Genomic DNA, 55,160 nt, shown 5'->3' with positions numbered 1-55,160 from the left:
CGGAAAGCGGGACTAATGCTGCGATAAAAAGCTGACGAACATTGCTTTTCAAAAATAGAATTTGATGTTTTTATAATGACGATCAGTAGATGAGCTTATGGCTTGTACTGTCATCATCCATTACAAAATTAAACTAGCACCCTGTATTATCACCCACCATTAGAGAAGCGAAAATCCGAAGGATTTCAATCTTTGTAGAGAAATATGTACGCGGAATCATGCGACTCCGTAGGAGTCGTACCCAAAGGACATAGGTCTATTTTTATAAATATTTGACCTCTTCGAGGTCTTAAACCTGAATTTATGGACAAGGTTTATACTTTTTGCTCATGGAAACCAGGTTTATTAAACCCGATTGTAATGGAAAGCCCACAGCCGAGTAAAGCGAGGCAAGGGCTTGTAATGAGCGGGACTGTACAAACCGATGCACCACTGCAACTGCTTTCCAAAAAAAAATCTGCGGTATCGGCGGGGAAAGTAACCTTTAAACCTTCGTTAACGAAACTGCTTCGTGCCTTGCCATGATGCCGCTATTTTCGCTACTGTATGAAATGAAACCATCATTAAGCAGCTTGCAACCAAGCCCTAATCTCAACCCAATTTTTTCAACAATGCGCTCAAATTAAATTAAAAAACAGACCTTTGCTTGCTTTAGAATACCATCGTGGAATTTAACATACTCGAAATCTGCTTATTAAGTGCTCTGGCCATCTGTTTCCTCATACATCTTTACTATGTTTTGGGCGTGCATTTAAAGCTGGCGCAATACCGTATCAACGATTTGACCGCTGAAAGCCAAAGGCCCATTAGCGTAATTGTTTGCGCACGTAACGAAAAACCAAACCTTGAAAAGTACCTGCATAGGCTGTTTGAACAGGACTATCCCCAGTTTGAGGTGGTGGTGGTAAACGATAGGTCGTGGGATGGCACTGCTGATTTGCTGGAAGAATTGGGAAAAAAATACAGCAACTTAAAGGTGGTGCAGGTTGCCGAGGGAAATAAGTTTATTGCTGGTAAGAAGTTTGCCGTAACCATGGGCATTAAGGCGGCTAGCCATGAGTGGTTGGTGTTTACCGATGCAGATTGTGAGCCGGCTACCCCTAATTGGCTCAAAGGTATGCAGCAACCTGCCGATGACGACATCGAAATTGTGTTGGGCTACTCTCCGTATTTCAAAAGAAAATCATTGTTAAACGTGCTGATCCGTTTTGAAACATTTTTTACTGCCGTTAACTACCTGTCTTTTGCGGTAAAGGGCATGCCTTACATGGGCGTGGGCAGGAACATGGCCTATAAAAAGTCGCTTTTCTTTAAAAACAAGGGGTTTGCTGCGCACATGCACATCCTTTCTGGTGACGACGATTTATTTGTGAACGCCAACGCGAGACCAGACAATAGCCTTATCCAAATTCATAGGGATACGCACGTTTGGAGCGAGCCCAAAACCTCTTTTTTGGCCTATCTCCGTCAAAAGAAAAGGCACATTGGGGCCGGTAAATTTTATAAGCCCAAGCATAAGTTTATCCTTTCGGCACAAATAGCCGTACAGTTTTTGTTTTATGCTTTGGTAATTGCTTTGGCTGTTTTGCCCAGCACTCGTTTTATTGCGGCAGGTATCTTTTTGTTGAGCTTAATGATCAGGTGCTTTGTTTATCCAAAGTTGCTAAAAAGACTAAATTATGGCGAGTTAAGATGGTGGTTTCCAATTTTGGATATCTTGTTAATGGCTTTTTTGGTGTTTAACGCAATGATGTCTGTATTTGTGAAAAAAGTGCAGTGGAAGTAAGAGCAAGGACAAAGGAGCCAAGAATAAAGCCTAAGGATGTGCTACCATACGAACATTGATTTGTGCAAAAATTTACGAACCCCTAGATCCTAGCTACTAATTCCTAGCCACTTTTTAACTTTCCACTTTAACTTATAACTTTGCCAAATGGTAAAACCTGATATCCTTTTCAAATACTTTAAAGATTTAAGCCGTAAGCAAATTGAACAATTTGAAAAACTTTATGAGCTTTACAGTTTTTGGAATGGGCAAATCAATGTGATTTCCCGAAAAGATATTGATGAACTTTACGAGCGCCACATCTTGCATTCGTTGGGCATCGCTAAGTTTTGCACATTCAAGCCTGGCGAAAAGGTACTGGATGTGGGCACGGGGGGTGGCTTTCCGGGTATTCCGTTGGCTATCCTGTTTCCAGAAACACAGTTCCATTTGGTTGATTCTATCGGCAAAAAGATCAAGGTGGTTACCGAAGTGGCCAAAGCCTTGGGGCTTGAAAATGTGCAGGCCTCACATAGCCGGGCCGAACAGATTACCGATAAGTACAATTTTGTAGTATCACGTGCCGTAACGCGTTTGGGCGAATTTTATCCCTGGGTACGCGGAAAGTTCGTCAGCGATAACATTAATGCCCTAAGAAACGGCATTCTTTACCTAAAAGGAGGTGATTTAACCGAGGAGATTAAAGAATCAAAACTGAAAGCAGAGTTATATCCGCTTTCAGCTTATTTTGAGGAAGACTTCTTCGAAACTAAATACGTGGTTTATATCCCACAATAGTCGTCAGTTAGCAACGGTCATTCTTGTCATTTGCAGGTTGAGGTTTGTATAAAGTCCAGGCCTTGCCATTGTAGCCAGTTTTTAATTGCTGCGAAAGGGCTATCTTGGTGGTGGTGGTTGAAGGTTTAGTTTTTCCAAGCTTTACACCCTGCACTTTTTTGACAGGCACCTCACTAGCTTCAATTTTAAGTTTAATAGGTTTTGCTTCTTTAGCCTCGTCCAATTTAACGCCTTCAACCTTTTTTGAAGGGGTTTTCTCATACTTAAAGGGGAATGAACGTGGCCCGTTGTCGCTGGATGCTCTTTTCTCCTCAATCGTTAACTCTTCCGTTTTTTTGCTGGGAATAATGGTTAATTCTTGAACTTTTGCTCCCTTAAGCGCAGCAGTTTTGTCTGGCTTGTCGGCTTTCACTATTGGTGGCGGAAATTGTTTAAGCTTCCTACCCTTCGGAGGATTTTCTATCGCAGGTGGAGATTTAAGTTGGCCATTTTTGTACAAAGAAGGTGGCGGCTCCGTAAGCGTTGCTTTTTTGATATTGCTCCCATGCACTTCTACGGCTCCTTTATTGGCTCTATTGCCATATTTTTTAACAGCCTCCGTAGGATTCAAAACGATAACCTCCTCTGTATTAGTAACGCCGTAAAATGTGCTATTATCTTCTACCGTTTCACCATTAATTACAATAAGCCTAGGGTCAACCTCTATCACTTTCTGATCACGAAAGGCATTACGCGGATAAAAGGAAGTTTGGTTTTTAGGTTTGTACGTAGGAGGATATTTAACCTGATCTTGTTTAACTACCTTTGGCGGATTTGGGGATAAAGCTTTAACTTTACGATGTTGCGTGCTGGATTTCAGTATTGGAGGAGGAAAGGTAAGTGTTGCTTTTTCTCCATATAGTTCAACAGCCCCATTTTTTCCTTTTTCAGCGCCGTATTTTTTAATGGCATCAGCACTGTTCAAAAAAACGATTTTATCTACTTCTGAAGTCCCGTAGTATTTATTTTTATTCGCGATTATTTTTCCGTTAATCACAATTAAACGTTCTTCCAATGAAATGAAATTACCGTTCTTGTCGTGCTTATATTTAGGATAATAGGTCTTTTTTTGTTGCGTTGATTGGGTAATTTCTGGTTTAATTTCTTGTTGGGCACCAATTTCTACATACCCATAGCTTTTGCTAAAACCTAGCGTAGATGCGCACAATAAGCCAGTGCCAAGTGGTACGGCCAGCAAATACTTGAGCCTGGCCCATTTTGCCGTTTTTTCTTTGTTTAACATGTTGATTCTACTTTTTAATATTGATTGATTGAAAAATTGATTGACTAGAGCAGGGGCATATGAGGCCATAGAACTTTCGATGAGAAACATGGCATATTCATGTTTGGAGATATCCTTGGCCGTGGTGTTTTCATCTGCGATATATTCATGCAGAAGAGTTAGATCCCTTTTTATGAAATATATGAGGGGATTAAACCAGCAGACGATTTTCAAAAGCTCCAATAAAATGATGTCCAAACTATGCTTTTGTTTAATATGGATCATTTCATGTTTCAGCACGGTATGGTTTTTAGCCAAGTTAGGGTGAATAAATAATACATTGAAAAATGAAAAGGCAGCATGTTCGGCAGATAGCTCAACCAAGGTATATTTGCCCAATTCACGCTTTTGGTGATTAAAGTACAACCTAATGATTTTGGAGACCGAAACAAGAAACTTAATAGCCAAACCAACGGACAAAGCCAAATATCCGTAGAAGAGATAATCGTTTAAGCCCCATGCCCTGGGCTGATCTGCCACTACCACTTCGGTAAATTGTTGGGGAATCTCTTCCAGCTGTACGGTGGTTGCAATTTCCAGCGGTGGTTTTAAAAAGCCCAGTTGAATAAACGGGATCGCAAATGAAATTACGATACTTAAGACCAAAAAATATCGGTTAGCGTGATAAAAGGTACTATCCTGCAAAAGCAGTTTATACAGCAGATAGAAGGCTGCCAAATACAGGTTAGCCTCTAACAAATAATATAGCCAGTTCATGATTTCTTATTTTTAAGCTGTTCGGCAAGTGCAATAATTTCATCCAATTGCGACACGTCCATGTTTTTTTCCTTTACCAGAAAAGAAACCAGGCTTTCGTAGCTGTTTTCAAAATAATTGCTCATCACCTTGTCAAAGGCAAAATGCCTATATTGCTCTTCGGTGATAATGGGGAAATAAACATGCGTATTGCCAAAGGCCTTGTGGTCAACAAATCCTTTTCCCTCTAAAACCCTAATTACTGTAGAAACGGTATTGTATGCCGGTTTTGGATCTTCCATTCGGTCAATCACATCTTTTACAATGGCTTCTTTAAGTTCCCATAAAATAAGCATTACCTGCTCTTCTGCTTTTGTTAATTCTCTCATAATGAATTATCTTGCTTAATAATATAAAGTTAAAACTATAAAAATAGTTTACAAACTATTTTTATAGTTTTAATGTTAATTCACTGTAATACAGTGTAATAATTTTATCTATGAGTAAACAACATCAAATTGCCCTCACCCTTATTGAAGGGGTAGGACCGCTAATTGCCAAAAAACTTCTCCAACATTTTGGCAATGCGGCACAGGTATTTAATGCCAATCAGAAACAACTGCTGCAAATAGAGGGCATAGGTAAAAAAACAGCCGCCGCCATTTTACAGACCAACGCTTTAGCCCTGGCGGAAGAAGAACTGAAGTTTATAGACAAACACCAGATACAAGTGCTCTTTTATGAGGACGAAGATTATCCCAAACGTTTAAAAAGTTGTTACGATTCTCCTTTATTGTTGTACTACAAGGGGACAGCAAACCTTAACGCTCCAAAAATAGTGAGCATTGTAGGAACGAGAAACACCACCGCCTATGGTAAAATGCTCTGTAAACAGCTGATAGAAATACTCAAGCCTTATCAGGTTTTGGTGGTAAGTGGTTTGGCCCACGGCGTGGATGGAGCGGCGCATAGGGAATGTGTGGCACATCATGTGCCTACCCTTGGCGTATTAGCACATGGACTGGATAGGATTTATCCGGCCGCACATCGGGAATTGGCCGCCAAAATGTTAGATTGCGGTGGATTGCTTACCGAATTTTTGCCGGGCACCAATCCAGATCGGGAAAATTTCCCCAAGCGTAACCGCATCATTGCCGGCATGGCCGATGTAACCGTCGTAGTAGAAGCTTCTATAAAAGGCGGTGCTTTAATTACGGCCGAAATTGCTAATTCCTATCATAGAGATGTGTATGCTTTCCCGGGCAGGGTAAATGATGAATTCTCCGAAGGATGTAATTTTTTGATCAAGACCAATAGGGCTGGACTGATCAATAACCCGCAGGATTTAATTTATTACCTAGGCTGGGATGATCAAACCGCCAAAGCCAAATCCGCACTGCAAGTTCAACTACCTTTAAACCTAAGCAATGAGGAGAGAATCGTTTGTGAAGCTCTTTCGCATACCGCATTACCAGTTGACGAACTATCCTTGAAGACAAACATGGTACAGAGCAAGCTCGCTGTTGTTTTGCTCACCCTGGAAATGAAAGGCATAATTGTGGCCTTGCCAGGAAAACTGTTCAAATTGGTTTAATGTGCGTTAGGGATAAGCTTTTTGTGATTTTTCAAGGCCTCCAGCCCCAGCAAATCCTCTCCGTTCTACTGAAAACGGAATCTGTTTTGCACATACGCTTATGTGCCTATATGGTTGTGTTTTATCTTTACCAACAACACAAAGCTTACCAAATAAACCCATAGGCACATAGCAAACTCAATGTCATGACTAATGAATAAAAGTTTGTCCGCAAAGCGACAAAATCGTAAATAGTAGCAGGAAATTGATGTTTTGGGCCTGAGAACTAATTAAAATACACAAAAAATATTTTCTTATCCCGAATATTAATTCTAGCCTTTCGGCGAAACAAATGAAAATACAATTAATGAATTTTACCAAATTTATAGTATATAAAGTATATCATTTTTATAGGTTATGAAACTAAATTTTGTTTATTAAATGTTTTTAAAATTAAATTTTAAATAAGCTTTACGGGGTGAAATACTTGTTGTTGTTCCGTATTTTTGTGCCATGTGGTATAACAATATATTGGAAACCATTGGTAATACACCATTGGTAAAATTGAACAGCATCGTTAAAGAGATTCCTGCTACCGTATTAGCTAAAATAGAAACAACCAATCCAGGTAATTCGATTAAAGATCGTATGGCGATCAAAATGATTGAAGATGCCGAAAAGAGCGGTAAACTAAAGCCAGGAGGAACCATCATCGAAGGTACATCTGGTAATACAGGAATGGGTTTGGCCATGGCCGCAATCATTAAAGGATACAAATGTATTTTTACCACTACCGATAAGCAATCTAAGGAAAAAGTAGATGCCTTACGGGCCTTTGGTGCCGAGGTAATTGTTTGCCCCACCAACGTTGAACCAGAAGATCCACGTTCCTACTACTCTGTGTCTTCACGTTTAGAACGTGAAGTTCCCAACTCTTGGAAACCTAACCAGTACGATAATTTAAGTAACAGCCAAGCCCACTATGAGCAAACTGGCCCTGAAATTTGGGCACAAACCGAAGGAAAGATCACGCATTTAGTGGTTGGTGTAGGTACAGGGGGTACTATTTCAGGAACTGGAAAATACCTGAAAGAGAAAAATCCGAACATTAAGGTGTGGGGCATTGATACCTACGGCTCTGTATTCAAAAAATATAAAGAAACAGGTATCTTTGATAAGCAGGAAATCTACCCTTATATTACCGAGGGAATTGGCGAAGACTTTTTGCCCGCTAACGTAAACTTCGAGGTGATTGATCTTTTTGAAAAGGTAACGGATAAAGACGCTGCGCTGATGACTAGAGAAGTTTGCCGTCAGGAAGGGATTTTTATAGGCAACTCTGCTGGAGCAGCTGTAGCAGGTTTATTGCAGCTAAAGGACCAATTAAAACCAGAGGACGTCGTTGTGGTGATTTTCCATGACCACGGAAGCCGCTATATGGGGAAGATGTACAACGAAGACTGGTTGCGTGAACGTGGTTTCCTAAAGGATGAAAAATTAACCGCCAGAACCATCTTGGCTAAAAAGCAAACAGGTGAAATTGTAACCATCGATTGCGAGAAAACCGTTTCGGAAGCATTTAATGCCATGAGTACCATGAACATTTCTCAAATACCTGTAACCCAAAAGGGAATGTTGGTAGGCAAATTGGAAGAAAGCGATATCCTGAGTGCCTTGTTGGAAAACCCCAGTGTAAAATCAGCAACGGTAGAAACCGTGATGGGCCCAACTTTCCCTTTTGTAGATTTAAATACTTCTATCGATAGGCTATCTTCTTTAATTAATAAAGATAACAGTGCTGTTTTGGTTGAGCTGGAAGATGGAAGGTTTGATATCATTACGCAGTATGATATTATCAATGCGATAAAAGGCTAGCGCTTTTAAGTGAAAAGTATAGCGTTAAAATTAAAAAGATTGGCATTGTCGCCAATCTTTTTTAATAGATGTACAACTTACAAATAATTATCTTTGGTTACCTCCCAGGTCCAGGGCTTTTTAAAATCGCTTAAAGTTCTGGGTTGCGAAAATACCAAGATATCCTCCTCCGTTTCATTGGAAATATTACGCTTAAAAATACTTCCTACCACGGTTTTAATGGTACGGTCAACAAAATCATACTGTTTGTCTACCATCTCGCCAGTTTCATTGTTGTAGTAAACATTATTGGCGGTAACCAAGTTCCATTGATTTTGTAGGTATTGGAACTCATAATTAAGTTTCCAGCGCCAGGCATTTCCACCTTCAAAAGACAGGGCCAGGTTGTTTTTATCTACCCTAAGGCCTTTTAAAGGATCACCTAATTTACCACCTTCTTCGGAACGTAAAATGAAATCGTTGTTTTGAAGCGCCAAACGGTACCTATTGCCCGATTTAAAATAAATGGCCAGCATTCTGGGTTTTTGGGTTTCGGTAATTAATTCTATTTCATAATTGCCATACGCCCTGTCTTCATCAATTGCTTGGTTGTACTCTAAAATCAAGACCAAATCTGGTTGTTGGTCGCGGTTCAAATCACCCCGTACCGAATCTAAAACCTTCCAGTTTTTGGGAATCAGGTGATGGATTTTATCGCTTTGCGATACCAGCTTTGGAAAGCCGAATTTTTGGGCAAAAGCGAGGTTTCCGCTAACCATTATTGTAAAAATTATCAGCCATTTCATGCTACTACAACGCTTAAAATGCTATTTTAGCATCGTTGGCTGTGTAACTGTGCAGCCAAGACCAAAAACCAAATTTAAAACCAGTATGGATTTATCATTTAACAAGAATGAGGACTACAATAAACAGTTAGTCTACCAATTGAAAGAAAAACTAAAAAAAGTTTACCTGGGCGGCGGCCAGAAAAGTGCCGCTAAACAAAAAGAAAAAGGAAAACTTTTGGCAAGGGAGCGAATTGATTATTTGTTGGACAAGGAAAGGCCTGCCATTGAAGTGGGTGCTTTTGCCGCCGAGGGCATGTACGAAGCGGAAGGTGGTTGCCCAAGTGCAGGAGTAGTGGTGAAAATTGGCTACGTATCGGGCAGGCAATGTGTAGTGGTAGCTAATGATGCTACCGTAAAAGCGGGGGCCTGGTTTCCAATGACGGCAAAGAAAAATCTACGTGCACAGGAAATTGCCATGGAAAACCGTTTGCCAATTATTTATTTGGTGGATAGCGCTGGCGTTTATCTGCCCATGCAGGATGAAATTTTTCCTGATAAAGAGCATTTTGGACGTATTTTTAGGAACAACGCGATCATGTCATCGGAAGGAATAGTACAAATTGCGGCCATTATGGGCTCATGTGTAGCTGGAGGGGCCTATTTGCCTATTATGAGCGATGAGGCCATGATTGTAGACGGTACGGGATCGGTGTTTTTAGCGGGGTCGTACTTGGTGAAATCGGCCATAGGCGAAGACATCGACAACGAAACCTTGGGCGGAGCAACCACGCACTGCGAAATATCTGGCGTTACTGATTATAAGCACCCCAATGACCAAGCCTGTTTGGACAGTATCAGGAATATCATGAGCATGTTGGGTGCACCAGAAAACGCCGGCTTTGATCGTGTTAAGCCTGCTCCGCCAAAATTGAAACCAGAGGATATTTATGGTATATTGCCCGATAATCGAGAGAAACCCTACGATATGAAAGAAATAATCATGCGTTTGGTGGACAATTCGGAGTTTGAGGAATATAAGGAACTGTATGGCCAGAGCATAATATGCGGTTTGGGCCGCATAGACGGTTGGGCCGTGGGCATTGTAGCCAACCAGCGCAAAGTAGTTAAATCAAAAAAAGGCGAAATGCAGTTTGGTGGCGTAATTTACTCTGACAGTGCCGATAAAGCCAGCCGTTTTATCATGAACTGCAACCAAAAGAAAATCCCTTTGGTGTTTTTACATGATGTTACAGGATTTATGGTAGGAAGCAGGTCTGAGCAAGGCGGCATTATTAAGGACGGGGCCAAAATGGTAAATACAGTAGCTAATTCCGTAGTTCCAAAATTTACGGTGGTGTTGGGCAATTCATACGGTGCGGGCAATTATGCTATGTGCGGCAAAGCTTACGATCCAAGATTGATTTATGCCTGGCCAAGCGCAAAGATTGCGGTAATGGGAGGTGCGCAAGCTGCCAAGGTATTGCTCCAAATTCAGGAAAGTGCCCTGAAAGCAAAAGGAGAAACCCTTGCCGAAGATAAGAGAAACCAATTACTGGATGATATCACCAATAAATATAACGCTCAAACTACACCATATTACGCCGCATCACGTTTATGGGTAGATGGGGTCATAGATCCTCTGGAAACCCGTAAGGTTATTTCCATGGGAATTGAGGCCGCCAACCAATCGCCTATTCGAAAAGCTTTTAACGTTGGGGTTATTCAAACTTAAACACGATGAAATATAAACTGCTGATATTTTTTTGCTTTGGTGCCGTTTTACAGGTTTTTTCTCAAGCCAAGCCTATCTATTTTAATGGAAATAGAATTGTTTCCGATGCCCGGCAGGCCACTTCCTACGGTGTTTATGGAAAATTAAGTGGCGAAGACTTATGGGTACTGAAACGGTACGATCTGTACGATAATTTAATGCTTTCGGGCGCTTATAAAGATGAGCAGCTCGCTAAACCGCATGGGAAGTTTATTTTTTATGGAAGTATTTACGACTATAACGACGAGAATTTTACCAACTTTAAGAATGCAAAAACAGACAGATATATTACGCAGGATGGATCATATGTGGATGGGCTAGAGGAAGGAAAATGGACGGATTATTTTCCTGATGGAAAAATACTGGGATATCGTACTTACTTAAATGGTAAATTACATGGAGACATTGCGCTCTTTAATTACAAAGGTAGGCGAGAAATATATGGACACTATAAGAATGGGCTAAAAGACGGCACTTGGTATAATTTGAAAAGGAGAACTAAAGAAATCTTTAACGAAGATAAACTGATCAGTACAAGCAGGCTTACCCGCGAAGAAATACAAGCAATAGAATAACATGAAGAAACAATTGGTCCTATTGGCCGCCACCGTGCTGGCGCTGAGCACTTATGCGCAAACAGCTAGTGAGGCGATACATCGTAAAGCGATAATGGTGGATACGCATGGCGATATTCTCTATAACCAAATACAATCTGGGATAGATGTTGGAAAACTGCAATCATCAGGTAATTTTGATTTGGTGAGGGCCAAACAGGGTGGCCTTGATGTACAGGTTTTTTCAATTTGGTGCGATGAAAAAGGTGGATTTGATTTGGCCAATAGGCAGATCGATTCGCTGTATAGCCTAATCAAAAGATATCCTGGCGAAATTGCCCTGGCTACTAACGCTCAGGAACTGGAAAAAGCAGTGAAGCAAAATAAACTAGCCGCCTTAATTGGGGTAGAAGGAGGCCACATGATTGAAAGTGACCTGAACAAACTTGAGGCCTTGGCCAAAAGGGGCATGATCTATCTAACGCTTACCTGGAATAACAGCACTCCCTGGGCAAGTTCTGCCGCTGAAGAAAGCAAGGGTAAAATTGCTCAGCCAGGGCTAAATGATTTTGGAAAATCAGTGGTGAAAAAATTAAATGATCTTGGGGTATTGGTGGATTTGTCTCACGTGGGAGAACAAACATTTTACGACGCCATTAAGGCGTCAAAGAAACCTATCTTGGTATCTCACAGTTGTGTGCACGCCATTAATCCCATTCCCAGAAATTTAAAAGATGATCAGATCAAAGCCGTAGGGAAAAACGGCGGCATAATTTCGTTGAATTTCTATAGTGGTTTTTTGGATTCGACCTACTCCAAAAAGCAACAGGGATTTTTGGCCAAGTACAAAGATGAACTCAAAATGCTAAGTGATAAATATGGAAGATCAAAAGCGATTGATACCCTCATTAGCTTGCATAAAGCAGAAGCCGATGAAATTAGGCCGAGCGTTGAAAAAGTGGTAGACCACATTGATCATATCGTAAAATTAATTGGCGTAGACCATGTAGGAATTGGTGCCGACTTTGACGGAGCCGAATCTTTCCCGCAGGGTATTGATAGCGTAGCTGATTTTCCTAAAATAACCGCTGCACTTTTAAAAAGAGGCTACAGCGAAGCCGATATCCATAAAATATTGGGCGGAAACTTTGTGCGCCTGCTTAAGGCTAATAAAGGAAAATAGAACTAACCCCTAGCTGCTATAGCCCTGGCAACTAAACAAATTATCTCCACAATTTCATCTTTCTCCACAAATATTGCGCTTTAAGGCATAAAGATTAAATTTGCATCACAAATTACACACAATGTCTCAACAAGAAGAATTAGAACACGTAGAATGTTTGATAATTGGTTCTGGACCAGCAGGTTATACTGCGGCTATTTATGCAGCTAGAGCCGATTTGAAACCCGTATTATATACCGGTATGGAAATGGGCGGCCAGCTTACCCAAACTACCGATGTAGACAACTTTCCTGGCTATCCTAACGGGATTATGGGACCTGAAATGATGGAAGACTTTAAAAACCAGGCTGAACGTTTCGGTACGCAAATCCGTTTTGGATACGTAAGCTCCGTTGATTTTTCGTCATTACCGCACAAAGTAACCGTAGATGAAACCAAAACCATTTTAGCCGATTCGGTGATTATTGCAACCGGTGCAAAAGCCAAATGGTTAGGCCTGCCAAGTGAGCAGCAATACAATGGCTTTGGCGTATCAGCTTGCGCTGTTTGCGATGGTTTCTTCTTCAAAGGCCAAACTGTAGCCATAGTAGGTGCTGGAGATACTGCTGCCGAAGAGGCAACTTACCTGGCCAAACTTTGTAAAAAAGTTTATATGCTGGTACGTAGAGATGAATTTAGAGCTTCAAAAGCAATGGTTCACCGTGTGCTAAATACCGAAAATATCGAAGTACTTTACAATACAGAAACTACCGAGGTTATTGGAAATGGCAAAAATGTAACAGGTGTAAAAGTATTTAACCATAAAACAGAGGAGGCAACTACCTTGGATATAGAAGGTTTCTTTGTAGCTATTGGCCACAAACCTAATACAGATATGTTTAAAGGATGGTTAGATATGGACGAAACAGGCTATTTGCAAACTATTCCGGGTACTTCTAAAACAAATATCGAAGGTGTTTTTGCCTGCGGCGACGTACAAGATAGTTACTACAGACAAGCAATTACCGCTGCGGGTTCGGGCTGTATGGCCGCTCTTGATGCTGAAAGATATTTGGCTGCTAAGGCAGATACTAAATAGTTAATCCATAACCATATTCCGAAAGCTTCCCAAAACAATTGGGAAGCTTTTTTTATGTTTTCACTTTTTCCTTCTCGCTAAGGACCAAAATTTATATCTTGTAGCGTTAAAGTGCTTGTTAATAGCCTTAACCCAAACCAAAATATCATAAACCAAAACTGATGAAAAAATTTTTTTTAACGGCTTTCGCTGCGTTATTTTTACTAAATGCCCAAGCACAAACCGATGCCAATATGGGGATTATTCCTGCCCCGGTATCCGTACAAAAAGGAAGCGGGAGTTTTATTCTCGATAAAAACGTTGTTTTACTCAACAGCAATCCTAAAAACGCTAAAATAGCCGAAACACTTCGGTCATTTGTGGCAACCAAGGGATTAAATCTGAAACTGGTGAAAACCTTAGTTGCCGGACAAAAAGCCATAGAGCTAACCAGTACGGGCGCCGACCAACTACCCAACGAAGGCTACCAAATTAAAATAAGTAGCGGTAAAATTAAGTTGATTGGTAAAGATGCGGGACTATTTTACGCCCTACAGTCTTTTATGCAATTGGTGCCCGATCAAAAGCAGGCCGGTGCCATCAATATTCAAAACGCAGAAATTAACGACTACCCGCGCTTTAGTTACCGTGGTTTACATTTAGACGTGGGCCGCCATTTTTTCCCTCTTTCTTTCATCAAGAAATACCTGGATGTGATGGCGCAGTACAAACTGAATAATTTTCATTGGCACCTAACGGAAGATCAGGGCTGGAGGCTGGAAATCAAAAAGTACCCCAAACTTACCGAAATTGGCGCCAGTAGGAACGGAACCATCATTGGCAATTACCCAGGTACTGGCGGAACCGATAACCAAGTTTACAAAGGTTACTATACACAGGCCGAAGCAAAAGAGATTGTTGCCTATGCTGCAGCCAGATATATCAATGTTATTCCAGAAATAGAGCTCCCTGGGCACGGTTCGGCAGCAATTGCTGCTTATCCCGAGTTAAGCTGTTTCCCTGATAGAGATACTCCAATAGGAGATAAAACACCTTGGTCTGGCCCCAGAAACGGTAAGCAGGTTCAGCAAACCTGGGGGGTGTTTGATGACATCTTTGTGCCTTCCGAAAATACTTTCAACTTTTTGCAGGACGTGTTAGATGAAGTGATCGCCATTTTTCCTTCCAAGTACATCCACATCGGTGGCGATGAAGCTCCAAAGAAATATTGGAAGGAGTCTGAATTTTGCCAGCAATTGATCAAGGAAAAAAACCTTAAAGACGAACACGGGCTCCAAAGCTATTTTATCCAACGTATCGAAAAATACCTGAATGGTAAAGGACGCTCAATTATTGGTTGGGATGAGATTTTGGAAGGCGGTTTGGCCCCAAATGCTACAGTAATGAGCTGGCGAGGCGAAAAAGGAGGTATTGAAGCCGCACAGCAAAACCACGATGTACTAATGACCCCCGGATCAAATGGTTTGTATTTCGATCATAAGCAATCAACATCAGAAGACGAACCACTAACCATTAGCGGACGGGGCAACGGCTATGCTGATTTTATCAAGGTTTATAATTACAATCCCGTACCCGATGTGCTTACCGAAGATCAAAAGAAATACATCAAAGGGGTGCAGGCTAACCTATGGACCGAGTATATCGAAACACCGTCAAAAGCAGAATACATGGTTTTCCCTAGAATTTATTCCTTGGCCGAAATTGCTTGGACACCGCTTGCCAGAAAAGATATGAATAACTTTAGTAACGAGCGCTTACCTTTACATTTGGCCAGATTGGACCAAACATCAACCAACTATTGGGTACCCACAGCTGTTGGACAACCAAGTAAAATCATCAATGGAGAAAACCATGTCATTACTTTAGCTGCAGCTGTTTTGGGTGCCAAGGTTTACTATACTTTAGATGGGTACCGCCCTTCCGAAAATGCGGCCGAATACACCCAGCCTTTAAACATTAATGTGCCACAAGGCACCAAAAAAGTATTAAAAACCATTGTAATTACCCCAAGCGGCAAGCGTAGTGTGGTGGCCGAAACCATTTTGAATAATGGTGCAACAGATGCTAAAGTTAAATAGCCCTTTGCATTAAGTGGTAAAACACATAAATTGGCTTTTTAAATAATGATGAAGATGTTTTTAAAAGATTTTTTGAAATCTGTATTTGCCATTGGAGCAATATCTATAACGATTGTGGCCTGTAGTGAAAATGAAAAGACAGCGCAAACCCAGATAACGCCTGCAGAAACCAAAGCACCTAATCCGTTTCCTTTCTATAAAAGCATAGAAATTAAGCCCGGTTATTATTTTGAGGTGGTAAGTTGGGGCAAAGGAGTAGATAGTGTAGGTGGTTTCCTGATTTTAATGTCCGATTCAGCCAGGAATAACTATAAATCTATCTCGGTAGAACGAAACGGAATTATTACCGATGCCTGGAACATGGATTTGGACAACGATGGCAATCCCGAGATTTATGTACAGTCGCAGGTACGCCAAAACGTGGCCGATGTAAATGTTTACGAATTTGGCGGCGATTTTAATAAAATTAGTTTCCCGGGTATTAGCACCATGAAAGGTTATCAGGGAGATGATAAATTTTTCGTCAAAAACGGAGATTTGTTCCGGTCCGTACCCATTGTGCAGTCAGATAGTGGTAAAACCACCACTTTGGTAAAAACACTCAAATATCGTTTATCCGGTAATAGTTTTTCTTCGTCAGAAGTAAAACCTGGAGAGACCAATTAAGCAATTGCAAGTATAAGGGGCGAGGTTTTTAAATGCCCGCCCCTTTGTTTTTAACGCGAGTTTCATTATTTTTTTCGAATATAGCTATGGTTGTGGTCAGTCTAAGCACCACGTCATGCTGAATTTATTTCAGCATCTTTTTGAAATGAATGACCCTGAAATAAATTCAGAGTGACGCCCGACAGGCTTAGTGTACTATTGAAGCTTCTAGATGAACAAAATTGGGTTTTTAAAACACTATAACTTGCTCAATTCGCTTTCAAAAAATCTATTCCAACGTTCCTGAGCTTCTAAGTCAGAACCGTGCTTGGTTTCGGCATCATAGCGGTCTTGCATATTGTTGTAGTATTTGCTGAGCTCTTTCGCAGTTTTATCTACCAAACGTTTATAATTTTGTACGGTATATGGCTGATTGCGTAAAATTCGTTCGCCATTTTTTAACAAAAAGAAGTTAATGTAAACATGCCCCTGTTCGTGGTTCAACAAAATTTTACTGGTGTTTCTATTGCTAATACGCTCCCGCTTTACCCACGATTTATCGGCATCTACACCGCCCAAAAAACTGAAATCAATGGTTAGGTTGTTCCCTCTGGTTTTGGCATTATAGCCATATTGCCAAATGGTACTGGTAACCGCTGCGTATTGAGAATTGGCATCGGGAGTACCTCTAAAATGAGTGTCCCAATCAAGTGTTTCAGGGTAAATGCGTTCGTTTGGCACAAAAGCAGTCGCCAGCAAAAGTATCGCTAGCATCATCAGGTTCTTCTTTAGTGGCTTCATTTAACCATACAAGAACGAAACTTGTGCCAATTTATTCTGTTTCCCTAAATTGATTGCTGATCCGCTCAAACTTTTCGATCAACAGCGCAATTCTTTCCTTGTCTTTTTTAATAACTGCTTTTCTCACCAACGTAGAGCAGAATATGATCCAGCCAAAGCTCAATACCAAAATCAATGTTTGTAGCCAAAGCTCAAAGTTGTGCAAAACTTCATAGAAATAAAGCGCCATCCCCAATGATAGTACAATGACGTAAAACCAATATAAGCGGTTGTAAAGCTGGTGTCGTTGCAGTTGGTATATCTTTAGTTTTTGGAGGAAAATATTTGGGTTTTCAGTAAAATCATTTCTAGCAATTACACGATGGTTGCTGTACAAAATGATGGTGTAAACCGCTATTGCTAAAATAATGATGCTAATGCCAAAATGTGTAGAGATAGAAGTGACATCGTAGAAAAGCCAAATGGCTGCTACGGCAAAAATGGAAAGTGCCATACCGATAATATTCAATAGCGATTTGGTACGCATGTTACTCACATCCTTTTTGGCCTGCTTGAGCATATCGTCGGCAGATATTTTCACATCAACGGTATGCTTAGCCCATAATGCTTCTATATGATCAAATTCTTGCATGTTGATTGTATATTTCAGTAAGTTTCTGTTTGATGCGGTGGATTTTAACCCTTAAATTTCCTTCGCTAATGCCCGATATCTCCGCTATTTCGTTGTAGGGAAGCTCATCCAATACCATAGTAATAATCAAACGGTCGTTTTCTTCCAGTTTAGAAATCGATTTATAGAGTAAGGCGATTTGTTCATTTTTTTCAGAGTATTCCTCTATCTTATTTTCTATAATATTTTCGGTAAGTTCGTCTTTGGCCTGTCTTTTTTCGGAGCGTAAATAAGTTAAACAGGTGTTAACGGCAATCCTGTAAATCCAGGTAGATATTAAGGATTTGTTTCTGAACTTATCCAAGTTTTGCCAAACCTTTAAAAACGTTTCCTGTAAAAGATCATTCGCCGAATCCTTGTCGCCGGTATAACCATAGCACAAGTGAAATATCTTCTTTGAATTTTTATCGAAAATTTCTTTAAAAAGCTGATCTTTTCGGTCCATTTACTGTTTTTGTATGTCTATTAGAACAGTGTAACATTAAATTGTTACACCATAAACGTAGGCTAAATTAATAAATGTTTGTGTGCTAAATGCAAATATTTAATTTTGTCGATCTAACGAGGGCCAGGGCATTGCCATAGTAGCCTGAAGGCGAAGTTAGCACGAACCAAAAATAAACCAAATAGACTTTGTGCCTTTTGAACAATTAGACACAATAAAAAAACAACTAGATGAAAAAAACTAAAATAGGTCTCATCACCGTAATTTGTATTACCATTGCTTTAATTCTCACCCTGTTAAAAGAATTTGAGATTGTGCAAGTACCTGAGTTAGTGATGATGTCAGCACGATGGGGCCTAGCAGCCGTGTTGGTAGGATATGCCTTGGTAAAAAGAAATTTAACCACCTGGATATTGGTTTGTATGCTTTTAGGCGTATTTGTAGGTGTGGATTTCCCCAATTTTGCGGCGGCACTGCATCCGTTGAGCAAAGGTTTCATTAAGTTGGTTAAAACGATAGTTGGCCCAATCCTTTTTGGAACTTTAGTTTATGGAATTGCAGGCCACTCTGATTTGAAACAAGTGGGCCGTATGGCCTGGAAATCGATGTTGTATTTCTTTTGCGCTACATCATGTGCCATTTTCATCGGCCTAGCGGTCATCAACATTACCCATGCAGGTGTGGGTGTGGATATTCAGAAGATGCCTCAACAACAATTGCCAACAGCTAAAGTAGTGGATACGGAATTAGAGGCACTGCCAGGAAATGTACATGGCGTTTATAAATTTTCTCACTTCTTTTACGAATTGTTCCCGGAAAATATCGTGAAATCAATGTATGAAAACAAAGTGCTACAGATTGTAGTGTTTTCCGTGATTTTCGGTATTGGCTTGGCCATGGTGGAAGAAAAGAAGCGAAAGCCTCTGGTAGATTTTGCAGAAAGCCTGTCTGAAGTGATGTTCAAATTTACCAACCTCATCATGTATTTTGCACCTATTGGGGTAGGGGCGGCCATGGCGTACACCGTAGGCCATTTGGGGGTAGATATCCTGAAAAATTTATTTATGCTTCTCGGATCGCTGTACATTGCACTCATTGTGTTTGTGCTGTTGGTGTTTGTACCCATCATGCTTTTCCTGAAAATATCCATCAAAAAATTCATACAAGCGGTAAAAGAACCGGTTTCTATTGCTTTTGCCACTACCAGTTCAGATGCGGCGCTACCGAAAGCCATGAGCAACATGGAACGATTTGGCGTCCCGCGTAAAATTGTTTCTTTCGTAATACCAACAGGTTACAGTTTTAATTTGGATGGTACCTCTTTATATCTCTCTTTAGCTTCTATCTTTGTGGCACAGGCTGCAGGAATGCACTTAGGTATAGGGCAACAGTTGGCCATTGCGTTTACCCTCATGATTACTTCCAAAGGAGTAGCTGCGGTACCAAGAGCCTCGTTAATTGTACTTATTGCTACTGCAGAGCAGTTTGGCCTTCCGGTTTTCATTATTGCCGCTATTTTAGGTATAGATGAGTTGATGGACATGGCCAGAACCTCGGTAAACGTTATCGGAAACTGCTTGGCTACGGTAGTGGTAGCCAAATGGGAGGGTGAGTTTAACGACGAGGCATCGAAGAATTTTGTTGCAGATTAATTATGAGTTCAAAAGCGAAGAAGATTTTTTTAATACTGAGCGTAGTAGTGCCCTTTGTGATATACAGTGCTATTTACTACGCCCCCATGATTAAAAATGCGCCCTTCCAAGAAAAATACTTTGTTTCTTTAGAGTATAAATGGGGTACCGGAAAACTGGAAAACAGCTATAATTCGGTTACCGGCGAGTTTAAATATTTGGACAAGAATGATTCTTTGGTAAAAAGCCATTTCAAACTTAGCCAAAGAGATGTTAAATATTTGGATAGCATAGCTGATGTACAGGGCTTTTGGAATTTGCCTAGCGTAATTGCAAATAGCGAAGCCGATATGAACAATCCTAAGCAACTGCGCTATTTCATCAAATTCAATTATCAGAAAAAATCCAAAGAAGTAACCTATTTGCCTAGTTTTAAAGGTAGCGAGCGAATGAAAAGTGCAATCGGGAAAATGCAGAAGGAAATAGAACTTACCTTGATAGACAAGGAAACAGCCGTTAAACAATGAATGCCAAACAAAAATTCATCTTAAAGATCGCTTCTGTGCTGATCATCGTAATTGTTGGTGGTTATTACATCATGAAACTACGAAGTGGCGGCAAAAGAGCAGTGGCATTTGTAAGCCTTCAATATAAGTGGGGCGTAGGCGATACCCTGCAGAACAGTTATGATTCGAAAACCGGGCATTATCAGTTCCTAGACCAACGTGACCGTTTAATCAAGGAGAACTTTAAACTGCGAACCAATAACGTGATTTATCTGCACAGTAAAATTGATGAGCAAGATTTGCTCAATATTCCGGATACGGTAGCTAACGCCAATGCTAATCTGAAAGATCCAAAGATATTGCGCTACGAGTTTCAGTTTGTTTACGATGATACCACTAGAAATATCATCTATCTCACTAATTACGATAAAGATCCTGTGACTGGCAATAGAGCAGGAGCTTTACAAAAGGTGGTGCAGCAGATCATCAGCGAGGCCGAAGAACGTTTCGCTAGAAAATAAACATCATTTTATTTAGGTAAAGCCTCGTAGATTTTAAAAACCTACGAGGCTTTTCTGCTTTGGTAAAAACTACCCGTCATCCTATTCCAACCCGTTGTTGCTACCATAAAGATGTTGCAAAACCCGGCGTGTTAAAATTTTCTAAAAAATTTGCTTCGTAAGTTTATTTATATAAATTTGGTCAACCAAATATTGGTCAACCAAATTTAACCCCAGTATGAACAAGCAAAAACTGCTTTATGTATGGTGCATTTGTTTCTTCGGCTTTGCCTGTAGTAAGCAAAAAAGCGCTGTTCTGGAAAAAGAAGAGATTGCTGGTAGCGGTAATCCCACATCAAATGTTGAAGGAACCACTTTAACGGCCAATGCTGCGGTAGACACTTATCAATTGATCAATAACGTTTTTGGAGGTACAGGTGATGTTATTGAGGCTCCCGACTGTAGCCACGCTGCTTTTGGCAGGCATATCACGCAAGTTTACGACGGAGATTTAAAACGTACGGTGTTCGCTTTTAACATCCATGTTAAGCCTGATAATGATAAATGTGAGGACTCGGATAGGCAACGAAACGAGATCAAGACCTACGATAGATCACCTGAAAATTTGAAAGCTAGCAAAGATGAAAAGGTGCTGTACCGATGGAAGTTTAAATTGGATGCAGGTTTTAAGCCCTCCAGCGACTTCACCCATATTCATCAACTTAAGCCCATTGATGGCGATAATACCCTGCCAATCATTACGCTTACACCACGATACAAAGCTGGCGGTGACATTTTGCAGGTTATCCATACTGGTGATACCGATGCTACTTCGCAAAAATATATTGCTACGGTTCCTTTGGCCGATTTTAGGGGGCAATGGGTAGAGGTGACCGAAAGAGCCACCTTTTCTTTTGATGGCAAATATGAAATACAGATTACCAGGATTAGTGATAACAAGCTGTTGTTGAAGCAAGCTTTTACCCATATCGAAATGTGGCGGAAAAATACCACCAGTTGCCGCCCTAAGTGGGGTATTTACAGAAGAACTCTGCAGCCAGATATGCTGCGTGACGAAACCCTCTGGTTCAATGATTTCAATATCACAGAATACTAACCTTTAAAAAATAGATGATGAAGAAACTTTTGGTTTTGACTACTGCGCTCTCGGCATTAACATTTTCTACGATAACCTTCTCTGCGAGGTCGCAAGCACCAGTTATTAATTATGATTTTGGAGACAAAGAAGCCACTTTCAATCCTAATCCAGGAGCATCTTCTACCTCTTTTTTGCCAAAAATCGTTTTAAATAAGGCAATTAAAGTAAGGATTCGTACTGCTTCTGATGGTACAGGCGCTTTTAATTTAGTGAAAAGCGGGGCTAGCTTTATCAAAGGTGCTGGTTTGGAAATTGTAGCAGGCACTTCTACCAGCAAGTTTTCGATCTATAACCTTAATTTAGAAGGCATAGTTAAAACCAGCTTCAATTTGAAAATAGATGAAGCTGTGGCTGGACAATGGGTATTTGCCAATGGCAGTGCTGACAATTCTGATGACCTTTTTCAAGGTAATGGCGGAATCAAGGAAACTTCCACAGAGATTTTTACTGGTTTAAGATGGAATTTGTCGGCTGCTAATGCAATCAATTTTTATACCCGCACTGGCGCTAAATGGACTTCGGTAAAAGGAGCATCTTTTTTAAAGAATACAGATTATCTCATAGAAGTTTATAGTAATAACAGTGCCGAAGCGAGAAAATATACCAAAGAAGGCGAACAAACCTTAAATGCTGGAACTTACCACATTTGGGTAAATGGCAAACGTTTAGCAGGTGAATTTACTGGCGGAGGATTAGCGCCAAGCAAAGGCCTGAACGGCTTTGTTTTCTATGGTGTAACACCAAAAGGCAATGAAACCATGGCCAAAGCCTGGCTGGACAATCTGGAAATCAACGGAAACTTATAGCAGAAATAACCGGAGGGCCTAACCAGCCCTCCTTAACCCATAACCAAATATTAAACGCATATGAAAAGAATTTTACTTTTAATGATTTTAAGCTGCATGGCCATTGCTGGCTTTGCACAAGGTACCTATTACTGGGTGGGAGGAGCTACAGCGACTTGGTCATCATCTGGAAGCTGGAATACTGTTTTAGGAGGAGGTGGAAGCAATAGGGCTACTCCGAATACTGGTGATATTTTAATTTTTGACGGTTCAAATATCGGAGGAGGGGCAACGGGAATCATAACTGTAGTACCAAATACGATAGAAGTTGGCCAGCTACGTTTACAGAATAACGCTGAGGTAAATTTTGATCGTACGGCTACTACAGTGGGTGCAATAACGGTAACTGGGGGGGTAACTATCTCAGAAAATAGCAAATTGACGCTCGCTGCTAGTTCAGGAACTATTAGCTTAGTGTTGCCCTCTAGCGCTGTAAGCGTAGTTAGGGGCGAACTAAATTTAGCATCAGGTTTAAATCGAATTTATGTCCAAGCGGCCAGCGGTTTAATTTTTGAAACAGGAAGCGTTTCCAATTCATCTTCTACAACTAATCCCTTTGGCTCTCTCTCGTCTGGGCAATCAGTTGATAAATCTGTTGTGTTTAAGAACGGCGCATCATTGGTTTATAGAGGTGGAAATAACCCATTAGTAACCAGTGGCACTTCTATGGTTGTAGATTTACAAAAGGGGAGTAATTTAATCATGCGTGCTGCTAATCCAAGCAGTATGTTTAACGGGAAAACGCTTCCTAACGTTTTTGTTGAGAATAATACCGTAGTTAACCTAGTTGAAAATTTTACAAGTATAGATAATTTAACTATAGCGGCTGGCTCAGAATTTTATCTAAGGTCAAGTGGAGTGTCAACGTTTAAAGGAAATATTCTAAATAATGGTACATTCGGAGCTGCTACAACATTATCAACTGACGGCAATTCACAAATTATAATAGGTAGCTCTCAATTATTGTTGAACGGGACTGTTCCTCAAACTGTTTCTGGAAATGGAATCTTTAAGGATCTCGGAGCCTTATCAGTTGGTAGCGATGCCACTGTTACTTTAAGCTCAAGTTTAAATTTGGCTGGTTATAGTAATACTACCAGTTTAACCCAATCAACATCATCTATATCAGGTAAGATAAATTTTATTAACGGTGCTAGTTTAACTGGCCCCGGTAGAATTAACTTTAGAACTAAGGTTTTACAGAATTTTACAATAATGCCATTTTCATCTGGTGCTACCACATTAGAAATGGTAGATGCGGCTCAGTTTAGTGAAGCAGAGATTGCTCTGGGAGTTTTAGTTTCTGGACCTCAAATTCCACCAAATACTTACATCATTGGTACCGCAAGTACTGCAAAGCAATTTACAATTTCGAATCCTGTAACAGGATCTGGTAGTGCAATAGCATTCACCACAAAGACACATTTTTCTACAAATAATCCTCTTGGAATTGATGGAGCTGTGCAGTTGTCGGGTACAAAGTCTTTTGGAGCAGATATGGACTATACTTTTGACGCTGCTACAATTACACCGTTTAGCACTTCAAATAACAATGCTCTTGGCAACGTAACTTTCAATGCGGCAGCCATTACAAATAGAAGCGTAACCATCAACGGCAAGCTAACCTTAAACAATGCCATCCTAACCGTGAGGGAAGGTGATAACCTGAATTTGAATAGTGCCAGTATCAATACAGGTACGTTTAACGCTTCATCATACATTGTCACCAATGCCGTGGGGGCAAGTACAGGGGTGGTTAAGGTTGCAGATGTTAATGCTTCTACGGTTATTCCAGTAGGTACAGCAGCTTATTACACACCCGTAACGCTAAATCCAACTTCCATTTCCAATTTTGATATCAATGTATTTCAAGGTGCAACGGCAGACGCTACGCCTAATGGAACGGCATTAACAGCAGCCCAAAAATTGAGAATGGTAGATGCCGTTTGGAACATCAGCCGTACTTCGGGAACGGGCAATGTCGACGTGACTTTAAGCTGGGACAATGCTTTAGAGGGGGCTAGTTTTGCGGGCTTTGGTAATGCGCAAATTGGTGTGGCCGCTTATACTTCGGGTGCTTACGGAACTTTTACGGGTACTGGCAATGCAGCGGCTAATACTGCCACCATTATTACGAGTGCATTTTCTCCGTTTGTAGTGGGCGAAGCGAACACCACTTTACCATTGAGATTATTGAGTTTTACAGCCAAAGAAAGCTTAAACAGTGTGAAGTTAGCTTGGCAAACTACCGATGAGGTAAATTTGAAAGAATATGTTTTACAGCATAGAAATGCCAATGGTTTCGAAAAAATCTATACGGTAGCTGCGAACAATAAAGCAGGAATTTTTAACTACGATTACACTCATTTAAATCCTACGGAAGGCATTAACTATTACCGTTTAGTAGGCGTTGATCAAGATGGCACAGAACATCCTAGTGAAGTAAGATCGGTAAGAGTGGTATTAGGCAACGCCGTAGCGGTTTATCCAAATCCAGTGACGCAGAACAATATCATTGTTGCAGGTACCGTAAATGGCGACGTGATCAAAATCATCAATATCCAAGGCCAGGTCATGTTAACCAAACCAGTAAGCGGCAACCAATTGCAAGAAATTAACGTGCAGCATATCCAAGCAGGAACTTATATGCTATCTATAGAGAATGCTGGAAAAGTAACAAGCACCAAAAAAGTAATTAAGATATAATAAGTTGTAAGTTTTAGGTGAAACGTTCTATGTCTAAATACTAAAATCTAAATACTAACTACTACATAATGAACAAACACTCAAAAGCAATATTAACGTTAGGTTTATTCCTCTCCATTTCTGCTAATGCATTGGCAAAGGTGAAATTGCCGCAGATTTTCGGAAGCAATATGGTTTTGCAAAGAGATCAGCCCATTAAAATTTGGGGTTGGGCCAACGCCAGCGAAAAGGTGACCGTGAATTTTAAAGGAAGTGATTATACCACACAAGCCAATGCGGATGGCAAATGGCAGGTGATCATGAAAGCCGCTCCAGCCGGTGGACCTTTTGCGATAAAAATCAACGAAATATCCTTGGAAAATGTGCTTTTGGGTGATGTTTTTTTATGCAGTGGTCAAAGTAACATGGCCTTCCTACTGATGAAGGCTGATGGTGGAGAGAAAGATTTGGCCAATTCTGCTAATCCAAATATTAGGGTGTTAAATGTGGCCAGGGATATTGAATTTCAACCTTTAGATGATCTGACCAAAAAAACACCTTGGCAGCTCGCAGGTCCGCAATCGCTTGGAAAATTTTCGGCGGTAGCCTATTATATGGGCCGTAAACTGCAAAAGGAACTTAATGTACCCATTGGTTTAGTCAGTAGCGCTTACGGCGGAACAGTAATTGAAGGTTTCATTAGTGCGCCTTCTTTGGATACCATTGCCAGATTAAAGCCGGTTTTAAATCAAATAGGGAATAAGAACCAAAAGCAATACATCGCCGCTAAAATTGCAGAGTTGGAAAAATCACATGGTAAATTGAACCAATATACCAATACCGAGGTACTTTGGGATACCATTAGCCCAACGCTTCCAGTTTATGCCAAGAATTGGGAAACCATGAAATTGCCCACCTTATGGGAAAAAGCGGGTCTTCCTAATGTAGATGGCGTGATTTGGTTTTATAAAGAAGTGAATTTAAGCAGTACCGATTGCGAGAAAGAGGCTTTCCTGAGTTTAGGTAGAATTGCCGATCAAAGTGTGGTTTTCTTTAACGACCAAAAACTGGGTTCTTCACCTGACAGCCGCGATCTGGTCAGAGAATTTACCGTTGCCAAAAGCTTGCTAAAGCCTGGAGTGAATAAAATCATGGTTCGGGTAGCAAATAAAGGAAGAAATGGTGGCATTTGGGGACCGCAAAGCAAACTGTTCTTTAAAGTTGGAAATCGTAAAATCGCCATTGATGGAAACTGGGCTTATAAAATCCAGGAAATTAACATTGCGGTACATCCAAATGATGTGTCTTCGTCCATCTACAATGCCATGATCAACCCTTTGACGAGTTTGCAGTACAAGGCCGTGATTTGGTATCAGGGAGAAAGTAACGCCAATTGGGCGGATGAATACGAAGGCCTATTAAAATCATTGATAAAAGACTGGAGAAGGCAGTTTGACCAACCAAAATTGCCTTTCGTAATTGTGCAGTTGCCTAATTATAAAAAAGTGCTCAGCACACCAGAAGTAAATGCTACTTGGGCATTGTTGAGGGAAGGACAAGATAAGGCCTCTCGTCAATCCAATGTAGGCTTGGTCAATATCATCGATTTGGGTTTGGCAGATGATATCCATCCAACGGATAAATTTCCAGTAGGAGAGCGTGTAGCAGCTAAAGTACAACAATTGGTGTATGGCCAAAAAGTAGCAGCTGATGGGCCGGTATTTAAATCAATGAAAATTGAAAATGGCAAAGCGATACTCGAATTTGACCATGCAGACGGTTTGACTGTAAACAGCAAAGCGGAACGTAGTAATTTTATCATTGCGGGAAAGGATCGAAAATTTGTTTGGGCGCAAGCTAAAATAGAAGGAAATCAAGTACTGGTTTGGAGCAATGAAATTAAAAATCCAGTGGCTGTACGTTATGCCTGGGCCGATAATCCCGGGAAAAGTTACTTCTATAATGCCGCAAATTTGCCAATGAGCCCGTTTAGAACCGATAATTGGAAGATTGATTTAGAGGTAATTCCAAGATAAAATGATTTAATTTGAAATAACTTTTTGAATACCCAATTGAATGTTTATTTTTGGTAAACCAATTAATTGGTCGACCAAATAGAAAAACCAAGAAATGAAGTCATTGATAGAAAATATTACCGCCATACAGGTGGAGTCGCCAGTCGATAAAATTATTGGTCAGTTAAAGCAGTTGATTATCTCTGGCCAATTAAAACCAGGAGATAGATTGCCAGCAGAAAGAGTGCTTTCTGAACGTTTTGGCTTAGGAAGAAGCTACATCCGCGAAGCGATATTGAAACTAGAGTTTTACGGTCTTTTAAAAACCAACCCGCAAAGTGGTACTTACGTGGCAGGTTTGAGCATCAACGTGATCGATAACATCATTTCAGATATCATCAAATTTAACAAGGACGATTTCAATGCCTTGATTGAGGCACGTTATCACTTGGAGCTGAACGCGGTGAAATTGGCTGCCGAACGTAGAAGTGAAGAAGATTTGGAAAGCCTTAGGTTGGCCATGGAAGCTTACGAAAATAAGGTTGGTGCCGGTGGCGATGCCGTAGAGGAAGACATGGTCTTCCATATCAAAATTGCCAAGGCAACCAAAAATTCGGTCATCGAATCCATGATCTTGATTTTAGTGCCTGATTTGATTAAAAATATTGTAGAAAATAAAATCTGTGGCGACAATAGGGCTAAAACAGCTATTGAAGAGCACAGGATGATTTATGCCGCTATCGAATCGCAAGATATGGCCAAGGCAGAAGAAGCCATGGCTGGTCACCTTGATGAGATATGGCAAATTAGTAAAGCAGGTTTTGCTGCACAAAGTATCATCAACGAAACAGAGAGATAATTCGATAAAATAGGTCCATCCTAGCTTAATCAATTAAATATAAATTCAAGCGTATGAACTACTTAAAAAAAGTGGTATTAGTATCTTTTTGTGCCTTTTTTAGCCTATCGCTAATGGCGCAAACACATCCCAGCATTATGCTAACCAAAGCAAATGTGGCGGCCGTGAAAAAAGGCGTAAATACCTATCCACTTTTACGCCAATCATACCAAGCGGTTAAAAATGCGGCAGATAAAGCATTGGCACAACCTATTGTGGTACCTGTGCCTAAAGATGGCGGCGGTGGTTATACGCATGAGCAGCACAAAAAAAATTACAGCAACATGCTGAACTGCGGAGTAGCTTATCAAATCTCCGGAGAAAAGAAATATGCAGACTACGTGAAAAACGTAATGCTCAACTATGCTTCGCAATATGAAAAATGGCCCCTTCATCCAAAAAGAAAAAGTGAGGAAGATGGTGGACGTATTTTTTGGCAAAGCCTGAACGACTTTGTATGGCAGCTATATACCATACAAGCTTATGATTTGGTTTATGACGGGATTCCTGCAACTGACAGGAAAACCATTGAAGAAAAATTGTTCGTGCCTATCCTCAAGTTTTTTACCGAAGATAGGTACGACGTCTTCAACAAAATCCACAATCATGGTACCTGGAATTTGGCGGCTGTTGGTATTACAGGTTACGTGCTCAACAAACGTGAGTACGTAGAAATGGCTATTAAAGGCTCTAAAAAGGATGGTAAAACCGGCTACTTGGCGCAAATAGACCAACTGTTTTCGCCTGATGGTTATTATATGGAAGGCCCGTATTATCAGCGTTACGCCTTATTGCCTTTCGTATTGTTTGCCAAAGCGATCAACAATTACGAGCCTTCACGCAAAATTTTCGAATACAGGGACAAATTGCTTTCAAAGGCAATCCATACCTCATTGCAAACTTCTTACACCGATAAAACTTTCTTTCCGTTAAACGATGCCATCAAGGACAAAACCTACGAGTCGGTGGAATTGGTATATGGAGTTGATTTGGCTTATGCCGATATTAAGGCAGAGGTTGATTTGCTGGACATTGCCAGGCAGCAAAACCGCGTAATTGTTTCTGATGCGGGCTTAAAGGTAGCGGCAGATTTGGCAGCTGGAAAAGCAGTTCCATTTAAATACCAAACGTTGTGGATTAGAGATGGAGGTAAAGGCGATGAAGGTGGATTGGGTATTTTACGTAACGGTCCAAACACCGATCAGCAATGTGTGGTGTTGAAAGCTGCTTCACAAGGAATGGGCCACGGGCACTTTGACCGGTTAAACCTATTATTTTACGATAACACTACCGAAATTTTCCCCGATTATGGCGCAGCTAGATTTTTAAATATCGATACTAAAAATGGTGGTGGTTACTTGCCCGAAAACAATACTTGGGCAAAACAAACGGTAGCCCATAATGCCTTGGTGGTAGACCAAACTTCACACTTTAATGCCAAATTGGGGCCAGCAGATAAAGCCAGCCCAACCTTGCTATACTTTTCAAACCAGCCAAATTTAAAAGTGGTGAGCGCTAAAGAAGACAAAGCTTATACCGATGTGACCATGCTAAGAACTTCGGCATTGGTAAAAGTTGAAGGTTTGGATAAGCCTTTGTTAATTGATGTGATGCAGGCGCAATCAGCCAAAAGTCATCAGTACGATTTGCCGTTTTGGTACAAAGGACAATTGGTAAACACTTCGTTCCCTGTTACGGCAAAAGCGAATCAGTTAACCGCACTTGGAGATAAAAATGGCTATCAACACATTTGGTTAAACGCCAGCAATCCATTGGAGGGCAAATCGGGAATGGTAGGTTTGTTGAACAAAAATCGTTTCTACACCACACATTTTGTGTCTGATAATCCACTAGAAGTGAAGTTACTTTCTATAGGTGCCAATGATCCGGAAATGAACTTGGTGGATGGCAAGGCATTCATGCTATCAAGCAGTGGCCAAAATCAAACCTTTGTGAGCATTACAGAAACGCATGGCGGTACAGATCCAATCAATGAAACGGTTTCATCGGCTTTGCCAACAGTGAGCGGGCTAAAGTTGATTAAATCAGATGCACAACAAACCATTATCAGCTTTAAGGTTAATGAAAGGACCTATACCTATCAGATCAACTATACAGAGAAACAGAATTATATATCATTAAGATAAAGGAATAAAGAACAAAGAGTAAAGACTTTCATCGCCGCTTTTCTCTTCCTTCTGGGGATAGGGTTTGGTGACTAGATATAGTATCCTCTAAACAACAAAACATCCAAAAAACAAAAAAACTATAAAATGCAAAGCGAATTATTTCAAATAGAAACAGAAACCACTTGGGAAGATTTAGGTAACGGTGTTCAACGTAAAATCTACGGTTATGATGATCAAATCATGCTCGTGAAAGCCAAATTTGAGGCAGGAGCCATCGGTCCCTTGCACGAGCATTACCACGTACAAGTAACGTATGTAGAAAGTGGTGTTTTTGAAATGACCATTGGCGATGAGAAAAAAATCATCAGAAAAGGCGATGGTTACTATGTGCCACCTCACGCAGTACATGGTTGTGTATGTATTGAACCAGGAATTTTAATTGATGTTTTCGCGCCTCATAGAGAAGATTTTATTAAGTAGGGTTTTCCTCCCTCTTTAATTCTCCCTCCAAAGGGAGATACATTGCGCCAAAGCGCTTTGCTTATCCCCCTCTTTGAGGGGGCAGGGGGAGGAAATAAAATAAATGACAACATGAAAAAAATAATCATAAGCTGCTTACTACTAATAGCAGCAAATTTTGCACAAGCACAAGAAACCGCAGAGGTTAAAAAAGTAACTTATCCAACAGGTTTTTCTGAGCAATTAAATGTGGTTTATGCCAAAGTTGGCGATTGGGAAGGTAAAATGGATTTGTACTTGCCGCCGGCAGATAAAGGACCAACACCTATTGTCATCAACATTCATGGTGGTGGTTTTAACAAAGGAAATAAAGAATCGCAAACAGGCTTTAACAGCTTCTTTAAAAACGGATATGCAGTGGCTAACATTGCTTATCGTTTGGTACAGGTGGCGCCAGCTCCTGCTGCGGTTGAGGATACCCGTTGTGCTTTGATCTACCTGATCAAAAATGCCAAAGCCTTAAACATCGACCCTAATCGGATTGTGATCATGGGTGGTTCGGCAGGTGGGCATTTAGCCTTAATGGGCGGTTTGTTAGGTAACGACACCAAATTCGACGGTAACTGCCCAGGGGTGAAAGACGTGAAAGTGGCCGCTATTATCGATAAATACGGCATTACCCACGTAGGCAACTGGCCAAGTAGCTCGGCTAAAAGATGGTTGGGCGAGAAAGCTAATGACCAAACTTTCGTGCAGTCGGTTTCTCCTTTATATCAGGTAAAGAAAAACAGCCCACCGGTATTTATTGTACATGGTGATGCCGATCCGGTGGTACCTTACCAACAATCGGTAGACTTGAAAAAGAAGTTGGATGAATTGGGCATCAAGAACAAATTCATCACGGTTGAAGGTGGAGAGCACGGAAAATTTCCAGCGGAGAAAAATTCGGAAGTAAACAAAGCAATCATCGATTTCTTAAAGGAATTAGGTATTCACAAATAGCAATAAGAAGCTTCGCAAGTTCGTAGTGGCTACCCTTTGCTCGTCTTTGCGAGGAAGAATGGCGAAGCAATCTTATCACGAATAAGTAAGAATTTATAGCATCAATGCAAAAGATCTTCAATATATATTTGGTTATGGCCGCTATTGCGATCTCAACTTGTGCAAGTGGGATGGGGTATGCAATACGGCCTTTTTTTCGAGCATTATCGAAGCCGATTATTGTAGAAAACAGCAGCCAGCTGAAACGGGCATTAGCTACGGCAAAACCGGGAGATTCGATTGTTTTAAGAGATGGTATATACGACGGTAAATTTGTAATTGAGGCATCAGTTAGTGGTACATCAAAGCAACCTGTGGTGCTAACAGGCGGTAGAAATGCGATCCTTGATGCGGGCAACAACCAAACTGGTTATGTACTGCACTTAAAAGCCAGCTATTGGAAACTGAAAGGATTTACCCTGCAAAATGGCTTGAAGGGTATTGTGGCCGATGGGGCAAGCCATAATATTATTGATGGTGTTTTGGTAACGCAATTAGGCGAAGAAGGAATCCACTTCCGGGCTTTCAGCAAACATAACATCGTTAAAAACTCAGAAGTAACCCATACCGGAAAGAAAAGCCCAGGCTACGGCGAGGCCATTTACATTGGCTCGGCCTACAGCAATTGGGCCAAACACAGTGATGGAAAGCCAGATCAATGCGATTCGAACCAAGTGCTGAACAATAAACTGGGGCCTTATGTAGCGGCCGAGTGTATTGATGTTAAGGAAGGTACCACAGGGGGCATTATCCGCGGAAACACTTTCGAGGCGCAAGGAATTACAGGGGCCAACAGTGCTGATAGCTGGATTGACCTGAAAGGCAACCATTATTTGATTGAAGGAAATACGGGCTACAATACACAGCCTTCGGTGTTGTTGGATGGTTATCAGGTCAACTGCGCTTATGAAGGCTGGGGCTCGTACAACAAGTTTAAAGGCAATATCAGCCATTTAAATACCGATGGTTACGGCATTAACGTCCGCTTAAAAAGCGCAAAAGGCGAAGCCGTAGGGAATGAAGTTTATGCAGATAACAAAGTAATTAATGCTAAGGGCATTACAAATATTCAACTGAAAAAAGAATAAAGCCATTAATAAATAATATTGGAAGCCATGGTTGTCATTCCGACTGTAGCGCAGCGGAATGGGGGAATCTTTGGAGATGTAAAATTTGGAATCAAAGATTTCTCGACTACGCTCGAAATGACGGACGTTTCGTTGAAGGCGAGGCTAAAGTAAATATCGAACTGAAAATAAAATAAATATGAAAGTAAAAGGATTACGATGGTGGATTATCTCGCTAATTGCGTTGGCAACGGTAATCAACTACATCGATAGAAGCGCGATTAACATTCTTTGGCCTTATATCTATAAAGAATTTGGCATTGCCGATGTTGACAATAAAAGTGCCTTAGCACTAATCACTACTTTCTTTATGATTGCCTATGCTTTAGGCCAAACCTTTACCGGTAAAATGATGGATGCCATCGGTACCCGTATGGGCATGACTTTATCCATCTTGGGATGGAGCATTTCCATTGCCTTGCATGCCTTTGCCAAATCGTTGCTTTCCTTCAACATCTTTAGGTTTATGCTGGGTTTTAGCGAGGCAGGTAACTGGCCAGGAGCTACCAAAAACAACGCAGAATGGTTTCCGGCTCGAGAAAGAGGCATTGCACAAGGGATTTTTGGCGCAGGAGCTTCGTTAGGTTCGGTGGTTGCCGCCCCAATAATTGCCATGTTGTATGTGATTTTTGGTTGGAAAATGACTTTCGTCTTAATTGCGCTGTTAGGCTTGATTTGGATCATCCCATGGCTTTACGTAAACAAAGCCACTCCCGATAAGCATCCGTGGATTACCGAAGAAGAACGTAATTATATTTTGGCAAAGCCCGAAGTTAAGGATGCCGTAGAAGTAGAAGAAGCGCCGGTACTTACTTGGAAGGAACTGCTAAAATTCAGAAATACCTGGGGAATCATCACCGGCAGGTTCTTTATTGATCCGGTTTGGTGGTTGTTCGTAACCTGGTTGCCAACTTTCCTTAAGGAACAATTCATGTTCGATATTAAGCAAATTGGCGCTTTTACCTGGGTGCCCTACCTATTTGCTGCCATTGGAAGTTTGGTAGGTGGTTACCATGCATCTGCCCAAATTAAAAAAGGTATTGAACCCCAAAAAGCACGTAAAAATGCCATTGCAGTAGGTAGCGTAATTATGTTGGTTTCATTGGTGGTTATTGTTTACCAGTTAGGCAGCTTAAAAGACACCCCAACCTTGGCCATGGTACTGATTGGCTTTACGCTGTTTGGCTTCCAATACCTCATTGGTAACATTCAAACGCTTCCTAGCGATTATTTCAACGGTAAAAACGTAGGAACAGTAGCAGGTATGGGCGGTACGGCAGCAGTAGCGGGAACTTTGCTCACAACTTGGGCAGTTCCGGTGATTACCCAAACCAGCTATGTGTCGTTCTTCGTGTTGGCAGCAGTATTAGTGCCAGTTTCATGGTTATGTATTAAATATATCTCATCAAAAAAATAAAGAATTAAATAATAATAGTATGCGTTTAAAAAACAAAGTTGCGATAGTTTCTGGGGGCTCTAGAGACATAGGTAGAGCAGTTTCTTTGCAGTTGGCAAAGGAAGGAGCCAAAGTGGTGGTAAATTACTTTGACAATAAAGATTTGGCCGAAGAAACCTTGAAAATGATACAAGATTTAGGCGGCGAAGCCATTATTGTACAGGCAGATATGACCAAAGCTGCTGAGGTAAATACCTTGGTAGCTAAAGCTAAAGAAGCTTTTGGTGAGGAAATCAATATCTTAGTAAACGTAGTTGGCGGTTTGGTTGCTCGCAAAACAACTGCAGAAATGGACGAAAATTTCTGGGATTTCGTCATGAACGTCAACTTGAAATCTGTTTTCTTGGCGGTTAAAGCGGTTTCTCCTTTCATGCCAGCAGGTTCTTCTATTATAAACTTCTCTTCGTTAGCCGCTAGGGACGGTGGCGGTCCAGGTGCAAGTGCTTATGCTACTTCAAAAGGTGCCGTAATGACTTATACTAGAGCTTTGGCAAAAGAATTTGGTCCTAAAAACATCCGTGTAAATGCTTTGGCACCAGGAATGATTGCCACTACCTTCCACGATACCTTTAGCAAGCCTGAGGTAAGAACCAATGTAGCCAATGCCACTGCCTTGAAAAGAGAAGGTGATGCACAAGAAGTGGCTGACCTAGTAGCTTACCTGGCTTCAGATGATTCTAGCTTCTTAACAGGTAACAACATTGATATCAATGGTGGCTTAGCATTTTCTTAATTGAAAAAATACACCGTTTTTATTTAAGGTTTTCAATAAATTTAAATACTCAAAAAAGGGGTGGAGCTTGGTTTTAAAAGACCATCCCTTTTTAAAAGCCAAAACAACAACCAAACAAACTAAAACACTTATAGCCTGCCAGAACCAATAAAATGCAGGAATAAGTAAAGATTTATCAATCAAAATTCCCTTCGCTCTGAGGAAAATGCCAATCGGCAAAAAAACTTTTCCTCGTATTTTTTTTGAATATAAATAATAATGATATATTTGGTAAACCAATTTTTGGTAAACCAATTTAGAGCATCGATTTTATAAAAATGATGCGAACTAACCATATATAAAACCTGATTTGCTATGACATTAAAAAATCGCGTTGGCGGCGTCATTTTTTTACTGTTGTGCTTACTGTCCTTTGGGCTAAGTGCACAAACCGTAAAAATCAAAGGCGTTGTCAAATCTGAAGACGGACAAGGTATTCCTGGCGTATCGGTGACTATTAAGGACACCAATAAGGGCGTTGCCACCAATGAAAAAGGAGAATATGAAATTTCCGTTCAGAAAGGCAAAATCCTTGAATTCAAATCGCTCGGCTATAAAACTCATTTACAAGGCGTAGCAAATAGCACTACCATCAATGTCACTTTAATAGAAGATGTCAATTCGATGAGTGAAGTATTGGTAGTAGGTTATGGTACCCAAAAAAAATCGACCGTTAGCTCAGCGGTAAGCAAGCTTGAGAACAAAAACCTCGACGAAATTCCCACATCAAGGTTAGACAATGCCCTAATCGGTAAGATTGCTGGCCTAACCGTTCAAAATAACAGTTCAGAAGTAGGTTCTGATCCAACTTTGAGGATTAGGGGCGCCAGTTCTATCAATGCCAATGCAGATCCTTTAGTGGTAGTAGATGGACATCCCATTGCAGATGGTCTAGCTTTCATCAATCCTTATGATGTAGAATCAATTGAGGTGTTGAAAGATGCGGCTTCATCGGCCATTTATGGTTCTAGAGGTGCAAATGGAGTTATTTTGGTAACCACCAAAAAAGGGGTGGCCGATAGGCCTAAATTCTCGGTTAAATCATACTATGGTTTAAAGGAAGCTTATAAAGTGTACCCAATTTTATCTACTACGGAATACACCAAATTGTTGTTTGCCGAAGCCGCTTTGAGGCAAAATGACCCTAGCGTTCCGGCCAATGCCAAAAATATCATCAATAATAACGAACGTGCCGCTTATATTATCGAGAACCAAATTAGTGGTTCACCTACTGATTGGCAACAGGAATCGCTTAGAAATGCGGGAATATATAACCTACAGCTCAATGTAGCTGGCGGTAAAAAAGACCTGAAATATTACGTGTCTGGTAACTTGCAGCAGGACCAGGGCATTATGAAAGATAGCGAGAATAACCGTGGAAACATCCGCGTGAAATTAGATGCAAATCTTTCTCCAAAATTAATGTTGAACGTAAACATTAACCCAACTTATACCAAAATTCAGCGCCCGGCAGAAAACTTTACCAACTATTACCGTTTCCCATCGTTTTTGCCTGTTTATCACTCGGCATTTACCGCGGCATTTGTGAACCAAAATGCCCAATGGGCAAACTTAAGAGCTGGTGACTGGGCGCAAGCTCGTCACTTTACCAATCTTACTTACGCAGGCACCATGCCCGATGGCTCTTTTTGGCAAAGCACAGGAACTGTTTCCCCTTTTTCATCAACCAATAACACCCCATTGTCGCATGCCGAAAGAGAAGATCGTTTTTCAGAAAGCTATCGTTTTCAGGGCGGAACAGATTTAACGTATAATCCAAGCAAAAGCCTTTCGTTTAAAACCTCTTTGGGCGCCTATTATTTATCTAGGGAAGATAAAACCCTAATCAGGAGTGAGGCTCGTAAAGACGGCGACGTAAATGTGGCCACCATTACTAATGGAACGACCATCGATATTTTGTGGGAAAATACCATGAACTATACCAAAAGCTTTGGTAACCATAATTTTAAAGGGTTGCTAGGTTTTACGGTACAAAGCAATACCGTGAAAGGCACCGAGCAAACGGGCTATAATTTCCCGTCTGATGATTTTACGACACTTAACCAGGCCGCTTATTTCGATCAGGCGCCTGCTATTCCTGTGAACGTAAAAACAGGCTTGATTTCTTACTTGGGCCGTGTAAATTATGATTACCAGGGAAAATACATTGCTACAGCAAGTTTGCGTACCGATGAGAGTTCTATTTTTGGTCCAGGTAACAGAAGAGGTTGGTTCCCGGCATTTTCAGCAGGTTGGAACATTGCTAGCGAATCTTTCATGAAAGGAAGCAAAAAATGGCTGGAAAATTTAAAACTGAGAGCCAGTTACGGTGAAACGGGCAATAATCGCATTACTCCATTCTCTTATTTGGACTTGTTGTTCAGGTCTAACTATGTATTTGGAGAAGGTACTGGTCAATTGGCAGCAGGTCAATCACCCAACAATGTGGTTACTTACGGAAGAGATATTACCTGGGAAACTACCAGATCAACCAATATTGGTTTAGATGTTGGTTTGTTCAAAAATAAAGTACAGCTAAGCTTGGAATTCTATCGTTCCATCACCAATAACTTATTGTTACAACAATCGCAACAGGCCATTACAGGTTCGGCTTCATTCTGGACCAATAACGGAAAAATCAGGAACCAGGGTTTTGAAGTGGAGCTAACCTCTAACAACATCGGCACCAAAAACTTCAACTGGATCACGTCCGTTAACATTTCGGCCAACAGGAATAAGCTAGTAAAACTAGGCGGCGATGAACCCTATTTGTTCAACTACGGCGAACGTAGCGAGATTTATGCTTCTATTGTAGGTCAACCTTACGTCCAATTCTACGGTTACAAAACGGACGGCGTATGGAAGTCGCAGGATGAAGCCAATGCTGCCGTAGCTGCAGGACAAACTTCGGTTTTACAGGGCTATTTTGCAGCTGGTGGGGTGAAGTTAAAAGACATTAACGGCGACAATAAAATTGATTTGAACGATAGGGTGGTTATGGGCTCTCCCTTCCCTGATTTTACTTGGGGTTTAACCAATACTTTCAGGTATAAAAATTTCGATTTAAATATTCTGATGCAGGGCTCACAAGGTGGCCAGTTGATTAATGGTGACTTGTACTATAACGAATCGAAAAGACAAAACGAAAACTACATCAAAAACAGGTGGGTAAGCCCCGCCAATCCTGGCGATGGGAAAACACCTTATTTTACCAATGGTATTGCCGCAGATTTGCTATTGACTGATTATGGTGTGGAAAGTGCCTCGTATGCTTATTTAAGGAATATCATTGTGGGATATACCTTGCCGTCAACTATAGCCAAAAAGTTAAAGGTAGGCAGCTTAAGGCTCTATGGTTCGGTAGATAACGTGTTTTTCATTACCGGAAGTTCATATCGAGGCATCAATCCCGAAGCCAGGGTAACCTCGGCTTCCTATGCTTCGCCAGTAATTGTGGGCTATCAAAGAGGAGGTTTCCCTGTAAACCGTACCTATACATTTGGTCTTGATTTTAACTTCTAATACCTGCACATCATGAAACAAATCATAAAAATATCAGCTCGCTTCATCATTGTGGTATCATTGGTATCAGCCGTTACCTCATGTAAAAAGGTGGTCGATGTAGACCCCATTTCGAACGAAGCCGTTAAAAACTATTATAAAAACTATAAAGAAGTTAGTGTTGCCCTATCGGGATGTTACAACGGCATGCAGGAACCACTAATTAACGAGTGGCAGTTTACAGAGTTGAGGAGCGATAATGCCCGTCAACGTTCGGTAAATAGTACCACCAACGTCAATATGGAGCTTAATGTATTGAATTTGTACACCGCAGGGCCATCGCATCAGCAGGTTTATAACTACTGGCTGGCCATGTACAAAAACATCCGTAACGTGAATTATGTATTAAGAAGTTTGGGCGTAACCTATCAAAATGGCGAATTGGTATTTGGTAAGCCTACTGCAGACGTAACCGATGCCCAGCGTGACGAACTGGCAGGGCAAGCCTTGTTTATTAGGGCTTATCACTATTTTAACTTAGTGCGTTTATATGGCGGAGTGTTTATCGTAACTGAACCTTTGGAAGCTGCGCAAGCAAGAAAGGTTAATCGATCATCAGTAAATGACTGCTATCATTTAATCGTTAAAGATTTAGAAGCCGCAGTAGCCAAGTCTAGTGCAAAGCCTTACGGACAAATCACTTCTACAGACTTAGGAAGGGCAAATTCATGGTCGGCAAAGGCACTTTTGGCTAAGGTATATTTAACCTTGCCGGCACCACGCGCAGCAGATGCCTTAACCTTACTGAACGATGTGATTGCCAATAGCGGATATGGCTTAGAAAGTAGCTTTGCCCGTGTTTTTGCCATCAACAACGAAATGAACAAGGAAATTTTATTTGCAGTGAGATACAAGGCAGGCCTGGTTGGCTTGGGTAATCCAATGGCCAATATGTTTGCTCCGGCAAGTAGCGGCGATGCCGTTATTAACGGTGATGGAGGTGGTTTTAACTACCCAACAACCAGTATCAATACCGCATTTACAACCAGTGCAACCAGTTTTTCAGATGCCCGTAAAGATGTAACCATTTCAAGCTATGCAAACAGTAGCACGCCGCTTTACGTGAACAAATTCTTTTCGAAAGTATTGGTTGCCGGTGATGCCGAGAATGATTTTACCGTATTGCGTTTTTCTGATGTACTGCTAATGAAAGCTGAAGCCCAAGGTTACGATGGAGCTGCGGGAAGCTCGGTTGAATTAATCAACCAGGTGAGGGAAAGGGCAGGAGCTGGTAACTATACTACGGGAAATTTTACTTCCGCCTTTTACAAATACCCAACTTCAGGAGCAAGTTCAATTGCTAGTGCAGCTGATTTCCAAGCGGCCTTATTAAAGGAAAGACGCCTGGAATTTGCATTTGAAAACCAGCGTTTATTTGATTTAATGCGCTTTGGACAAGCAGTTACCAATATGCAGAACCACTATGCTGCCGAGTACAGTGCGTATTACAGCAGATTTAGCCCTACCATTCCTTTGGCCACTTTGCAAGCGAATATTAATAATGATAAACTGTTATTGCCTATTCCTCAAAGAGAAATAGATACCAATACTGATCTTAAAATTCCACAAAACCCAGGGTACTAATAAATAAAGGCTTAAAAAATAAATATTAAGGAACTAAGAAAATTAAGGCCTCATGATACAAAACGTAATGTTCCTTAATTTCTTAATGGTTAAAAAAACTAAAATGCGCTAAGGTGTTTTAGGTGGTTAAATAAAAAAGAGTAAAGAACAAAGAGTAAGGAACAAAGATTAAAGCTGCCAAAAATGAACTTAGGTGGTGAAAAAATATTAAAAAATTAAACAAATGAAGAAAATCCTAAACCCATTATTGTACTGTTGCTTGGCACTGGCAATAATAGCTGGCTGTAAAAAAGACGATTTTTCTGACGTTGGTGATGGTACGGTAACTGCCCAAGATTATATCTTTAACAGAGCGACCAAAACATTTGATTTAGGTAACGAGCTAAAAAGCAGTATTTCCGCCGCCGAGGGTGTAAAATTTGTGTATTGCTACTTGGTACGTACCACTGGTACCGATTCATTGATTCACGTAACGGATAATAAAGGAGCCATTACCCCAACTTATGAACTTTCTATCCCAATCACTGCTTTCCCGGTAAACAACATGAGTAAAGTAAAAGGGGTGAAAATCATGGTGAAACAAGGTAATAATAGCTCTTTGGAAGGATTTGTGAACATCAAGTACTTTGATCCGGCCTTGCCACAATTCAGCGCTTTCCCGCCTACCATTACAGCAGATCTTAGTGGGGGCGCAACTGCAATTGCGGGTAATATCCAATCGGAATATGGAATTAAGCAGGTAGATATTTATGATGATTACCAATTGGAAAATACCTACGTTTTGGTAAGCAGTATTACCAATACCAGTAACGCCAAGCAATACGCCTTAAACTATGCCTACAACTATCGTAAAGCCGCACAGCACATTAAAATTGTAGCTACAGATATTTACAATCAAACCAATGAGCTGGTAATCAATATGCCGGTAGACGTATCTATCTTTAAACCTAAATTTGTAAATTTTGCGGCAAGTATTACTCCGGTAGTAGGAGGTAACACTCCGCTAAGTGGACAAATCACTTCTATCACGGGACTGAAAAAAGTAGCGCTATACGATGACAGAAATGGAAGCTATGCCTTGTTATCCACCAAAACTTTGGCAGGAGAAACCACCTATAACTATACAGAAAACTACCCATTCAAAAAACGTGCAGAACACATCAAACTGGTTGCCATAGATAATGACGACCTGCAAACCGAGTTGATTATCCCGTTGAACTTTACCTATCAAAGTGTGCTTTACAGAGATGTAGAAATGAACGCACAGTCATTAGGTACCAAAACAGGATTTCTGAAAAATGGCAGTACCATTGGTAACTGCGAACTGAATGCCAACGAAGCTAACATGTATTTGATATTTGGGGCACAAAGTTCAGGCCCGGTACTGTTTAACCCCGCAACGGCGGCAACAGGCTCAATTGCTGCCAACCTAAAATGTAATAACGTAGGTTGGAGCCCTACCAATACTTCGGTTCTGCACGACACCAAATTTAGAGTGCTTATTGATGGGGCAAGCACCGGTCAGTCGGCCATCTACGATTTGTTGGAAAATGACGAGTTGGATGATCTGAGCAATACTTTCTTTAGCGCAAATGGCATTTCAAATCCTTCTTCAAATAACCCACGATTTGATGCCGCTGCTGCTCCAACAACATCTATTTTTAATGCTACAACGGCAAGGGTAATTTTCATTAAAATAACGGATCCTTCTACCTCAGTAGTAAAAAATGGCATTATCTATGTAAAAGAAGCTGCTTTTGCTAATCCAATAGGTAATTCAACCATAAAATTCGATATCTATATTCAGAAATAAAGGCTTTTTGGTTTATATGTAAAAATGATTTGTCGTTTCAGTCGGAACCTCCGATTGGGACGGCAACATTTTAATCAAAAGTAACAGGTGAATAAATGGTCAAGTATCAACCACAAAAATCCACCTTTAAACCAGCAAGATCAGCGGGGAAAAGAGCAAGCCAACCAACTGAAAATCTGCCAAAATCTGCGATTGAATCAGCGAAATCCACGGGAAGTATAACCAACCAACTAAACCTCCATTCATGACAAAGTTCCTTATTTCTTTTTTAGCCCTTTTTTTTATTGCCTCGTTCACAAAAGCGGCAGATATTTTAGTAAGCACCCCACAAGAATTAAAAGCTGCGGCAGCCAAAGCCAAACCTGGTGATGTCATCCTGCTTAAAAATAAAGTTTGGAACGATGTACAATTGGTAGTTTCGGGAAAGGGCACCAAAGAAAAGCCAATTTGGGTAAAGCCAGAAAACGGTGATAAAGTACAGATTTCAGGAAAATCCAACCTCAAAATTGCTGGCGAATTTATCATCATCAAGGGTTTGCATTTTAAAGGCGGTTACAGCCCTAAAGACCACGTGGTTAATTTTAGGGTAGATAATGATCACATGGCCAATAACTGTCGTATCACTCAATTTGCGATTGAAGACTTTAGCCAGCCAGAGCGTTTTAAAGGCGATTCGTGGGTAACCTTATGGGGTAAGAATAACCGTGTTGATCATTGTACTTTTACCAATAAACTTAACGCCGGACCAGTAATTATTGCCGAGCTTAACGATGAACGTAGCCAACAAAATTATCACAGTATCGATTCTAATTATTTCAATGGTCGTCAGCGTTTTGGTTCTAACGGAGGCGAAACAATTCGTATCGGGGTTTCCAGGTATTCACTTACCGCATCCAGAACCCAAATTGTACATAACCTATTCGAAAGGTGTAACGGGGAAGTAGAGATTGTTTCCATCAAATCCGGAGAAAACAACATCAGCTTCAATACTTTTGTGGAATGCGAAGGAAGTTTGGTTTTAAGGCACGGTTCTAAAAATATAGTACAAGGCAATCTTTTCTTAGGAAATAACAAACCTTTCACTGGTGGGGTAAGGGTCATTAATCCAGGTCACCAGGTTTTTGACAACGTATTTAAAGATTTAAAAGGCACGGCATTTCGTTCGCCGCTGGCAGTTATGAACGGCGTTCCAAATTCGCTCATCAATCGTTATTATCAGGTAGTTGATGCAAAAATTGAACGGAATACCTTCATCAATTGTGAGCCATCGTTGTTTGGCACCGGCAAAGACTCAGAGCGTACTTTATCGCCTCAAAAAGTGGTTTTCTCTAAAAACCTATTGGTTCAGCCAGTAAAAGCATTTTATATAGACGAAAACAAAGATGGTGGCGTGGCCATTAAAGACAATGCTTTGCAAAGTGATATGCCGGTACAGGAAGGTTTTATAAATAAAAAAACGAGCAATGTAGCCATTAATGGTATTTCATTCCCTTACCTGGCCGATTATGGTGCGCCGTTAAAGAAAATGAAGTTTGTACAAAGGAAAGATGTAGGCGCATTTTGGTATCAACAAGCACTCAAAACAATTAATGCCCAGCCTAAAATGGTAAAAATTGGCGCTAAAGAAAGCAAAAGCATCCAACAGGCCATTGCCAAGTTAAACGATGGGGATATCATAATATTAACCGATACAGGCTTTTATCGTGTTGACGATGAAATTATAGTTGGTAAATCGATTACCATTAGAGCAGCAAACGAATTAAAAAGCAAGCCAATTTTGGTGAACGGTAGCAGTAAAACTTTGCCGGCCTTCATCACCATTGATCAGGGAGCAACGGTGAAAGTAAGCGGTATTGCCTTTAAAGGAGCCTATGGTAGTGGGGGCGATGTTCGCTGTGGTATCCGCTCCACCGAGTTGCCCATGAACAAACCATACCAAGCTTTTATCGATAGGTGCGAGTTTTACGATTATAACGAAGGCTCTTTTGCGGGTTTTAAAGGCAGTAAATCAACCTTGGCAGATAGCTTAGTGATTACCAATTCATTGTTCAGGAACATTTCGGGAACAGGAATCAACTTGGCAGAGGAAAGAGACGATAAAGGGATTTACGGAGCGGAATATGTGGTAGTGAAAAACTGCGTGTTCACCAATATTTTAGGAAGCGCCATCAATGTGTATCGTGGTGGAAACGACGAGAGTACCCTAGGGCCCTTTGTGACTATTGAGAATTGTACCATTAACGAAGTGGATAACAGAGAACAAGGATCTGCACTCCGTTTGCTAGGCGTTCAATACGCGAGATTGTTGAACTGTAATTTCGTAAACAGTGGTCAAGGAGGTAGGTCAGTGGAGTTTAGAGAGTTCCGTTGGGACGATATTTTGGTAGATAACTGCAATTTCTATCAATCTGGGAAAGTGGATACATATTACAACAAGGCACTCGGAAAGCATATTTTCGAGATCGAGCCAGAGTTTACCAATATCAAAGAATTCAATTTTAATTTAAAGGATGGTTCAGTGCTTTCGTCAAAAACAAAAGCCACTGGAGGTGTGGGTGCAAGTTTATAGGTGAAACCTTAAATAATACCATACAATGAAAAGATATGCTTTAATGTCGCTACTCATCGCAATAGTATTTTCGTGCAAAAAAGAAACTGCGGTAGCAGAAAAAGAACAGAAAATTGTAGCTGAGCCGCAAAAGGAGGCCCAGGCAGAATCAACCGCTACGGTAGTAAACGTAACGCCATCTACCGAGTTCAATGCCGCATTTTGGTCAGGCATACAAACCATGCTGCAAACCAACCACGTGGATGTAGTTTTTGCTGATGGCACCTATAACATCACGTCTACCATTACTTTGTCTAACATTGGCAACGCTACCAAAAGACTTCAGCTAAAAGCAAATACCGTAGGTGCAGCAGTGCTTACGGGTTCAATCGCCAAATTGATGTCGCTAAACAATTGCCAAAACATCTTAATTCACCGCTTAAAGTTTACGGGTGCCGTATCAGAATACGCTTTGGTAATTCAGCGCAGCCCAAATATTACCGTGGCCTATTGTCGTTTCGAGAACATGCCTAATCTGTACTACGGAGCCGTTGGGGCACATTATGCAACTTCCAATAATGTCATTGTCAGGCAAAGCCAATTCTCCAACATTGGAGTAGGTTCAACGGCGCATATGATTTATGGCGCCTTCGGCGTTAAACGATTGAAAATTTTGGAGAACACTTTTACAGACTGTTCGGGTTCGTTCATTAGATTTAGAGGTGATAATTCTACTCACGGCGTGGTTTACGGCAATACTTTTAATTCAACAGGTACCTATATGGTAAATGGAACAGGGGTAAACCCCATTTTTGTTGAAGTACCTGTTTTTAATGATATAAACCCGGGAGATGAAACCTTTGGTACCAGTTTTATGGTGACGAAAAATAATTTTAATTATGCTACGGTAGGGAACCAAACCACACGATTTGCTTTGGCGTTTCACCACAGTGGTTTTAATCCAACGGGTCGCACACACTTAATCAGCACAGCTGATGCTGCAACTTTGGGAAGTGGTACCGTTACCGAAAAAAGAGCCATTATGCTTGGCCAATTGGGCCTAGATGGCACGAAGATCTTATACGGTGGAAATAATAATGTTAACCTATCTACACATGTGGTTTACCGATGCTGGGAAGCTTATGGCGCAACGGCACCCTGGACAGGTGTGGTAAGCATTAGCTCGGCAGTGAGTTCAACAGGATTGGCCACTACTTATGAGGAAGCGCTTGCTTTTTATGATAATCTATATTAATAATATTTAAGATGAAATTGAATTTTTATGTTGGTTTGGTGCTGTTATGCGGGCTGCATTATAGCAGTTGTGCAAAAGCGGTTGAAACGGGCTCAAGTGCTGAAAAAATAGAAAACCAAGCAACCCTAAGCGAAAAAACATACACCATCAGCAGTGCGGCGGAGCTCAGTCAATTAAATTTAATGCCTGGTGATAAGGTCATCATGAAATCGGGCGAATGGAAAAGCCAGTTCATCCATTTTAAAGGAAAGGGCACTGCTGAAAAACCAATTACATTAACTGCCGAAACCAAAGGAAGTGTGCTGCTCACGGGAAATTCCAACCTCAAAATTGATGGTGAGTGGCTAGTGGTAGATGGCCTATCTTTCAAAAACGGGTTTTCCCTAAAAGATGATGTGGTGGTTTTCACCAAAACCACCACGAATAGCCGTTTAACCAATACCAGTATCGAAAATTATAATCCCGTTGATAAAACTTTAGACTATAAATGGGTGTCGCTTTATGGGCATCATAACCGAGTGGATCATTGCAGTATCACAGGAAAAAACCATCAGGGAACTACTTTGGTGGTTTGGTTGGATGATAAACCAAACTATCACCAAATAGATCATAATTACTTTGGCCCAAGGCCAGAGTTGGGCGCAAATGGAGGCGAAACCATCCGTATAGGAACAAGTGCTTTTTCAATGAATGATTCTTATGCAACGGTGCAGAACAATATTTTTGATAAATGCGATGGCGAGGTAGAGATCATTTCGATCAAATCTGGTTTTAATAAAATTTTGAATAACCTTTTCTACGAATGTGCGGGGACGGTTACTTTTAGGCACGGCAACAATTCCGAAGTTAGCAACAATTATTTTATCGCAAATAATGTAACCAATAGCGGTGGGGTACGTATTATAGGCGAAAATCAAAAAGTATATGGCAATTATTTGTACAAAGTGGCCGGACGAACGTTGCGGTCGGCAATTTCTGTGATGAATGCCTATGAAAAGCCCGCACTAAATGATTATTGGCAGGTGAAAAATGCAGATATTCAAAACAACATTATTGTAGGTGCCAGAGAAGCTTTTGTGCTAGGTTCGGGTAAGGATAACGACAGAACATTGGCACCTGATGGGGTTAATATCAGCAATAATTACATCATTAACCCAACAACGTTATTGGTTACCCAAGATGAACCTAAAAACCTGAAAATGCAGAACAATCAGGTGGAAGGAGCTAGTATTGTTACAGGTTTTGTGAAAATGGGTAACGACTTACAAATGTCGGATGGGATTTGGCAGAAAAAAACGGAGATCAAAAAACCTTTCTGGTTAGCAACGGCCATTGGTCCTGAATGGAAGAAAGACCATAGAAGTTTCATTTTCAAGTAACCGATATTTGGGTAACTTTCGTCATTTTAAGCGTCTATTCCGTCATTTCGACGATAGGAGAAATCTTTAAGCTCAGAGGATAGTTGCACAAAAACTGCCCCATAGCCCCGACAGTAGTGAGCACGAGTTGGCAAGCTTAGCTTGCCAAACGAGTAAAACGAATGGCGGGACTTTCCGTTGGCCCCCTGCACTAAAAATGCGCTCCTAAAAATCAATACACTTTTAACCTATAAAGCTTAACACGAATTAACACCTAAACCCTTGCATGTTTGTTTATTAGTTTCGTATATTTACGATTATTTCGTAATTAACTGATGGAGAAATTAACACAGCAAGAGGAAGAAGCAATGCTAGCCGTTTGGCAGGTAGGTGCTGGTTTTATTAAAGATTTTATGGATGCCATGCCCGAACCAAAGACACCATATACCACTTTGGCATCAACGATCAAAAATTTAGAGCGTAAGGGCTTTTTAAAGGGCGAACGCTATGCAAACGCCATTCGCTATAGCGCAAAAGTAAAGGAAACGGATTATAAAAAACGCTTTATGAATGGTTTTGTGAACGACTATTTTCAAAATTCATATAAAGAACTGGTTGCCTTTTTTGCAAAGGATAAAAAGATTAGCGCAGCCGAACTTAAAGAGATAATTGACCTGATTGAGAAACCAGAAAATCAATAGAGATGCCACATCTTTTTATCATCCTTTTAAAGATAAATTTGGTGCTGCTTTTGTTTGCGGCAACCTATTATCTTGTCCTACGCAGGTTAACTTTCTATATATTGAACCGCTGTTTCCTGGCTTTGGGGATTGTTTTTTCAACCGCTTATCCATTTATAGATTTAACGGAGTTTTTTCATAGGCAAGAAATCCAGAACAATGTAGCGACTTACCTGCCCCAGCTTAACCAAACAGCTTCGGAATTGGTGCCTAGTGGTTTTTTCATCAACAACTGGCCCATACTAAGCGCTTTATTTTATTTGGGCGTGCTGTTCATGACCGTTAGGTTGGCCGTACAATTTGTATCCCTTTATAAAATCCACCGCAAATCTAAACCTGGTACTATTGCTGATTACGATGTGCGTTTGTTGGATGATAGCGTTAGCCCTTTCTCTTTTTGGCAAACGGTATACGTAAATCCAACTTTGCATAGCGATAAGGAATTAGATACGATTTTGGCCCATGAAATGGTGCACGTAAAGCAGTGGCACTCCCTGGATATCATTTTGGCCGAATTAAGTGTGGTGTTTTATTGGTTTAATCCGGGGGTTTGGTTGATGAAAAAAGCGGTTAAGGAAAATCTGGAGTTTATTACCGACCAAAATATCCTTAAAAGGGGAATGGACAGAAAAGTTTACCAATATAGTTTGCTGGGCGTGGGGCAGTTAACCCCTTCGGCAGCTATTGTGAACAATTTTAACCTTTCCGATTTAAAGAAACGTATCCAAATGATGAACGCCAAGCGCTCCTCGAAACTAACCCTGAGCAGATATCTTTTTGCGCTACCTGTTTTGCTGATGACCACTTTGGCCTTTACCGTTTCAAAAAAAGACCTGAAAAAACACTTGCCAATACTTTCAAAAATGGTGCACGTTGCCGAACAAAAGGAAACAGTAACGCCTGCACCGGTAGTTAATAATGCAAAGGTTTACCCAAAGAAATCTGTAACTAAAAAACAGGCGCCCGAAAAGCCGATGGCAGATACGGTTTCGAAGCGAGATTTTTTTGCCGCAAATATTTTGATTAAAAGAGATAGCCTCAATAAACATAGCCTTTTGGATATTGATGAACTATTTGCTACGATAAAGGGCAGGTTGAACTTGCCAGAAAATGCAAAACCGGTGCAGGGAAAAGGCAAAATAACCAAGGAAGTATTTTTTGTGAAAACGGATAGTTCCGCAACGGATAAAGTATCAGGTATTAAAAATGTATCCATCAGGTTCACCCAAACCGGAAAAGCTCCCAGCTTACCAGCTCCTGATGATGGTAAAATAATAATGGTAAGGGCTTTTAAGTTAAACGATACTACAAGCACAAGCATTGCTGGTAAAGTGGACTACGTAATTAACGGAAAAATAGCACGCTCGGCAGATTTGAATGATCTTAAGGGCAACGATATCCAACATGTACAGGTGATTAAAGGAACCGCAGATAGCAACCCGCAAATCCGTATAGAAACAAAAAAAAGAACCGAACTTTAATCGGGTCGTTTTCCATAACGCACCTTAAGTTGCAAATGCTGGGCAAGCATGATGGTTTTGGCACCATTTCCTGGTTTTTAAATAGATGTTTTTTATTTGATTTTGTAACATAGATCTCCTCACCAAAGGAAAAGCGGAAGAGGTCATCCGCCTACTTCCGCTTGATTTAGCTCTCGAATATATTAACTAACCTGTCGAGATCTTATCGCTTCGCTATTCACATCGTTTGAATAACCTATACAATTAATAATTAAAGGTTGCTTTGAGCATTGCTACTCTTCCCGGAATTTGATAGGTGCCTACGGTTAAAGCGTTGGCAGAAACGTTAATGGCTTCAAATCTTTTCACGTTGGCCAAATTGGTGATACCAAACTCAAGATCTGTTTTGATTTTCAATAGTTTATATCTGACGTTAAAATCAGCAAACAAATATTTCAAATCTGGTTGGGTGGATTGTTGGGTAAAGATATGTTCCGCTGAAAAATTCAGGAATACCGATTTTAGCATTGTTACCGTTAGGCCCGCCTGTTGCCTGAGCTGTTGATAGTTGGTTGAAATGCCGTTGCTAGAGGTTTTATTTTTGTTGTTTGAAAATGTACCGTTGTAGTTGAAATTCATGAACTTGGCAAGTTTGGCCTCAATGCCAGCTTTATAAGTGTAGGTATCGCTTTCAAAAGGCAACAACTCGTTGTTTTGTAGTTGCTCGTACGAACTATGGCTGTAGCTGAAACCTGCATTTACCGTACTTTTAAGTGCAAATAGGTATTTGCTCAAACCGCTGTTTAAGGATAAATTTTTCAATTGGTTTTCTAAAGGAAGCACAATTCTTTGCTGGGTATTGTTAGTTAAGGTAAAAGATGAGATGGTATTTAGGCTGGTGGTGCTGTAGACAATTCCAATGTTGCCAAATATCATGTGTATGGCCTTGCGGAAGTTAAATGTACCCCCAATGGTGTGGGCAGAACTTTCGGAAACGGGGGCATTATTGGCAAACAATGACCGATAATTGCGCAGCACTGCTCCATAATAAACATCATCAATGGTGCCCAAGGTATTTCTATAAACATAGTTGGCACTGATGTAGTTTTCAGCACTGGTTTGGTATTTGAAATATACCGAAGGGTTTACAAATAAACGCTCAAGCTGCTTATCTATAGCATGGTTGGCATCATCATAACTAATCGTATTGTAGCTTAATGGTACACGAACTACCGCAGTGATTTTATCCGACTTGTATTCGTAGTTGTTTTCAAGATACACTCTTGAACGAAGCCAGTTTAAATCGTTTAAAGAGCCGCTCATGGCCAGCTCGGTACTTCCATCATTTTGTCTCTTGCTTAGGTTGGTTTCTAAATTTTGATGCTGAAGCAAGAAGCCAGCCCGGTAGGTTTGCACAAAGTTGCCTTTCGGAAAGGCCATAGATACGGCGTTGTTAGTGTACCACGTAGGTAGCGATAAATACTGGTTTAAGCTATTGTAAGGTACACCTTGGTTAAGAATGTCTTCATTAAGGCCTGGCTTGATATTTAGTGTTTCAGGTTGCGAAGTATGGCTAAGGTTGGACGACAGGTGTAGCATGTTCCCCGATTTTAGTTTTTTGCGGTAACTCAAATCATTAGATAAGTTAAACATATCCTGGCTAAGGGATTGAAAGGCGCCTACCCCGTTGATAAATACACCAGAATTTGTACGAGTAGGATTATATTCAACAGCAAGAGTGTTATTAAAAAAGTAGCCATCCGTATTTCCGTTTAAAGTAAATTGACCTCGCAATTTTTGAGGGTTTAAAAAATTGTCTTGATTTTCCTGGTAGCTAATGGTTTGACCTGCTAATCTGGTTTCCGATGATTTGTTGTAAACTTGCTTGCGCTCATCATACAAATAAGAAACATTGGCCCTCAGCTGCAAATCATTGCCAAGCTTGAAAAGATTGTTAAGATTGGCCTGCCCGGCTTTATTAAACAAGGTTCGGCTTTGTGGCAGGGTAGGTACACCAGCAGCACCGGCGGCAAGCAAGTTGGAAGGTTTGCTATTATCGCTAGCCTGGGGATTAAATGAGGTAAGGTCAATTCCGGGGTCGATGCCAATATTGTTGCCCTTTAAATTGTTCAAAAACTTCACTTTCTTGTTAAACATCATGGCGTTTGCATTGCCATCAAATCTTTCGGGAGTGCCCAGGCCAGCTTTGATATCGCCCATGACCTTTAATTTAGCCTCATCTTTGATCACAAGATTGAGCGCCACGTCTTCACTGGTGTTGTTTTTGCGTAGCATTTTTACCGGCTGGTCGTTTTCAATGACCTGTACTTTGTCTACCGCACCGTGCGGGATGCTTTTAGTTCCTATGCCATATTTGTCTTCCAACAAATTATCACCATCGATGTATAAATTAGAAATGTTTTTGCCATTATAGCTGATTTTTCCGTTTTCCGCTACTTCAATGCCTGGCATTTTTTTCAGCACATCACCAATACTGCGGTCTTGCTTGTCCGAAAAATCAGAAGTTTTATAATTTAAGGTATCGCCGTTTGAACTTAGCTTGGGCCTGTTCTTTACTTCAACTGTTTTCAGGGCAATTTCGCTTTCAGCCAAAACTACTTGATAAGGTTTGCTTAAATCCGTAACGGTAACCAGCTTCTTGGCATACCCCAAAATGTTGAACTCCAAGATAAGGTCTGTCCCTGCTGGATCAACATTGACCATAAAATCACCTTTGTCGTTGGTGCGGGAAAAAGCCATGGTATTTCCTTCTTTGTCTTTTAAGCTAACCATTACCGACGGAATGGGCTTGGCTTTTTCGTCTTTAACATTGCCCTTTATTTGTTTTTGGGCAAAAGCAGTGGAAGTGCCCACGCTGATCAAAGCAATGAGCAGAAACAGTACCTTTTTCATTCTCTGTGTGTTTAGGAAGTAGCCATCAAGGCTGATGGCCACCATAAATAGTTTGTTGGTTTAGGTTATTTCTTTTCAGGAAGCTCAATAGGGTTGTTGATGACTATTTTTTTGCCCCCGCCCGGTGCTGATATTCTGGTAGTGGTGTTGGTAACCCCAAAGCTCCCGCCTGTATTTCTGCTGGCCAATTGTGCATTAATGAAACCCTGAGGGTCTTTGTCTCTGGCTTCTTTCAATTTGTCTATCTCCTTTTGAGTGGTTTTTATCGCATCGGTAGGTAGTTTAATTTCATTTCCCAGGTAAGATGAACTGCTATCCATGCCTGCAAATTTGATAACGCCTGTACTACCATTGGCCATCACAACAGCTTGTTCCTTTTCTTTTACATCTGCGGTTTCGGTAACTTTATCGATACCGGCAAATTGGAATTTAACTTCGTTCTTTTGGTCATGCGCCTCAACAATTAAACCTGGCAAGCCATTCAATTTCCAGGGGCCACTTTGGAAAGGCAGTTCAGGGGCAAACCAGGCAATCCAATTGCGCCCTTTGAAATAAGTGGTTGCTTTTTGGCATTTCACACCCGAAAAACTAGCAGTGTCCTTACTGATTTTCCAGTTGATTTTAGGAGCAGTTTCCTCAATGAGGTAGGTGGAGATCATCCGTTCTTTGGTGAAAAACTTGTTCTCATTAACAAAGTAAAAATAATCAATAGGGGTAACGGATTTAGTAGAGGGGCTGCTAATGTTAATGGAGCCTGGAGTTCCCGCTTGGTTTTTAATCTGCTCTTCGATCATTTTCTTTAATTCCTCATCCCTGTTGATTTTGTCGTAACTGGTAAAAACAGAGGCATTTTTGCCAATTACCAATAGCATGTTTTCTGTGTAGATATTATCTCTTTGGGTAGTATCTCGTAGGTGGGAAAAAGTGTATCTCACCCTGGCCAATGCTTTATCGGCGCTTTGGGCAAAGGCGGTTGATGCGATAAACGAGGCAATAAAGGTTATTTTTAAAATTTTCATGCGTTTAATAATTAATTTTTCGTAAATCTACGAAATTATCGTAGACAAAAGAGCGATTTAACACTTTTTAACGCTTATGGCAGTTTATTGCGTTGCTGTGCATTAATATTGGAGTAAAAAAGAAGCCTCTGGAAGTGGGTTCATGGCTGGCCATATCTGCTATACCACGTCCTTTTGCAACCAAGTGCCGTGCAGGTTTGGGCTAAGGCCCAGGGGAAACGTTGCCCATAATTGCTTGAAAAAACAGTTCAATCATTGCTTTGATTTATCTATGGGGTTGTTAACCTTTGGGGCTGGCGCTGGGGTGCTTGTTCTGGGGGCTACGCTCACTGGCTTTAGCCCGCCAAGCCCCACGGCTGCCAACTGTGCTTTGGCAAAGCCCTGTGGATCATCCCTCATGAATTCTTTTAAACGCTTAACTTCGTTTGGTGTAGCCCTAATTGCTTTGGCAGGTAGCTCAATGATATTTTCAGCTAATATTTTAGTGCTGCCGTGGTACCTCACGATGTTCCCGTCCAACACCCCCTTTATGGTTGGTTTTTTATTTTTGTCCACTTTTTCCAAACCGGCAAATTCAAACATCACTTCATTTTTATCGTCACTGGCCTGAACAACCAGCCCCGGCAGGCCTACCAGTAGCCATGGCCCGGTAGAAAAAGGGATATCTTCTGAAAACCAGGCAATCCAATTACGGCCCCGGTAATATGCGGTTGCCTTTTTACATTTGATACTTTCGATATCCCGGGTTTCAGCGGTTATTTTCCAGTCAATTTTGTCCGCATCTCTTTCTACCAGATAAAAAGCTCCTAAATGCTCCTGTACAAATAATTTTTGTTCATTGGCATAATAATAAAACGCTGTTCTGTTTGCGGGCTTTTTCCGAGGTGGCATTCTGAATATTGGAGTTGCTGCTCCAGCTTGCTCCCTATTTTGCCTTTCCATGTCTGCCATTAAATCTATGTCGCCTAAAATGGTATCATAGCTTAAAAATACGGATGCGTTTTTGCCGGCAACTACCATCATGGTTTCTTTGTAAAAATCCTCCCTTTTGTTGGTGTCCGTCATGTGCGAAAAATCGTACTTCACTCTAATTAGGGCCTCTTCTGGTTTTTGGGCCGTAGCAATAGTTGTTGCTGTTGCCGCTAATAAAGTAATTAATGTCGTTTTCATTTTTATTGGTTTTGTGCTTGGTTTTTTCAATATCCTAGCCATTTTAAAGCAGGGCGTTATTACGAATAGTTCATTAATTTACGAAATGTTCGTAATAATACAAAATCTTTTTTAAAAAATATTCCTTTGTGCTGGAGTGGGGTAGCTTGGATCACAGCCAGTTGGCCAAATGCTGGGCTGCGGGATTGACCAGTACTTTTTCCTGAAAACCACTTGTGGTACGGCTATCTCCCGAAAGCGCTTCTTTCCGCTGTAGTCCAAAGCTCGTAAACTCGCCTTGGAGCTGCCGCTTCAATAAGGTTTAGCCCACCAACACCTGTAATACTTACGGAAAAGCCATGTGCCCGCCGTACCAAAAAGCAGCGCAAAAGCTGCAAATTTTATTAAATAAACCCGAAACGGGCACGAGCCCGAAGTTAAATCGGCGATCAGTAGAAGGGTTAGTGGTATAGTCATTTCGTCATCTCGACCTTTTGGAGAGATCTTTGGATATGTT

General features: G+C 40.9%; 43 protein-coding genes. 33 read left to right on the top strand and 10 right to left on the bottom strand.

The features are described from left to right. Nucleotides 1-303: 303 nt before the first annotated feature. The 3 genes from DUT71_RS19355 (at nt 304) to rsmG (ending at nt 2,563) form a co-directional block, all read left to right on the top strand. Entirely contained in the window at nt 304-525 is a 222-nt protein-coding gene (locus tag DUT71_RS19355; RefSeq protein WP_113664194.1) for a hypothetical protein, read from the top strand. A 139-nt stretch (nt 526-664) separates the two neighbouring features. Then, nucleotides 665-1,786 carry a glycosyltransferase gene (locus tag DUT71_RS19350; protein WP_240186993.1) on the top strand — a complete coding sequence of 374 codons (1,122 nt, stop codon included), beginning with the start codon at nt 665-667 and terminating at the stop codon, nt 1,784-1,786. A 147-nt stretch (nt 1,787-1,933) separates the two neighbouring features. Continuing rightward, nucleotides 1,934-2,563 carry a 16S rRNA (guanine(527)-N(7))-methyltransferase RsmG gene (gene rsmG / locus DUT71_RS19345; protein WP_113664193.1) on the top strand — a complete coding sequence of 210 codons (630 nt, stop codon included), beginning with the start codon at nt 1,934-1,936 and terminating at the stop codon, nt 2,561-2,563. A gap of 7 nt (nt 2,564-2,570) precedes the next feature. Here rsmG and DUT71_RS19340 read toward each other — a convergent pair whose 3' ends face one another. After that, on the bottom strand, nt 2,571-4,601 hold the full coding sequence (locus tag DUT71_RS19340) for a M56 family metallopeptidase (RefSeq protein WP_113664192.1): 2,031 nt from the start codon (nt 4,599-4,601) through the stop codon (nt 2,571-2,573). Beyond that, nucleotides 4,598-4,969 carry a BlaI/MecI/CopY family transcriptional regulator gene (locus DUT71_RS19335; RefSeq protein WP_113664191.1) on the bottom strand — a complete coding sequence of 124 codons (372 nt, stop codon included), beginning with the start codon at nt 4,967-4,969 and terminating at the stop codon, nt 4,598-4,600. Before DUT71_RS19335 ends, DUT71_RS19340 begins: the two co-directional genes overlap by 4 nt. A gap of 110 nt (nt 4,970-5,079) precedes the next feature. On the opposite strand from DUT71_RS19335, the gene dprA reads away from it, so the two are divergent. After that, entirely contained in the window at nt 5,080-6,174 is a 1,095-nt protein-coding gene (gene dprA, locus DUT71_RS19330; RefSeq protein ID WP_113664190.1) for a DNA-processing protein DprA, read from the top strand. A 492-nt stretch (nt 6,175-6,666) separates the two neighbouring features. After that, nucleotides 6,667-8,028 (top strand): pyridoxal-phosphate dependent enzyme, encoded by a 1,362-nt coding sequence (locus DUT71_RS19325; protein ID WP_113664189.1) that lies wholly within the window; start codon nt 6,667-6,669, stop codon nt 8,026-8,028. A gap of 77 nt (nt 8,029-8,105) precedes the next feature. Here DUT71_RS19325 and DUT71_RS19320 read toward each other — a convergent pair whose 3' ends face one another. Continuing rightward, complete coding sequence (locus tag DUT71_RS19320) at nt 8,106-8,813, bottom strand: hypothetical protein (protein WP_240186992.1); 708 nt, start codon at nt 8,811-8,813, stop codon at nt 8,106-8,108. Nucleotides 8,814-8,898: 85 nt separating this feature from the next. Here DUT71_RS19320 and DUT71_RS19315 point away from each other — a divergent pair, with 85 nt between their 5' ends. The 6 genes from DUT71_RS19315 (at nt 8,899) to DUT71_RS19290 (ending at nt 16,125) form a co-directional block, all read left to right on the top strand. Then, nucleotides 8,899-10,527, top strand: a complete 1,629-nt coding sequence (locus DUT71_RS19315; RefSeq protein ID WP_113664196.1) for an acyl-CoA carboxylase subunit beta — start codon at nt 8,899-8,901, stop codon at nt 10,525-10,527. Nucleotides 10,528-10,532: 5 nt separating this feature from the next. Beyond that, a complete protein-coding gene (locus DUT71_RS19310) occupies nt 10,533-11,141 on the top strand; it encodes a toxin-antitoxin system YwqK family antitoxin (RefSeq protein ID WP_113664188.1) in 609 nt (202 codons plus the stop codon). 1 nt (nt 11,142) lies between these two features. Beyond that, entirely contained in the window at nt 11,143-12,303 is a 1,161-nt protein-coding gene (locus DUT71_RS19305) for a dipeptidase (protein WP_113664187.1), read from the top strand. A gap of 121 nt (nt 12,304-12,424) precedes the next feature. Then, on the top strand, nt 12,425-13,381 hold the full coding sequence (gene trxB / locus DUT71_RS19300; protein ID WP_113664186.1) for a thioredoxin-disulfide reductase: 957 nt from the start codon (nt 12,425-12,427) through the stop codon (nt 13,379-13,381). Between the two features lie 161 nt (nt 13,382-13,542). Next, the gene (locus tag DUT71_RS19295) at nt 13,543-15,459 is read left to right on the top strand and encodes a beta-N-acetylhexosaminidase (protein ID WP_113664185.1); all 1,917 of its coding nucleotides are present in this window, start codon (nt 13,543-13,545) and stop codon (nt 15,457-15,459) included. A 45-nt stretch (nt 15,460-15,504) separates the two neighbouring features. After that, nucleotides 15,505-16,125: a hypothetical protein gene (locus DUT71_RS19290; protein ID WP_240186991.1), complete on the top strand. Its 621-nt coding sequence runs from the start codon at nt 15,505-15,507 to the stop codon at nt 16,123-16,125. A gap of 237 nt (nt 16,126-16,362) precedes the next feature. Here DUT71_RS19290 and DUT71_RS19285 read toward each other — a convergent pair whose 3' ends face one another. The 3 genes from DUT71_RS19285 to DUT71_RS19275 are packed head-to-tail and all read right to left on the bottom strand — an operon-like array spanning nt 16,363 to nt 18,020. Continuing rightward, complete coding sequence (locus tag DUT71_RS19285; RefSeq protein WP_113664184.1) at nt 16,363-16,905, bottom strand: DUF922 domain-containing protein; 543 nt, start codon at nt 16,903-16,905, stop codon at nt 16,363-16,365. A gap of 31 nt (nt 16,906-16,936) precedes the next feature. Next, nucleotides 16,937-17,536, bottom strand: coding sequence for a hypothetical protein (locus DUT71_RS19280; RefSeq protein WP_113664183.1), 600 nt, complete (start codon nt 17,534-17,536; stop codon nt 16,937-16,939). Further along, nucleotides 17,523-18,020 carry an RNA polymerase sigma factor gene (locus DUT71_RS19275; RefSeq protein ID WP_113664182.1) on the bottom strand — a complete coding sequence of 166 codons (498 nt, stop codon included), beginning with the start codon at nt 18,018-18,020 and terminating at the stop codon, nt 17,523-17,525. Before DUT71_RS19275 ends, DUT71_RS19280 begins: the two co-directional genes overlap by 14 nt. Nucleotides 18,021-18,250: 230 nt before the next feature. Between DUT71_RS19275 and DUT71_RS19270 the strand changes: the two genes are divergently transcribed. From DUT71_RS19270 to DUT71_RS19160, 22 genes are all read left to right on the top strand, one after another. Continuing rightward, the gene (locus DUT71_RS19270) at nt 18,251-19,672 is read left to right on the top strand and encodes a dicarboxylate/amino acid:cation symporter (RefSeq protein WP_113664181.1); all 1,422 of its coding nucleotides are present in this window, start codon (nt 18,251-18,253) and stop codon (nt 19,670-19,672) included. A 2-nt stretch (nt 19,673-19,674) separates the two neighbouring features. Then, a complete protein-coding gene (locus DUT71_RS19265) occupies nt 19,675-20,178 on the top strand; it encodes a hypothetical protein (RefSeq protein WP_113664180.1) in 504 nt (167 codons plus the stop codon). Further along, nucleotides 20,175-20,678 (top strand): hypothetical protein, encoded by a 504-nt coding sequence (locus tag DUT71_RS19260; RefSeq protein ID WP_113664179.1) that lies wholly within the window; start codon nt 20,175-20,177, stop codon nt 20,676-20,678. The genes DUT71_RS19265 and DUT71_RS19260 overlap by 4 nt, the downstream gene beginning before the upstream one ends. A gap of 217 nt (nt 20,679-20,895) precedes the next feature. Next, the gene (locus DUT71_RS19255) at nt 20,896-21,774 is read left to right on the top strand and encodes a heparin lyase I family protein (protein WP_113664178.1); all 879 of its coding nucleotides are present in this window, start codon (nt 20,896-20,898) and stop codon (nt 21,772-21,774) included. 14 nt (nt 21,775-21,788) lie between these two features. Next, nucleotides 21,789-22,622, top strand: coding sequence for a hypothetical protein (locus tag DUT71_RS19250; protein ID WP_113664177.1), 834 nt, complete (start codon nt 21,789-21,791; stop codon nt 22,620-22,622). A 60-nt stretch (nt 22,623-22,682) separates the two neighbouring features. Continuing rightward, entirely contained in the window at nt 22,683-25,367 is a 2,685-nt protein-coding gene (locus DUT71_RS19245; RefSeq protein WP_113664176.1) for a T9SS type A sorting domain-containing protein, read from the top strand. Nucleotides 25,368-25,435: 68 nt separating this feature from the next. Further along, nucleotides 25,436-27,382, top strand: coding sequence for a sialate O-acetylesterase (locus DUT71_RS19240; RefSeq protein ID WP_113664175.1), 1,947 nt, complete (start codon nt 25,436-25,438; stop codon nt 27,380-27,382). A gap of 94 nt (nt 27,383-27,476) precedes the next feature. Next, nucleotides 27,477-28,220, top strand: a complete 744-nt coding sequence (locus tag DUT71_RS19235; protein ID WP_113664174.1) for a FadR/GntR family transcriptional regulator — start codon at nt 27,477-27,479, stop codon at nt 28,218-28,220. A 53-nt stretch (nt 28,221-28,273) separates the two neighbouring features. Next, a complete protein-coding gene (locus tag DUT71_RS19230) occupies nt 28,274-30,406 on the top strand; it encodes a heparinase II/III domain-containing protein (RefSeq protein ID WP_113664173.1) in 2,133 nt (710 codons plus the stop codon). Between the two features lie 126 nt (nt 30,407-30,532). After that, on the top strand, nt 30,533-30,868 hold the full coding sequence (locus DUT71_RS19225) for a cupin domain-containing protein (protein WP_113664172.1): 336 nt from the start codon (nt 30,533-30,535) through the stop codon (nt 30,866-30,868). Nucleotides 30,869-30,979: 111 nt separating this feature from the next. After that, a complete protein-coding gene (locus DUT71_RS19220; protein WP_113664171.1) occupies nt 30,980-31,849 on the top strand; it encodes an alpha/beta hydrolase in 870 nt (289 codons plus the stop codon). 104 nt (nt 31,850-31,953) lie between these two features. Next, nucleotides 31,954-32,976, top strand: a complete 1,023-nt coding sequence (locus DUT71_RS19215; protein WP_240186990.1) for a chondroitinase-B domain-containing protein — start codon at nt 31,954-31,956, stop codon at nt 32,974-32,976. A 178-nt stretch (nt 32,977-33,154) separates the two neighbouring features. Beyond that, complete coding sequence (locus DUT71_RS19210; RefSeq protein WP_113664169.1) at nt 33,155-34,432, top strand: MFS transporter; 1,278 nt, start codon at nt 33,155-33,157, stop codon at nt 34,430-34,432. Between the two features lie 19 nt (nt 34,433-34,451). Further along, the gene (locus tag DUT71_RS19205; RefSeq protein ID WP_113664168.1) at nt 34,452-35,204 is read left to right on the top strand and encodes an SDR family NAD(P)-dependent oxidoreductase; all 753 of its coding nucleotides are present in this window, start codon (nt 34,452-34,454) and stop codon (nt 35,202-35,204) included. Nucleotides 35,205-35,558: 354 nt separating this feature from the next. Beyond that, the gene (locus DUT71_RS19195) at nt 35,559-38,765 is read left to right on the top strand and encodes a SusC/RagA family TonB-linked outer membrane protein (RefSeq protein WP_113664166.1); all 3,207 of its coding nucleotides are present in this window, start codon (nt 35,559-35,561) and stop codon (nt 38,763-38,765) included. Nucleotides 38,766-38,777: 12 nt separating this feature from the next. Then, nucleotides 38,778-40,388, top strand: coding sequence for a RagB/SusD family nutrient uptake outer membrane protein (locus DUT71_RS19190; RefSeq protein WP_113664165.1), 1,611 nt, complete (start codon nt 38,778-38,780; stop codon nt 40,386-40,388). Nucleotides 40,389-40,611: 223 nt separating this feature from the next. Next, nucleotides 40,612-42,201 (top strand): hypothetical protein, encoded by a 1,590-nt coding sequence (locus DUT71_RS19185; RefSeq protein WP_113664164.1) that lies wholly within the window; start codon nt 40,612-40,614, stop codon nt 42,199-42,201. A gap of 244 nt (nt 42,202-42,445) precedes the next feature. Beyond that, nucleotides 42,446-44,770: a polysaccharide lyase 6 family protein gene (locus DUT71_RS19180; protein ID WP_113664163.1), complete on the top strand. Its 2,325-nt coding sequence runs from the start codon at nt 42,446-42,448 to the stop codon at nt 44,768-44,770. Nucleotides 44,771-44,795: 25 nt separating this feature from the next. Beyond that, nucleotides 44,796-46,004, top strand: a complete 1,209-nt coding sequence (locus DUT71_RS19175) for a right-handed parallel beta-helix repeat-containing protein (RefSeq protein WP_113664162.1) — start codon at nt 44,796-44,798, stop codon at nt 46,002-46,004. Nucleotides 46,005-46,015: 11 nt separating this feature from the next. Beyond that, entirely contained in the window at nt 46,016-47,383 is a 1,368-nt protein-coding gene (locus DUT71_RS19170) for a polysaccharide lyase 6 family protein (protein WP_113664161.1), read from the top strand. A gap of 314 nt (nt 47,384-47,697) precedes the next feature. Then, nucleotides 47,698-48,063 carry a BlaI/MecI/CopY family transcriptional regulator gene (locus DUT71_RS19165; protein WP_113664160.1) on the top strand — a complete coding sequence of 122 codons (366 nt, stop codon included), beginning with the start codon at nt 47,698-47,700 and terminating at the stop codon, nt 48,061-48,063. A 101-nt stretch (nt 48,064-48,164) separates the two neighbouring features. After that, the gene (locus DUT71_RS19160; protein WP_162796129.1) at nt 48,165-49,583 is read left to right on the top strand and encodes a M56 family metallopeptidase; all 1,419 of its coding nucleotides are present in this window, start codon (nt 48,165-48,167) and stop codon (nt 49,581-49,583) included. A 243-nt stretch (nt 49,584-49,826) separates the two neighbouring features. On the opposite strand, the gene DUT71_RS19155 is transcribed toward DUT71_RS19160, so the two are convergent. The 4 genes from DUT71_RS19155 to DUT71_RS20305 all read right to left on the bottom strand — a co-directional run bounded on the left by DUT71_RS19155 (nt 49,827) and on the right by DUT71_RS20305 (nt 54,959). Then, nucleotides 49,827-52,475, bottom strand: a complete 2,649-nt coding sequence (locus DUT71_RS19155) for a TonB-dependent receptor (protein WP_162796128.1) — start codon at nt 52,473-52,475, stop codon at nt 49,827-49,829. 65 nt (nt 52,476-52,540) lie between these two features. Next, on the bottom strand, nt 52,541-53,494 hold the full coding sequence (locus DUT71_RS19150) for a GLPGLI family protein (RefSeq protein ID WP_113664157.1): 954 nt from the start codon (nt 53,492-53,494) through the stop codon (nt 52,541-52,543). Nucleotides 53,495-53,746: 252 nt separating this feature from the next. After that, the gene (locus DUT71_RS19145; protein WP_162796127.1) at nt 53,747-54,664 is read right to left on the bottom strand and encodes a GLPGLI family protein; all 918 of its coding nucleotides are present in this window, start codon (nt 54,662-54,664) and stop codon (nt 53,747-53,749) included. A 151-nt stretch (nt 54,665-54,815) separates the two neighbouring features. Further along, on the bottom strand, nt 54,816-54,959 hold the full coding sequence (locus DUT71_RS20305) for a hypothetical protein (protein ID WP_162796126.1): 144 nt from the start codon (nt 54,957-54,959) through the stop codon (nt 54,816-54,818). Nucleotides 54,960-55,160 lie beyond the last annotated feature (201 nt).

It is taken from the genome of Pedobacter nanyangensis, from assembly GCF_003313505.1.
Classification (GTDB): domain Bacteria; phylum Bacteroidota; class Bacteroidia; order Sphingobacteriales; family Sphingobacteriaceae; genus Pedobacter; species Pedobacter nanyangensis.
This window is presented reverse-complemented; position numbering and strand designations above follow the sequence as displayed.

Excerpts from the sequence above, each read along its gene's own strand:
- DUT71_RS19270 (WP_113664181.1), top strand. The coding sequence starts at position 18,251 with ATGAAAAAAACTAAAATAGGTCTCATCACCGTAATTTGTATTACCATT.
- DUT71_RS19265 (WP_113664180.1), top strand. The coding sequence starts at position 19,675 with ATGAGTTCAAAAGCGAAGAAGATTTTTTTAATACTGAGCGTAGTAGTG.
- DUT71_RS19290 (WP_240186991.1), top strand. The coding sequence starts at position 15,505 with ATGATGAAGATGTTTTTAAAAGATTTTTTGAAATCTGTATTTGCCATT.
- DUT71_RS19340 (WP_113664192.1), bottom strand. The coding sequence starts at position 4,601 with ATGAACTGGCTATATTATTTGTTAGAGGCTAACCTGTATTTGGCAGCC.
- DUT71_RS19305 (WP_113664187.1), top strand. The coding sequence starts at position 11,143 with ATGAAGAAACAATTGGTCCTATTGGCCGCCACCGTGCTGGCGCTGAGC.
- DUT71_RS19185 (WP_113664164.1), top strand. The coding sequence starts at position 40,612 with ATGAAGAAAATCCTAAACCCATTATTGTACTGTTGCTTGGCACTGGCA.
- DUT71_RS19235 (WP_113664174.1), top strand. The coding sequence starts at position 27,477 with ATGAAGTCATTGATAGAAAATATTACCGCCATACAGGTGGAGTCGCCA.
- DUT71_RS19260 (WP_113664179.1), top strand. The coding sequence starts at position 20,175 with ATGAATGCCAAACAAAAATTCATCTTAAAGATCGCTTCTGTGCTGATC.
- DUT71_RS19255 (WP_113664178.1), top strand. The coding sequence starts at position 20,896 with ATGAACAAGCAAAAACTGCTTTATGTATGGTGCATTTGTTTCTTCGGC.
- DUT71_RS19225 (WP_113664172.1), top strand. The coding sequence starts at position 30,533 with ATGCAAAGCGAATTATTTCAAATAGAAACAGAAACCACTTGGGAAGAT.
- DUT71_RS19335 (WP_113664191.1), bottom strand. The coding sequence starts at position 4,969 with ATGAGAGAATTAACAAAAGCAGAAGAGCAGGTAATGCTTATTTTATGG.
- DUT71_RS19175 (WP_113664162.1), top strand. The coding sequence starts at position 44,796 with ATGAAAAGATATGCTTTAATGTCGCTACTCATCGCAATAGTATTTTCG.
- DUT71_RS19295 (WP_113664185.1), top strand. The coding sequence starts at position 13,543 with ATGAAAAAATTTTTTTTAACGGCTTTCGCTGCGTTATTTTTACTAAAT.
- DUT71_RS19245 (WP_113664176.1), top strand. The coding sequence starts at position 22,683 with ATGAAAAGAATTTTACTTTTAATGATTTTAAGCTGCATGGCCATTGCT.
- DUT71_RS19275 (WP_113664182.1), bottom strand. The coding sequence starts at position 18,020 with ATGGACCGAAAAGATCAGCTTTTTAAAGAAATTTTCGATAAAAATTCA.
- DUT71_RS19210 (WP_113664169.1), top strand. The coding sequence starts at position 33,155 with ATGAAAGTAAAAGGATTACGATGGTGGATTATCTCGCTAATTGCGTTG.
- dprA (WP_113664190.1), top strand. The coding sequence starts at position 5,080 with ATGAGTAAACAACATCAAATTGCCCTCACCCTTATTGAAGGGGTAGGA.
- DUT71_RS19145 (WP_162796127.1), bottom strand. The coding sequence starts at position 54,664 with ATGAAAACGACATTAATTACTTTATTAGCGGCAACAGCAACAACTATT.
- DUT71_RS19215 (WP_240186990.1), top strand. The coding sequence starts at position 31,954 with ATGCAAAAGATCTTCAATATATATTTGGTTATGGCCGCTATTGCGATC.
- rsmG (WP_113664193.1), top strand. The coding sequence starts at position 1,934 with ATGGTAAAACCTGATATCCTTTTCAAATACTTTAAAGATTTAAGCCGT.
- DUT71_RS19310 (WP_113664188.1), top strand. The coding sequence starts at position 10,533 with ATGAAATATAAACTGCTGATATTTTTTTGCTTTGGTGCCGTTTTACAG.
- DUT71_RS19240 (WP_113664175.1), top strand. The coding sequence starts at position 25,436 with ATGAACAAACACTCAAAAGCAATATTAACGTTAGGTTTATTCCTCTCC.
- DUT71_RS19280 (WP_113664183.1), bottom strand. The coding sequence starts at position 17,536 with ATGCAAGAATTTGATCATATAGAAGCATTATGGGCTAAGCATACCGTT.
- DUT71_RS19250 (WP_113664177.1), top strand. The coding sequence starts at position 21,789 with ATGATGAAGAAACTTTTGGTTTTGACTACTGCGCTCTCGGCATTAACA.
- DUT71_RS19320 (WP_240186992.1), bottom strand. The coding sequence starts at position 8,813 with ATGAAATGGCTGATAATTTTTACAATAATGGTTAGCGGAAACCTCGCT.
- DUT71_RS19220 (WP_113664171.1), top strand. The coding sequence starts at position 30,980 with ATGAAAAAAATAATCATAAGCTGCTTACTACTAATAGCAGCAAATTTT.
- DUT71_RS19230 (WP_113664173.1), top strand. The coding sequence starts at position 28,274 with ATGAACTACTTAAAAAAAGTGGTATTAGTATCTTTTTGTGCCTTTTTT.
- DUT71_RS19165 (WP_113664160.1), top strand. The coding sequence starts at position 47,698 with ATGGAGAAATTAACACAGCAAGAGGAAGAAGCAATGCTAGCCGTTTGG.
- DUT71_RS19180 (WP_113664163.1), top strand. The coding sequence starts at position 42,446 with ATGACAAAGTTCCTTATTTCTTTTTTAGCCCTTTTTTTTATTGCCTCG.
- DUT71_RS19190 (WP_113664165.1), top strand. The coding sequence starts at position 38,778 with ATGAAACAAATCATAAAAATATCAGCTCGCTTCATCATTGTGGTATCA.
- DUT71_RS19355 (WP_113664194.1), top strand. The coding sequence starts at position 304 with ATGGACAAGGTTTATACTTTTTGCTCATGGAAACCAGGTTTATTAAAC.
- DUT71_RS19205 (WP_113664168.1), top strand. The coding sequence starts at position 34,452 with ATGCGTTTAAAAAACAAAGTTGCGATAGTTTCTGGGGGCTCTAGAGAC.
- trxB (WP_113664186.1), top strand. The coding sequence starts at position 12,425 with ATGTCTCAACAAGAAGAATTAGAACACGTAGAATGTTTGATAATTGGT.
- DUT71_RS19285 (WP_113664184.1), bottom strand. The coding sequence starts at position 16,905 with ATGAAGCCACTAAAGAAGAACCTGATGATGCTAGCGATACTTTTGCTG.
- DUT71_RS19150 (WP_113664157.1), bottom strand. The coding sequence starts at position 53,494 with ATGAAAATTTTAAAAATAACCTTTATTGCCTCGTTTATCGCATCAACC.
- DUT71_RS19195 (WP_113664166.1), top strand. The coding sequence starts at position 35,559 with ATGACATTAAAAAATCGCGTTGGCGGCGTCATTTTTTTACTGTTGTGC.
- DUT71_RS19325 (WP_113664189.1), top strand. The coding sequence starts at position 6,667 with ATGTGGTATAACAATATATTGGAAACCATTGGTAATACACCATTGGTA.
- DUT71_RS19170 (WP_113664161.1), top strand. The coding sequence starts at position 46,016 with ATGAAATTGAATTTTTATGTTGGTTTGGTGCTGTTATGCGGGCTGCAT.
- DUT71_RS19155 (WP_162796128.1), bottom strand. The coding sequence starts at position 52,475 with ATGAAAAAGGTACTGTTTCTGCTCATTGCTTTGATCAGCGTGGGCACT.
- DUT71_RS19315 (WP_113664196.1), top strand. The coding sequence starts at position 8,899 with ATGGATTTATCATTTAACAAGAATGAGGACTACAATAAACAGTTAGTC.